General features: G+C 71.0%; 53 protein-coding genes and 1 pseudogene (1 of these 54 running past the window's edge). 17 read left to right on the top strand and 37 right to left on the bottom strand.

Annotated features, from left to right (window positions below; genetic code table 11):
- Together ACSDR0_RS21615 and ACSDR0_RS21610 are read left to right on the top strand one after the other, a co-directional pair.
- Nucleotides 1-291: the 3' portion of a VOC family protein gene (locus ACSDR0_RS21615; RefSeq protein WP_435290668.1), read on the top strand. The gene continues 102 nt to the left of window position 1, outside the view; the window shows 291 of its 393 coding nt (coding positions 103-393); the start codon falls outside the window, past its left edge; its stop codon occupies nt 289-291.
- A 197-nt stretch (nt 292-488) separates the two neighbouring features.
- Nucleotides 489-1,688: a pentapeptide repeat-containing protein gene (locus ACSDR0_RS21610; protein WP_435290667.1), complete on the top strand. Its 1,200-nt coding sequence runs from the start codon at nt 489-491 to the stop codon at nt 1,686-1,688.
- A gap of 56 nt (nt 1,689-1,744) precedes the next feature.
- Here the strand turns inward: ACSDR0_RS21610 and ACSDR0_RS21605 are convergent, their stop codons facing one another.
- Entirely contained in the window at nt 1,745-2,245 is a 501-nt protein-coding gene (locus ACSDR0_RS21605) for a winged helix-turn-helix transcriptional regulator (protein WP_435290666.1), read from the bottom strand.
- A 112-nt stretch (nt 2,246-2,357) separates the two neighbouring features.
- Here ACSDR0_RS21605 and ACSDR0_RS21600 point away from each other — a divergent pair, with 112 nt between their 5' ends.
- Complete coding sequence (locus ACSDR0_RS21600; RefSeq protein ID WP_435290665.1) at nt 2,358-3,143, top strand: SDR family oxidoreductase; 786 nt, start codon at nt 2,358-2,360, stop codon at nt 3,141-3,143.
- A 73-nt stretch (nt 3,144-3,216) separates the two neighbouring features.
- Nucleotides 3,217-3,549: a nuclear transport factor 2 family protein gene (locus ACSDR0_RS21595; RefSeq protein ID WP_435290664.1), complete on the top strand. Its 333-nt coding sequence runs from the start codon at nt 3,217-3,219 to the stop codon at nt 3,547-3,549.
- A 40-nt stretch (nt 3,550-3,589) separates the two neighbouring features.
- On the opposite strand, the gene ACSDR0_RS21590 is transcribed toward ACSDR0_RS21595, so the two are convergent.
- Entirely contained in the window at nt 3,590-4,984 is a 1,395-nt protein-coding gene (locus tag ACSDR0_RS21590) for an NAD(P)H-quinone dehydrogenase (protein ID WP_435290663.1), read from the bottom strand.
- A 153-nt stretch (nt 4,985-5,137) separates the two neighbouring features.
- Here ACSDR0_RS21590 and ACSDR0_RS21585 point away from each other — a divergent pair, with 153 nt between their 5' ends.
- The 4 genes from ACSDR0_RS21585 to ACSDR0_RS21570 all read left to right on the top strand — a co-directional run bounded on the left by ACSDR0_RS21585 (nt 5,138) and on the right by ACSDR0_RS21570 (nt 9,762).
- Nucleotides 5,138-5,590: a gamma-glutamylcyclotransferase gene (locus ACSDR0_RS21585; RefSeq protein WP_435290662.1), complete on the top strand. Its 453-nt coding sequence runs from the start codon at nt 5,138-5,140 to the stop codon at nt 5,588-5,590.
- A gap of 142 nt (nt 5,591-5,732) precedes the next feature.
- On the top strand, nt 5,733-6,941 hold the full coding sequence (gene chrA / locus ACSDR0_RS21580; protein WP_435290661.1) for a chromate efflux transporter: 1,209 nt from the start codon (nt 5,733-5,735) through the stop codon (nt 6,939-6,941).
- 82 nt (nt 6,942-7,023) lie between these two features.
- Nucleotides 7,024-7,827 (top strand): purine-nucleoside phosphorylase, encoded by an 804-nt coding sequence (locus tag ACSDR0_RS21575; protein ID WP_435290660.1) that lies wholly within the window; start codon nt 7,024-7,026, stop codon nt 7,825-7,827.
- Nucleotides 7,828-8,118: 291 nt separating this feature from the next.
- Entirely contained in the window at nt 8,119-9,762 is a 1,644-nt protein-coding gene (locus ACSDR0_RS21570) for a phospho-sugar mutase (protein ID WP_435290659.1), read from the top strand.
- A gap of 38 nt (nt 9,763-9,800) precedes the next feature.
- On the opposite strand, the gene ACSDR0_RS21565 is transcribed toward ACSDR0_RS21570, so the two are convergent.
- The 5 genes from ACSDR0_RS21565 to ACSDR0_RS21545 form a co-directional block, all read right to left on the bottom strand.
- A complete protein-coding gene (locus ACSDR0_RS21565) occupies nt 9,801-10,610 on the bottom strand; it encodes a PH domain-containing protein (protein ID WP_435290658.1) in 810 nt (269 codons plus the stop codon).
- A 32-nt stretch (nt 10,611-10,642) separates the two neighbouring features.
- A complete protein-coding gene (locus ACSDR0_RS21560; protein ID WP_435290657.1) occupies nt 10,643-11,722 on the bottom strand; it encodes an adenosine deaminase in 1,080 nt (359 codons plus the stop codon).
- Between the two features lie 168 nt (nt 11,723-11,890).
- Nucleotides 11,891-12,247: a cupin domain-containing protein gene (locus tag ACSDR0_RS21555; RefSeq protein WP_435290656.1), complete on the bottom strand. Its 357-nt coding sequence runs from the start codon at nt 12,245-12,247 to the stop codon at nt 11,891-11,893.
- Nucleotides 12,248-12,384: 137 nt separating this feature from the next.
- On the bottom strand, nt 12,385-12,990 hold the full coding sequence (locus ACSDR0_RS21550) for an AMIN-like domain-containing (lipo)protein (protein ID WP_435290655.1): 606 nt from the start codon (nt 12,988-12,990) through the stop codon (nt 12,385-12,387).
- A gap of 325 nt (nt 12,991-13,315) precedes the next feature.
- On the bottom strand, nt 13,316-14,734 hold the full coding sequence (locus ACSDR0_RS21545) for an MFS transporter (RefSeq protein ID WP_435290654.1): 1,419 nt from the start codon (nt 14,732-14,734) through the stop codon (nt 13,316-13,318).
- 141 nt (nt 14,735-14,875) lie between these two features.
- Between ACSDR0_RS21545 and ACSDR0_RS21540 the strand changes: the two genes are divergently transcribed.
- A complete protein-coding gene (locus ACSDR0_RS21540; protein WP_435290653.1) occupies nt 14,876-15,397 on the top strand; it encodes a MarR family winged helix-turn-helix transcriptional regulator in 522 nt (173 codons plus the stop codon).
- 130 nt (nt 15,398-15,527) lie between these two features.
- On the opposite strand, the gene ACSDR0_RS21535 is transcribed toward ACSDR0_RS21540, so the two are convergent.
- The 7 genes from ACSDR0_RS21535 to ACSDR0_RS21505 form a co-directional block, all read right to left on the bottom strand.
- On the bottom strand, nt 15,528-16,808 hold the full coding sequence (locus tag ACSDR0_RS21535; RefSeq protein WP_435290652.1) for a thymidine phosphorylase: 1,281 nt from the start codon (nt 16,806-16,808) through the stop codon (nt 15,528-15,530).
- A 2-nt stretch (nt 16,809-16,810) separates the two neighbouring features.
- Nucleotides 16,811-17,242: a cytidine deaminase gene (locus ACSDR0_RS21530; protein ID WP_435290651.1), complete on the bottom strand. Its 432-nt coding sequence runs from the start codon at nt 17,240-17,242 to the stop codon at nt 16,811-16,813.
- A 36-nt stretch (nt 17,243-17,278) separates the two neighbouring features.
- Nucleotides 17,279-18,559 carry an ABC transporter permease gene (locus tag ACSDR0_RS21525; protein ID WP_435290650.1) on the bottom strand — a complete coding sequence of 427 codons (1,281 nt, stop codon included), beginning with the start codon at nt 18,557-18,559 and terminating at the stop codon, nt 17,279-17,281.
- Nucleotides 18,556-19,704, bottom strand: a complete 1,149-nt coding sequence (locus ACSDR0_RS21520) for an ABC transporter permease (protein WP_435290649.1) — start codon at nt 19,702-19,704, stop codon at nt 18,556-18,558. The genes ACSDR0_RS21525 and ACSDR0_RS21520 overlap by 4 nt, the downstream gene beginning before the upstream one ends.
- Nucleotides 19,705-19,741: 37 nt before the next feature.
- Complete coding sequence (locus ACSDR0_RS21515; protein WP_435290725.1) at nt 19,742-21,265, bottom strand: ABC transporter ATP-binding protein; 1,524 nt, start codon at nt 21,263-21,265, stop codon at nt 19,742-19,744.
- Nucleotides 21,266-21,366: 101 nt separating this feature from the next.
- Entirely contained in the window at nt 21,367-22,446 is a 1,080-nt protein-coding gene (locus tag ACSDR0_RS21510; RefSeq protein WP_435290648.1) for a BMP family lipoprotein, read from the bottom strand.
- 300 nt (nt 22,447-22,746) lie between these two features.
- The gene (locus ACSDR0_RS21505) at nt 22,747-23,988 is read right to left on the bottom strand and encodes a M20 family metallopeptidase (protein ID WP_435290647.1); all 1,242 of its coding nucleotides are present in this window, start codon (nt 23,986-23,988) and stop codon (nt 22,747-22,749) included.
- Between the two features lie 536 nt (nt 23,989-24,524).
- Here ACSDR0_RS21505 and ACSDR0_RS21500 point away from each other — a divergent pair.
- On the top strand, nt 24,525-25,940 hold the full coding sequence (locus tag ACSDR0_RS21500; RefSeq protein ID WP_435290646.1) for a peptide ligase PGM1-related protein: 1,416 nt from the start codon (nt 24,525-24,527) through the stop codon (nt 25,938-25,940).
- Here the strand turns inward: ACSDR0_RS21500 and ACSDR0_RS21495 are convergent.
- A complete protein-coding gene (locus ACSDR0_RS21495; RefSeq protein WP_435290645.1) occupies nt 25,899-26,099 on the bottom strand; it encodes an SCO4848 family membrane protein in 201 nt (66 codons plus the stop codon). The two genes, ACSDR0_RS21500 and ACSDR0_RS21495, sit on opposite strands and share 42 nt — an antisense overlap.
- A gap of 105 nt (nt 26,100-26,204) precedes the next feature.
- Here ACSDR0_RS21495 and ACSDR0_RS21490 point away from each other — a divergent pair, with 105 nt between their 5' ends.
- Nucleotides 26,205-27,467, top strand: coding sequence for a D-alanyl-D-alanine carboxypeptidase family protein (locus ACSDR0_RS21490; protein WP_435290644.1), 1,263 nt, complete (start codon nt 26,205-26,207; stop codon nt 27,465-27,467).
- Between the two features lie 34 nt (nt 27,468-27,501).
- On the opposite strand, the gene ACSDR0_RS21485 is transcribed toward ACSDR0_RS21490, so the two are convergent.
- A complete protein-coding gene (locus tag ACSDR0_RS21485) occupies nt 27,502-27,870 on the bottom strand; it encodes a hypothetical protein (RefSeq protein ID WP_435290643.1) in 369 nt (122 codons plus the stop codon).
- Between the two features lie 8 nt (nt 27,871-27,878).
- Nucleotides 27,879-28,601 (bottom strand): SDR family oxidoreductase, encoded by a 723-nt coding sequence (locus ACSDR0_RS21480; RefSeq protein WP_435290642.1) that lies wholly within the window; start codon nt 28,599-28,601, stop codon nt 27,879-27,881.
- A gap of 102 nt (nt 28,602-28,703) precedes the next feature.
- On the opposite strand from ACSDR0_RS21480, the gene ACSDR0_RS21475 reads away from it, so the two are divergent.
- Nucleotides 28,704-29,609, top strand: a complete 906-nt coding sequence (locus tag ACSDR0_RS21475; protein WP_435290641.1) for a helix-turn-helix transcriptional regulator — start codon at nt 28,704-28,706, stop codon at nt 29,607-29,609.
- 10 nt (nt 29,610-29,619) lie between these two features.
- Here the strand turns inward: ACSDR0_RS21475 and ACSDR0_RS21470 are convergent, their stop codons facing one another.
- The 5 genes from ACSDR0_RS21470 to ACSDR0_RS21450 form a co-directional block, all read right to left on the bottom strand.
- Nucleotides 29,620-30,708 (bottom strand): hypothetical protein, encoded by a 1,089-nt coding sequence (locus tag ACSDR0_RS21470; protein WP_435290640.1) that lies wholly within the window; start codon nt 30,706-30,708, stop codon nt 29,620-29,622.
- Complete coding sequence (locus ACSDR0_RS21465; RefSeq protein ID WP_435290639.1) at nt 30,705-31,058, bottom strand: PadR family transcriptional regulator; 354 nt, start codon at nt 31,056-31,058, stop codon at nt 30,705-30,707. Before ACSDR0_RS21465 ends, ACSDR0_RS21470 begins: the two co-directional genes overlap by 4 nt.
- 64 nt (nt 31,059-31,122) lie before the next feature.
- Nucleotides 31,123-32,046, bottom strand: a complete 924-nt coding sequence (locus ACSDR0_RS21460; protein ID WP_435290638.1) for a YihY/virulence factor BrkB family protein — start codon at nt 32,044-32,046, stop codon at nt 31,123-31,125.
- Between the two features lie 267 nt (nt 32,047-32,313).
- Nucleotides 32,314-33,318 (bottom strand): tryptophan--tRNA ligase, encoded by a 1,005-nt coding sequence (gene trpS, locus ACSDR0_RS21455; RefSeq protein ID WP_435290637.1) that lies wholly within the window; start codon nt 33,316-33,318, stop codon nt 32,314-32,316.
- A 103-nt stretch (nt 33,319-33,421) separates the two neighbouring features.
- A complete protein-coding gene (locus ACSDR0_RS21450; RefSeq protein WP_435290636.1) occupies nt 33,422-34,735 on the bottom strand; it encodes a hemolysin family protein in 1,314 nt (437 codons plus the stop codon).
- Between the two features lie 122 nt (nt 34,736-34,857).
- Here ACSDR0_RS21450 and galE point away from each other — a divergent pair, with 122 nt between their 5' ends.
- The gene (gene galE, locus ACSDR0_RS21445) at nt 34,858-35,817 is read left to right on the top strand and encodes a UDP-glucose 4-epimerase GalE (RefSeq protein WP_435290635.1); all 960 of its coding nucleotides are present in this window, start codon (nt 34,858-34,860) and stop codon (nt 35,815-35,817) included.
- Nucleotides 35,818-35,929: 112 nt separating this feature from the next.
- On the opposite strand, the gene ACSDR0_RS21440 is transcribed toward galE, so the two are convergent.
- The 3 genes from ACSDR0_RS21440 to ACSDR0_RS21430 form a co-directional block, all read right to left on the bottom strand.
- Entirely contained in the window at nt 35,930-36,769 is an 840-nt protein-coding gene (locus ACSDR0_RS21440) for a hypothetical protein (protein WP_435290634.1), read from the bottom strand.
- 136 nt (nt 36,770-36,905) lie between these two features.
- Entirely contained in the window at nt 36,906-37,883 is a 978-nt protein-coding gene (locus ACSDR0_RS21435; RefSeq protein WP_435290633.1) for a malate dehydrogenase, read from the bottom strand.
- A 41-nt stretch (nt 37,884-37,924) separates the two neighbouring features.
- The gene (locus ACSDR0_RS21430) at nt 37,925-39,382 is read right to left on the bottom strand and encodes an MDR family MFS transporter (protein WP_435290632.1); all 1,458 of its coding nucleotides are present in this window, start codon (nt 39,380-39,382) and stop codon (nt 37,925-37,927) included.
- Nucleotides 39,383-39,437: 55 nt separating this feature from the next.
- On the opposite strand from ACSDR0_RS21430, the gene ACSDR0_RS21425 reads away from it, so the two are divergent.
- Nucleotides 39,438-39,968, top strand: a complete 531-nt coding sequence (locus ACSDR0_RS21425; RefSeq protein ID WP_435290631.1) for a PadR family transcriptional regulator — start codon at nt 39,438-39,440, stop codon at nt 39,966-39,968.
- A gap of 70 nt (nt 39,969-40,038) precedes the next feature.
- On the opposite strand, the gene ACSDR0_RS21420 is transcribed toward ACSDR0_RS21425, so the two are convergent.
- Nucleotides 40,039-42,381, bottom strand: coding sequence for a bifunctional serine/threonine-protein kinase/glutamate ABC transporter substrate-binding protein (locus tag ACSDR0_RS21420; protein ID WP_435290724.1), 2,343 nt, complete (start codon nt 42,379-42,381; stop codon nt 40,039-40,041).
- A 274-nt stretch (nt 42,382-42,655) separates the two neighbouring features.
- Between ACSDR0_RS21420 and ACSDR0_RS21415 the strand changes: the two genes are divergently transcribed.
- Nucleotides 42,656-44,215 carry an RNA polymerase sigma factor gene (locus tag ACSDR0_RS21415; protein WP_435290630.1) on the top strand — a complete coding sequence of 520 codons (1,560 nt, stop codon included), beginning with the start codon at nt 42,656-42,658 and terminating at the stop codon, nt 44,213-44,215.
- Nucleotides 44,216-44,515: 300 nt separating this feature from the next.
- On the opposite strand, the gene ACSDR0_RS21410 is transcribed toward ACSDR0_RS21415, so the two are convergent.
- From ACSDR0_RS21410 to ACSDR0_RS21400, 3 genes are all read right to left on the bottom strand, one after another.
- Nucleotides 44,516-45,730, bottom strand: a complete 1,215-nt coding sequence (locus ACSDR0_RS21410) for an NADP-dependent isocitrate dehydrogenase (RefSeq protein ID WP_435290629.1) — start codon at nt 45,728-45,730, stop codon at nt 44,516-44,518.
- 116 nt (nt 45,731-45,846) lie between these two features.
- Complete coding sequence (locus ACSDR0_RS21405; RefSeq protein ID WP_435290628.1) at nt 45,847-46,134, bottom strand: hypothetical protein; 288 nt, start codon at nt 46,132-46,134, stop codon at nt 45,847-45,849.
- Nucleotides 46,135-46,165: 31 nt separating this feature from the next.
- The gene (locus ACSDR0_RS21400) at nt 46,166-47,287 is read right to left on the bottom strand and encodes a citrate/2-methylcitrate synthase (protein ID WP_435290627.1); all 1,122 of its coding nucleotides are present in this window, start codon (nt 47,285-47,287) and stop codon (nt 46,166-46,168) included.
- Nucleotides 47,288-47,468: 181 nt separating this feature from the next.
- On the opposite strand from ACSDR0_RS21400, the gene ACSDR0_RS21395 reads away from it, so the two are divergent.
- A complete protein-coding gene (locus tag ACSDR0_RS21395) occupies nt 47,469-48,125 on the top strand; it encodes an FHA domain-containing protein (RefSeq protein ID WP_329090199.1) in 657 nt (218 codons plus the stop codon).
- 155 nt (nt 48,126-48,280) lie between these two features.
- Here ACSDR0_RS21395 and ACSDR0_RS21390 read toward each other — a convergent pair whose 3' ends face one another.
- The 4 genes from ACSDR0_RS21390 to purN form a co-directional block, all read right to left on the bottom strand.
- Nucleotides 48,281-49,141 (bottom strand): bifunctional methylenetetrahydrofolate dehydrogenase/methenyltetrahydrofolate cyclohydrolase, encoded by an 861-nt coding sequence (locus ACSDR0_RS21390; protein ID WP_435290626.1) that lies wholly within the window; start codon nt 49,139-49,141, stop codon nt 48,281-48,283.
- Nucleotides 49,142-49,171: 30 nt separating this feature from the next.
- Entirely contained in the window at nt 49,172-49,354 is a 183-nt protein-coding gene (locus tag ACSDR0_RS21385; RefSeq protein ID WP_435290625.1) for a hypothetical protein, read from the bottom strand.
- A 150-nt stretch (nt 49,355-49,504) separates the two neighbouring features.
- Complete coding sequence (gene purH, locus ACSDR0_RS21380; protein ID WP_435290624.1) at nt 49,505-51,049, bottom strand: bifunctional phosphoribosylaminoimidazolecarboxamide formyltransferase/IMP cyclohydrolase; 1,545 nt, start codon at nt 51,047-51,049, stop codon at nt 49,505-49,507.
- 46 nt (nt 51,050-51,095) lie between these two features.
- Complete coding sequence (gene purN, locus ACSDR0_RS21375; protein ID WP_435290623.1) at nt 51,096-51,716, bottom strand: phosphoribosylglycinamide formyltransferase; 621 nt, start codon at nt 51,714-51,716, stop codon at nt 51,096-51,098.
- A 79-nt stretch (nt 51,717-51,795) separates the two neighbouring features.
- Between purN and ACSDR0_RS21370 the strand changes: the two genes are divergently transcribed.
- Nucleotides 51,796-52,206: a hypothetical protein gene (locus ACSDR0_RS21370; protein ID WP_435290622.1), complete on the top strand. Its 411-nt coding sequence runs from the start codon at nt 51,796-51,798 to the stop codon at nt 52,204-52,206.
- Nucleotides 52,207-52,308: 102 nt separating this feature from the next.
- Here the strand turns inward: ACSDR0_RS21370 and ACSDR0_RS21365 are convergent, their stop codons facing one another.
- The 4 genes and pseudogenes from ACSDR0_RS21365 to ACSDR0_RS21350 form a co-directional block, all read right to left on the bottom strand.
- Nucleotides 52,309-53,730 carry a hypothetical protein gene (locus ACSDR0_RS21365; RefSeq protein WP_435290621.1) on the bottom strand — a complete coding sequence of 474 codons (1,422 nt, stop codon included), beginning with the start codon at nt 53,728-53,730 and terminating at the stop codon, nt 52,309-52,311.
- Nucleotides 53,717-54,235 (bottom strand): SigE family RNA polymerase sigma factor, encoded by a 519-nt coding sequence (locus tag ACSDR0_RS21360; protein ID WP_435290620.1) that lies wholly within the window; start codon nt 54,233-54,235, stop codon nt 53,717-53,719. Before ACSDR0_RS21360 ends, ACSDR0_RS21365 begins: the two co-directional genes overlap by 14 nt.
- A 287-nt stretch (nt 54,236-54,522) precedes the next feature.
- Nucleotides 54,523-56,187: a cell division protein PerM gene (locus ACSDR0_RS21355; RefSeq protein ID WP_435290619.1), complete on the bottom strand. Its 1,665-nt coding sequence runs from the start codon at nt 56,185-56,187 to the stop codon at nt 54,523-54,525.
- Nucleotides 56,188-56,570: 383 nt separating this feature from the next.
- Nucleotides 56,571-56,669: pseudogene (locus tag ACSDR0_RS21350) on the bottom strand (succinate--CoA ligase subunit alpha); the annotation flags it as partial.

The raw sequence follows: 56,669 nt of genomic DNA, 5'->3' as shown, positions 1-56,669 counted from the left end.
TTGACGAACGACGGCCGCCCGAAGCGGTGGGTCGTCGTCCGGCCACCGGGAGGCGAGACCGGCATCCTCCTCGCCCGCGCCGACGGCGAGCGCCAGGCCGCCGCCGTCGGGGAGCAGTTCGCCGGGCGGGTGGGGTTCTTCCTGCGGGCGGACGACTTCGACGCCGCTCACGCGCGGATGGTGGCGGCCGGCGTCGAGTTCGTGACCGCGCCGCGCACCGAGCCCTACGGGCGGGTCGCCGTCTTCCTGGACATCGCCGGCAACCGGTGGGACCTGCTCGGCCCGGCCTGAGCGCGGACGGCGGCCGTCACGCGGCGAGAGCGGATCCCGGTGGAAAGCGGATCCCGCCGCGAGGTCCGCCCGCGAGCACCAAGCAGAACGGGAGCACCCAGCAGAACGCGGGCACCCGACAGAAAAGGTGCAAGCGGGTGTCTAGCGTGATGCAATGGTCCGCTGACACGATCGGGGCTGCTTTGAAGGAGGCTCCCGTGCGTCGTTCCATCCCCCTGGCTCTCATCGTCGCGATCTTCGCGCTGTCGGGGACAGTGATCTCTCCCGCCCAGGCCGAGAGCGGGCCGTGCAGGCCCGGTCAGGGCGTCAACCTGCGAGGCAAGGACTTCACCCGGGGCGCCCAGCTCCCCGCCGACCTGCGCTGCGCCGATCTGACCAAGGCCAAGCTGGACGGCGTGGAGCTGCTCCAGAAGGACCTCACCGGAGCGATCCTGCGCGACGCCTCGCTCAAGCAGGCCAACCTCACGCAGGCCACACTGAAGTACGCCGACCTGCGGGGCGCCGACTTCACCGAGGCCGACCTGGGACAGATGCACGCCGACCACGCCGACCTGCGGGGCGCGATCCTGATCGACGCCGAGGCGGGGCAGGCGGAGTTCCCGCACGCGAACCTGACCGGGGCGACCCTGACCAGGGCCGAGCTGACCCAGGTCGACTTCACCAACGCCAAGCTGATCGACGCCGACCTGGAGGAGAGCACCCCCGGCCAGCTCAAGGCGCGCAAGGCCGACTTCACCAGGGCCAAGCTCCGCGAGGCCAAGATGAGCCAGGCGAACCTGCGCAACGCCACGTTCAAGGACGCCGACGTGAGCGAGGTCGAGTTCACCCAGGCCGAGCTGGACGGCGCCGACTTCACCGGCGCGCTGGTCGAGGACGCGTCCTTCGTCCAGGCCGACGACGTCGACCTCACCGGCTCCAAGGGCACCCCCACGGGCATCACCGTCGCGGTGCCGACCTCGCTGCCTGACCTGGACATCTTCGGGACCAAGGAGACGGACCCTCCGCGAGAGGACGAGCCCGCCCGGAGCGGCGGCCCGTCCGTGGGGCTGGTCATGGTCGTGCTCAGCGCGGTGGGCCTGGCGTTGACCGTGGTGGCCTGGGGTGTCAGCGCCCAGCGGCGGACCCGGCGCAACGCCCAGTTCGCCCTGATGCGGCACGGCGCCGAGGAGGACATCACCCGGCTGGGCGAGGAGATCGACCAGCTCGACTACGAGTTCCAGGTCAGCGGGCGAGGCGGCATGACCGCCGACCGCGACTGGCGCCTCGCCCTCGACGCCTACGAGGCGGCCAAGCAGGCTCTTCTGGTCGCCCGCCGCGCCCCGGAACTGCACTTCGTGGCCCGCGCCGTCCAGGACGGCAGGGCCGCCCTGAGCCGTCTCCGCTCCCGCGTCCACTGATGGGCCCCAGGCAGAGAGTCCGCTGACAGGGCCCGGACGAAGACAGGTCCGCAAGGTCAGCGGCCGTCCCCGGAGGTACGGCGGGGGTAGCGCGCGCGCATGGCCTCGCTCGCGACGGGGCCGGCGGTGAAGACGAACTCCTCGCTGGAGTCGAGGCGGCGGCCGGTGGCGGCGTCGACGACGGCGGGTTCGACCTCCTGGCCGGTGGCGGCGTCGACGAGGATCATGCTGCGCTGCGAGGGGTCGAGCCGGGAGTTGCCCCAGGCCGCCAGGGCGACGATCACCGGGCGCAGGGACCGGCCCAGCTCGCTCAGGACGTACTCGTGGCGGGTGGGGTTGCTCTGGTAGGGGCGGCGCTCCATCAGCCCGTCGGCGACGAGGGACTTCAGGCGGCTGGTCAGCATGCTGGAGGAGATGCCCAGGTTCTCCTGGAACTCGTCGAAGCGGGTGTAGCCGTCGAAGGCGTCATGCAGGATCAGCAGCGTCCACCACTCCCCGACGTGGGCCACCGTCGTCGACAGCGGACATTCACGATCTTCCAGCCTGATCCGGCTCACCACTGTGCCCCTCCCTGGATTGTTACTGCTAAAGTCGAAGTGACTTACTTCTAGTTTAGCAGCTACTGGAGGTGCGGGCACTGCCATGCCCGCACCCGGGACGGAGCACATCGTGGAGACCTCCATCAGCGACTCCCTCGACGGGAGGCGCGCCCTGGTCACCGGCGGCACCAGGGGCACGGGCGCCGCCATCGCCGGGCGCCTCGCGCGGGCCGGTGCCACCGTGCTGGTGACCGCCCGCACCCGGCCGGACGACGTCGACCCCAAGCTGTTCATCGCGGCCGACGTCTCCACCCGCGAAGGCACCGCCACCGTCGTCGAGCAGGTCCTCGACCGCCTCGGCGGCGTCGACATCCTGGTCAACAACCTCGGCGGCTCCGACGCGCCCGCCGGAGGCTTCGCCGCCCTGGACGACGACGCGTGGGACAGGGAGCTCAACACCAACCTGCTGGGCGCCGTCCGCCTGGACCGCGGGCTCCTGCCCGGGATGATCGAGAACCGCTCCGGCGCGATCGTGCACGTCTCCTCGATACAGCGCCGGATGCCGCTGCACGACGCGACGCTGGCCTACGCCGCCGCCAAGGGGGCTCTGACCGTCTACAGCAAGGGCCTGGCCAACGAGGTCGCCCCGCACGGAGTGCGGGTCAACTCCGTCGCCCCCGGCTTCATCCGGACGACGGCCGCCGAGAACCTCATCGACCGCATCGCCCTCGGCTCCGGCATCGACAGGCAGGCGGCGCTGCGAAAGCTGATGGACTCCCTCGGAGGCATCCCTCTCGGCCGTCCCAGCCTCCCCGAGGAGGTCGCCGAGCTCGTCGCGTTCCTCGTCTCCGACCGCGCCGCCTCCATCGTCGGCGCCGAGCACGTCATCGACGGCGGCACCCTGCCGACCGTCTGATCCCGCCCAACGACCGTCTGATCCCGCCCATCGACACTCACCGACACTCACCGACACGGAAGGAAGCGTCCCCATGTCCGACGCACCCACCATCCCCGGCGCCGTCCGCCGCTACTTCGAGCTGGCCGCCCTGCCCGACCAGGACGCCTACTTCGCGCTGTTCGCGGACGACGCGACCGTGGAGGACGAGGGCGCCGAGCACCACGGCATCGCCTCGATCCGCGCCTGGCGTACCAGCGTGCCCGAGGTCACCTACACCGTCACCGGCGCCGACGTCACCGACGGCGGCGCCACCGTGGCCACCGCGGACATCTCCGGCGACTTCCCCGGCAGCCCGGTGTCCCTGCGGTTCCATTTCGAGTACGGCGACGACGGGCGCGTCCGCGTCCTGCGCATCCGCCCCTGACCCTGGGGCCCCCAGGCAGGAGCAAGATCACACGGGCGGGTCAGATGCCGCTGGGGGTCATGGGCTGCATGAGGCGGCGGGCGGCCTCGGTGACGGAGCCGGACAGTGAGGGGTAGACCGCGAAGGTGTGAGCGATCTGGTCGACCGTCAGCCGCTGCTGCACGGCCACCGAGACCGCCAGGATCAGTTCCGACGCCCGGGGGGCGACCACGACGCCGCCGAGGATGATGCCGGTGTTCGGGCGGCAGAACAGCTTCACGAAGCCGTCGTTGAAACCCTGCATCTTGGCGCGGGCGTTGGTGGCCAGCGGCAGCTTGACGATGTTGGCCTCGATCTCCCCGCTCTGGATCGCCCGCTCGGCGATGCCCACGGCGGCGATCTCGGGGTCGGTGAAGATGGCGGAGGCCACGGTGGCCAGGCGGAGCGGCTGCACGGCCTCGCCGAGAGCGTGCCAGACGGCGATCCGGCCCTGCATGGCGGCGACGGAGGCGAGCATCAGGACCCCGGTGCAGTCTCCGGCCGCGTAGACGCCGGGCGCGGAGGTGCGGGAGACCTTGTCGACCTGGATGAAACCGCCCTTGTCGAGGGTGACCCCGGCCTCCTCAAGGCCGATCCCCGCGGTGTTGGGGACCATGCCGACCGTCATGAGGCAGTGGCTGCCCTCGGCGGTCCGGCCGTCCTCCAGGGTGACGACCACGCCGTCGGGGGTGCGCTTGACGGACTCGGCGCGGGAGCGGCCCATGACGTTCATGCCGCGGCGCCGGTACACCTCTTCGAGGACCTCGGCGGCGTCGGCGTCCTCGTTGGGCATCATGCGGTCGCGGGAGGAGACGAGGGTGACCTCGGAGCCCAGCGAGCGGTAGGCGCCCGCGAACTCAGCGCCGGTGACGCCGGAGCCGACCACGATGAGGTGCTCGGGCAGCTCCTCCAGGTCGTACAGCTGGCGCCAGGTGAGGATGCGCTCGCCGTCGGGCTCGGCGCCGGGCAGGATGCGCGGGGTCGCGCCGGTCGCCACGATGACGACGTCAGCGCGGATCGTCCGGTCTCCGGCCCTGACCACCTGCGGGTCGACCAGCCGCCCGGGGGCCCTGACCACCTCGACGCCCTCCGCCGCCAGCCGGGCGGCGATGTCGGCGGACTGGGCGCGGGCGAGTTCCTTGACGCGCCTGTTCACCAGCGGCATGTCGGCGATGACACCGCCGACGTCGCCGTCGGGGCCACCGGTGTAGTGGACGCCCAGCATGCTGGCGTCGAGGAGCGCCTGCTTACGCACCGAGGTGGCGATCAGCGTCTTGGACGGCACACAGTCGGTGAGGACGCAGGCCCCACCGGGGCCGTCCTGTTCGACCACGGTGACCTGCGCTCCCAGTTGGGCGGCGACCAGCGCCGCCTCGTATCCGCCGGGACCGCCACCGATGATCACTATCCTTGTCACATAGCCCATTCTCCCGCACGACGGGACCGGACATCGCTCGGCATCCCTCCTAAGCCACGAAAGCCCCACAAAACCATCGCGATTCCACCAGACGTCGGCGTGGCTTCGAGGCCGGGTGAGTGTCCAGCGGATCTTCGATTAGTGTTTGTCACCGTGCCTGTCTACGCCGCTTACGGCAGCAACATGGACCCGAAGCAAATGGCCCAGCGGGCCCCTCACTCCCCGATCAGGGGGACGGGCTGGCTCCAGGGCTGGCGCCTGACCTTCGGCGGGAACGATCTCGGCTGGGAGGGCGCGCTCGCCTCCATCGTCGAAGACCCTGACGACCAGGTTTTCGTCGTCCTCTACGACGTGCCCGAGTGGGACGAGAGCTCCCTCGACCAGTGGGAGGGCGCGGCGCGCGGCCTCTATCACAAGGTCAAACTCCGGGTGCAGACCATGGAGGGCGAGGTCGTGGCGTGGTTCTACGTGCTCGACGGGTACGAGGGCGGGCTGCCCTCGGCCCGCTACCTCGGCATCCTGGCCGAGGCCGCCGAGAACGCCGGCGCCCCCGACGACTACGTCAGGGCGCTGCGCGGCCGTCCCTGCACCTCCCTGGGAAGCTGAGGACGACCTCCCCGGGAAACCCCCGGGGAGGCCCGAGGGCGCCACTCGTCACCGGCCGCGCGCGAGCGTGCGCGGGATGCGAATCGCGGAGTTAACCAGGATGGCACCCCGCCTTCACCTGGAAAAATGTCATGATTCCACGGTGAATGACGTACCTCCCGAAGACGGAAGAACCGGGCGCGGATCATCCCTGCGCGAGGTGACCTGGCTGTTCCTGCGGCTGGGCGTCATCGCCTTCGGCGGCCCCGCGGCGCACATCGCGATGATGCACGACGAGGTGGTACGTCGGCGCGGCTGGCTGACCGAGCAGCGCTTCCTCGACCTGGTCGGCGCGACCAACCTCATCCCCGGCCCCTCCTCCACGGAGCTGGCCATCCACATCGGCCACGAGCGCGCCCGGTGGCGCGGGCTGGTGTCCGCCGGAGTCTGCTTCATCCTGCCCGCCGCGCTCATGGTCGGCGCGCTGGCGGCCCTGTACGTCCGCTACGGCCGCACCCCGGAGGTCACCGGGATCCTGTACGGCATCAGGCCCGTCGTCATCGCGATCATCGCCTGGGCCCTGTTCTCCCTGGTCCGCACCGCGCTGGCGACCACGTACCTGTGGATACTGGCCGGAGGCGTCCTGACGGCCTACCTGCTCGGCGTGAACGAGCTGCTCCTGCTCGCCGCCGGGGGCCTGCTGACCGTGGCGGTGCGGACGACCTCTGCCTGGCGTTCCCGCCCGCGCGGGCCCGGAGGGGAACCGCCCGGGGACGGCACGCGGACCGTCCGGGCACTGCTGGCGGCGCCGCTGGCCCTGACCGGGGGCCAGGACCCGGACCAGCTGCTCCGCCTCTTCCTCACCATGCTCAAGATCGGAGCCGTCCTGTACGGGAGCGGCTACGTCCTGCTGGCCTTCCTGGAGGGCGACTTCGTCGAGCGGCTCGGCTGGCTCACCGGCACCCAGCTCGCCGACGCCATCTCGATCGGCCAGTTCACCCCGGGCCCGGTGTTCACCACGGCCACCTTCGTCGGCTACCTGGTCGCCGGGGTCCCGGGCGCGGTCCTCGCCACGGTGGCGATCTTCCTGCCGAGCTTCCTGCTGGTCGGGCTGCTCACGAGGATCACCGACCGCATCAGGTCGAAGGCCTGGTCGAGCGCGCTGCTCGACGGGGTGAACGCCGCCGCGCTGGCGCTGATGGCCGGGGTCGCGCTCCAGCTCGGCCGTACCTCCCTGGTCGATCCGCTCACCTGGGCGCTGACGGCCGGAACGCTGCTGGCACTGTGGAGAACGAAGCTGAACTCGGCGTGGCTGATCGCGGCGGGGGCCGCGGTCGGCCTGGTCTCGGTGGCCGTCACCCGGCTCGGCTGACCGTCTCTGACGGGCCCCGCGCCCTCCGCTGAGCAGGGGACACGGCGCGGCACGAAGGCGGATGACCGGTACGCTCAGTGACGTGACCAATGACCCGTATGCACTCGCCACCGACGCCGCGGACGCGCTGAGAAGCGCCGTCGGCGTGGACTCCTTCGACGTCGCACTGGTGATGGGCTCCGGCTGGGTCCCCGCCGCCGACGCGATCGGCGAGACGGTCGCCGAGATCTCGGTGACCGACCTGCCCGGCTTCGCGCCGCCCGCCGTGGAGGGCCACGCGGGCCGGATCCGCGCCGTACGGACCGAGTCCGGCAAGAACGTGCTGATCTTCCTCGGCCGCACCCACCTCTACGAGGGCCGCGGCGTGGAGCCGGTCGTGCACGGCGTGAGGACCGCGATCAGGGCCGGGGCGGGCACGGTCGTGCTGACCAACGCCGCCGGGGGCCTGCGCCCCGAGACCCAGGAGGTCGGCGAGGCGGTGCTGATCAGTGACCACATCAACCTGACCGGTGCCAGCCCGATCACCGGCGCCACCTTCGTCGACCTCACCGACGTCTACACCCCGCGCCTGCGCGAGCTGGCCCGCGAGGCCGACCCGTCGCTGGCCGAGGGCGTCTACGTGGCCTTCCGCGGCCCGACGTACGAGACCCCGGCCGAGGTCCGCATGTGCCGCATCCTCGGCGGCGACATGGTGGGCATGTCCACGGTGCTCGAGGCCATCGCGGCCCGCGAGGGCGGCGCCGAGGTGCTGGGCATCTCCCTGGTCACGAACCCGGGCGCCGGACTCGTGGGCGAACCGCTCAACCACGAGGAGGTGCTGGAGGTCGGCCGCGCCACCGCCACGCGCATGGGCGGCCTGCTGGCCAAGGTCGTCGGCAAGCTGTAAGTCGGCGAGCCGCAGGTCGGCAAGCTGTAGGTCGGCAGGCCGCAGATCCGCGGGCTGTAGATCTACGGGCGGGCAGGTCCGTGGGCGAGCGGGTCCGCAGGCTGGCGGGTCCGCAGGCTGGCGGGTCCGCAGGCTGGCCGCGGGAACGCCACTCCGCGAGAATCGGTTCCACCGGGGATCCCCTCCCGGCCGGGCCCGTTCGAGGAAACATCCGGCTTTCGAGAATCACCCTGGCTTCAGGGATCAACAGGGAGCGGGCCCGGCGAGCGGGCAGGCCCCCGAGAGGTGACGATGAGCAGCGATCTCGCAGGGCTCGCCCGTTCCTGGCTGGCCCAGGACCCCGACCCCGACACGCGCGCGGAGCTGGCGAAACTACTGGAGAGCGGCGACGGCGACGCGCTGCGCGAGCGGTTCGGCTCCAGGCTGGAGTTCGGCACCGCCGGGCTCAGGGGCGAGCTGGGCGCCGGCCCCAACCGGATGAACCGGGTGACGGTCATGCGCGCCGCGGCCGGGCTGGCCCGCGTTCTCGGTCCCGGCAAACACGTCGTGATCGGCTACGACGCCCGGCACAAGTCGGACGCCTTCGCCCACGACACCGCGGCCGTGCTCACCGGGGCCGGGCTGCGCGCCTCGGTCCTCCCCCGGCCGCTGCCCACCCCCGTGCTGGCCTTCGCCGTCCGCCACCTCGGCGCCGACGCGGGCGTGACCGTCACCGCCAGCCACAACCCGCCCCGCGACAACGGTTACAAGGTCTACTGGGGCGACGGCTCCCAGATCGTGCCGCCGGTGGACACGGAGATCTCCGCCGCCATCGACGCGACGGGGCCGGTCTCCGAGCTGCCCCTCGGCTCCCCCGGCGACCCCGCCTGGATCGAGCTGGACGACGGCGTCGTGGAAGCCTACCTGGAGGCGGTGACCGCGCTCCCGATCGGCGACGCCCGCCGGCTGCGGGTGGCGTACACCCCGCTGCACGGCGTGGGCGGCGACACCCTGGCCAGGGCCTTCGTCGCCGCGGGGTTCGACGCGCCCGCGATCGTCGAGGCTCAGGCCGAACCCGATCCCGACTTCCCCACCGTCGCCTTCCCCAACCCGGAGGAGCCCGGCGCGATGGACCTCGCGCTGGAGCTCGCGGAGCGGGTCGGCGCGGATCTGGTGCTGGCCAACGACCCCGACGCGGACCGCTGCGCGGTGGGCGTGCCGCTGCCCGGCGGCGGCTACCGGATGCTGACCGGCGACGAGGTGGGCGCCCTGCTGGGCGAGCACGTGATCCGGCAGACCTCGGGCGACGGCCGCCTGGTGGCGACCACCATCGTGTCGTCGTCCCTGCTCGGCAGGATCGCCGCCGGGCACGGGGTGCGCTACGCCGAGACCCTGACCGGCTTCAAGTGGATCATGAAGGCCGGCGAGGGGCTGCTGTTCGGGTACGAGGAGGCGCTGGGGTACAGCGTCGGCTCCGGCCTCGGACTGCCCGTGCACGACAAGGACGGCATCGGCGCGGCGCTGACCGTGGCCGGGATCGCCGCGCGGGCCAAACTGGAGGGCCGGGGCCTGCTCGACCTCCTGGACGACCTGGCACGCCGTCACGGCCTGCACGCCACGTCCCAGCTGTCGTTCCGGGTGGCCGACCTGTCACTGATCACCGGGGCCATGGCCCGCCTGCGCGCCACGCCGCCCGCGCGGCTCGGCGGTCGCGAGGTCGAGGCGGCCGACGACCTGAGCCTCGGCACGGGCGGGCTGCCGCCCACCGACGGCGTCCGCTACCGCCTGGCCGGGGGCGCCCGGGTCGTCGTCCGCCCCTCGGGTACCGAACCCAAGCTCAAGTGCTATCTGGAGGTCGTGGTGCCGGTGACCGGCGAGGTCTCCGCCGCCCGCACGCAGGCCGTCCGGGATCTCGACGCCCTGAAGGCCGACCTCACCGGAGCCCTCGGCCTCTGACCCCACCGGGGCCGAGGCGAAAGGCGCCGTCGAGCCGGTCAGACGAGGAAGGCGGCGACCACCAGCAGGGCCACGGCCGCGAAGGCCGCCAGGGCGCTCGGCGCCCAGGTCACCTTGAGCGCGCCGGTCTTGGTCGCGGTGCCGGTGGCGGTCCCGGCCTCGCGTTCCACCTCGCTCGCCGCCGAGGCCTCGGTCACCGCCGGAGTTTCGGTCACCCTGGCGCCCCCGGTCTCCTTCGCGACCCCGCTCTCCTTGACGACCCCGGTCACCGCCGGAGCCTCCGCCGCCACCGGGGTCACGCTCTCCTTCGCGGCCGCGGCCGCAGCCACCGCGGCCGCGCGCCTGGCGGCCTGCGCGCGTTCGGTGATCTGCTCGGCCACCCAGTCGGTATGGGTCTTGCCCGACAGCGCCGCGGCGGCGGCCTGCTCGCCCTTCGAGCGGACCGGCTCGGTCTTGAAACGGCCCCGCGCGGGCACGGAGGCGGGGTTCCCCCTGCGTACGGCCGCCGCCCGCTCGCGGGCCGTGGTCTGCGGCACCCAGCAGCGGATGCTCTCGTCACCGGAGGTGATCGTGATCGAGTGGGAGACCGTGACCTCGTCCACGTCCCGCCAGGGCACGAAGGCGTTCCTCAACGGGTTGCGGACCCGGACGCCCTCCTCGGACAGGATGACCGCCGGGCGCAGGCAGGCGACGAAGACCAGCGCGGTCAGCACCCCCAGCACCGCCGCGGCGACCATCGACGTCTGACCGCTGTAGCGGACGATCAGATCGACCGCGTTGAACGCGGCGAAGGCCATCCAGACCCAGCCGACGATCATCGCGAGGGTGGAGCGGAACACCTGCTTCATCGGAAAAGCTCACTTCACTCGTACGAGCCCGTTCACGCCTGCCACTTGAGGCGGGCGAAACCTGGTTTGATGACGCCGTTGATGAGCGACAGTCGCTCGTCGAACGGCAGGAACGCGGACTTCATGGCGTTGACGGTGAACCACAGCATGTCGTCCCAGCCGTAACCGAACGCCTCCGACAGCTTGGCGAACTCCTCGGAGATGGACGTACCGCTCATCAGCCGGTTGTCGGTGTTGACGGTGACCCGGAAGTTCAGGCGGCGCAGCAGGCCGATCGGGTGCTCGGCGATGGAGGCCGCCGCACCGGTCTGCAGGTTGGACGTCGGGCACATCTCCAGCGGGATCCGCTTGTCGCGGACATAGGCCGCCAGGCGGCCCAGCTTGGGCTCCCCGTCGCTCTGGACGGAGATGTCGTCGATGATCCGTACGCCGTGACCGAGCCGGTCGGCGCCGCACCACTGGATCGCCTGCCAGATCGACGGCAGGCCGAACGCCTCACCGGCGTGGATGGTGAAGTGGGCGTTCTCCCGCTGGAGGTACTCGAAGGCGTCGAGGTGGCGGGTGGGAGGGTAGCCCGCCTCCGCGCCGGCGATGTCGAACCCGACCACCCCGGCGTCGCGGTAGCGGACCGCGAGCTCGGCGATCTCCATGGACCTGGCCTGGTGGCGCATGGCGGTGAGCAGCGTGCCCACCCGGATGCCACGGCCCTCGGAACCGGCGCTGAAGCCTTCCTGCACGGCCTCGATGACCTCTTCGAGGCTCAGGCCCGCGGAGGTGTGCTGCTCGGGCGCGTAACGCACCTCGGCGTAGACCACGCCGTCGTCCGCCAGGTCCTCGGCGCATTCGGCGGCGACCCTGACCAGCGCCTCGCGCGCCTGCATGACGCCGACCGTGTGATCGAAGGTCTCCAGGTAACGCTCCAGGGAGCCGGAGTCGGCGGATTCCCTGAACCAGGCGCGCAGGCTTTCCGTCTCGGTCGCGGGCAACCTGTCGTAGCCCGACTCGCGGGCCAGGTCGATGATGGTCTCCGGCCGCAGGCCACCGTCGAGGTGGTCGTGGAGCAACACCTTCGGAGCAAGGCGGATCTGCTCGAAAGTGGGTAACTGACTCATTTGGCAACCTTACCGTCGGGGGCCTGACCAGTCGGCCTGTGAGGAAACGCCGCCCCGGTCCGGCCTCGGAATGTTCACACGGGTGTCCCATCCGGAGGGACGTCGCGCCGATCCCGGTACGGAGACGCCGGGATCGGCACGTGACGAACCGTCACCGGATGCCGCCCGTCACTCGCCTTCGCGGTTGACGGTCTCCGGGGAGAAGGCGGGCAGGCAGACGGCGACGTACTCGGCGCCGTCGGGGCCGGAGCGGTAGCGGATCCGCTCGCCCGGCTCGCACACGAACACCTGCCCCACGCCGACCTCGGTCGTGCCTACGTCGTGCTCCACGATGACGGTGCCCTTGAGTACCAGCGTGTACTCGGCGAACTCCGGGGTCTGGGCGGGCTCGTCCCAGCCGGCCGGGGCCTTCATGTGCGCGATCGAGATCTGGGCGTCACCGCTGTTGGCCAGGCCGACGTATTCGTCGATCGTCTTGCCGCCCGGGACGGGAATCCGTGTCGCGCTATCGATTTTGCGTACCATCGGACCAGTCTGTCACCGGTCTCGGTGTACGGCGCCTCACGGCGCCTTCCGGCGTTCCCCGTGCCCTCGGCACCCCCCGCGCCTTCAGCGCCCCGATGCCCTCAGCGCCCTCGGTGCCCTCGGTGCTCTCGGCGCTCTCAGTGCGCGATGTCGACGACCAGCCGGTTCGGGCTCTGCTGTTCCAGCACCCGGAACGGCGCCTTGCGGTCGAGGACGACGCCCACGCTCACCACGCCCTCGAAGTCGCCTATCTTGACCACGTTCTGGACGTTGCCCAGCTGGGCCTGGAAGATCGGGCCGCCCTTCCAGGTTGTTTTGCCCGCCTCGGTGTGCGCGACGGCCGGGGTGATCGTCAGCTGCAGGTAGGCGCCGCCCTTGACGTCGACCCGGTCTCCCGAGCCGTCCTGGACGAGCTCGGGCACCCACCGCGCGGTGTAGCCGGGCAGCTCACCCTTGAGGTCGATCACCACCCGGTCGTACCCCCGGTGCTCGGCGAACCTGGCCCCGGTGACGATCGGCTGGGTGGCGGTGGTGCGGTCGACCTCGATCTCCTTGGTGCTCGTCGGGGGGAGCAGCCCGGCCGGAACGGCGGAGGGCGTGGGGGTCGGCGTGGCCACCGGATCCGCCGGGGCCGTGGTCACCGGGCCTCCAGGCGACGGGGTCGCGGTCTGCGTGGCCGAGCCGCAACCGGCCGCGAGCAGGAACAGGGGGACGAGCGCGAGGGGAACGAGCGTGCGGTTCATGGTGAGCCTCCTGCCCCGTTAGATGCTCAGGTCTCCGGAGAGGTTCACCCCCGGCCGTCCACATGCGCCCTGGCCGGATCGTGACACCTTGTCGAGGGGGGAGTCAAGCACCCGGATCGCGGCGGGAAAGGTGGCGGGGCGGAGCACCGGCATCGCCGTCACGAGGGAGGACGCCCCGGAGAAAGGCGGGCCGAGGGAGAAGGTTCCGGGGAAAGGCGCTCCGGGAGCGCCAAGGGCCGCCGCCGCCGGGCCCCGGTGTCCGGCGGCGGCAGCCCTCGTCCCTGCCCCCGTCCCCGTCCCCGTATGGGACGGGGGCATTGGACGGCTAGACGGTCTCCAGCACCCTCTCCCCCTCCACCTCGACGGGCGCGCGGCGGGCGCGGAGGCCGGTGAGGGCGATCGCCAGGCCGACCAGGGCGAGGATTCCCGAGACCGTGATGGCGGCGCGGAAGGTGCCGATCGGGTCGGCGCCCGTGCCCGAGGTGAGGACGGCCGTCACGACGGCCAGCACGACCGCCCCGCCGACCTGCCCCGAGGTGTTCAACAGGCCGGAGGCCAGCCCCTGCTCGTCGTCGGCCACTCCGTTGGTGGCCTGGATGTTCAGCGACGGGAAGGAGAGGGCGAACGCGATGCCCAGCAGGACCATGCCGGGGATGATCAGGGTGGCCAGGCTGGGGTCGCCGTTCACCCTGAGGAAGAACGCGTACCCGGCCGCCAGGGCCGCCGAGCCGATCACGATCAGCCGGGCGGTGCCGAACCGGTCGGCCAGCTTGCCCATCCTGGTGGAGGTCACCGCCACCAGGAGCCCGGCGGGCAGGAAGGCCAGTGCGGTCTCCAGGGCCGACCAGTGCAGGAAGTTCTGGAAGTACTGCATGGCGACGAACTGGAAGCCGACGTAGGAGCCGAACAGGATCACAAGCCCCAGGTTGGCGCGGACGATCGGGCCGGAGCGCAGGATGCCGAGGCGTACCAGCGGGTGCTTGACGCGCTGCTCGGTGAAAACGAAGGCGGCGAGCAGCAGGGCGGCTCCCAGCAGCGAGGCGATCGTGCGCGGCGACCCCCAGCCCGCGTCGGGCGCCTCCACCACGGCGTAGACGAGCAGCAGCATGGAGCCGGTGATGGTGACGGCGCCGATGAGGTCGTGGCCGCCCTCCGCGCGCTCCTCCCGCTGCTTGGGAAGGAACTTCAGGGCCGCGACCAGCGCGATGATCGCGACGGGGACGGGCATGAGGAACGTCCAGCGCCAGCCGAGCTCGGTCAAGAATCCGGAGATGACCAGGCCCAGGGAGAAACCGCTGGCCCCGGAGGCGGTGAAGACGCTGAGAGCCCTGTTGCGGGCAGGTCCCTCGGCGAAGGTGGTGGTGATGATGGACAGCGCGGCGGGCGCGGTGAAGGCGGCGCTGACGCCCTTGACGAAGCGGGCCGCGATCAGCAGCGTGCCGTCGTTGACGAGGCCGCCGAGGAGCGAGGCCACGGCGAAGACCGCGAGGGCGACCAGGAAGACCCTGCGACGCCCGAGCAGGTCGGCGGTCCTGCCGCCGAGGAGGAGCAGCCCGCCGTAGCCGAGCACGTAGCCGCTGACCACCCACTGCAGGGAGGACGTGGACAGCCCCAGGTCCGCCTGGATGGACGGCAGGGCGACTCCCACCATCGAGACGTCCAGGGCGTCAAGGAAGATCACGGCGCAGAGCACGGTGAGCGCGGCCCACATGCCCGCGCCCCAGCGCTCGTCGGATGGTGACACAGGTGAGGCCGACGGATCGGGTGGAGCTGTTGAGGCCGGTGAAGGGGTCGTCATGTCGTCCGACAATACATGCAGACGCATCTAATGCAAAGGCATTTAATTCCTGTGCATTTAATGTTCACGCATGGTACGATCCGCGGCATGAACGAGGAGGACTCCGTCCACGCGTGGCGTGAGGTGCTCGCCAAGTACGCCGCCACCGCCTGCGCGCTGGAGCGTGAGCTCTCCGAACGGCACCGGCTCGGCATGAGCGAGTTCGAGGTCCTGGAGCGGATGGTCGAGGGCGGCCAGGGCAAATACCGGGTTCAGGAGATCGCCGACGCCGTCCACCTGAGCCAGAGCGCCTGCTCCCGGCTGATCGCCCGCCTGGAGAAGGCGGGCCTGGTGACCCGCTGCATCTGCGAGGACGACCGGCGCGGCATCTTCGTCGGCATCACCGACGACGGCCGCGCGCGTCACGCCACCGCTTCGCCCACCCACCGCGCCGTGATCGGCGAGATCTTCGGCTCACCGGCCCGCGAGCAGGGCCGGGAGTGGGACGGGGAGGAAACCGGCGAAAGCCGGAAGCACGGCGGGAAGACCCGGGAAGACGACGACGGGCACGACGGCGACGTGCCCCGCCCGCGCCTGTCCGCCCCCACCGCCCTCCGGGCGTCCTCCTGACCCTCCCGGCTCCCCGGCGCGAAGACGTCCCGCTCCCCGACACGAAGGCGTCCCGCTTCTCCCGACCCCCGCTCCCCGGTGCGAAAGCGTCCCGCTCCTCCCGGCTCTTCGACGCGAAGGCGTCCCCGCGTCAGGCGGTGACGCGGTCGATCACCAGGGGCAGCAGGTCCGGGTCGGCGGCCCCCGCGACGGTGTAGGCGCCTTCCAGCGCGGCGAGCGCCCGCTCGAAGCGCGAGGTCTCGTCGGCGTGCAGCGTCATCAGCGGCTGCCCCTCGCGGACCAGGTCCCCCGGCTTGGCGTGCAACGTGATGCCCGCGCCGAACGACACCGGATCCTCCTTGCGCTCCCGGCCCGCGCCGAGCCGCCAGGCCGCCAGGCCCACGCCGTACGCGTCGAGCCTGGACAGCACGCCGGACGAGGGAGCGGTGATCTCCATGGTCTCGGCGGCCCTGGGCAGCAGGGCGTCGGGGTCGCCGCCCTGAGCGGCGATCATCCGGCGCCAGGCGTCCATCGCCGAGCCGTCCGCGAGGGCGCGCTCGGGATCCTTGCCCCCGGACAGCCCCGCCGCCTGGAGCATCTCCCGCGCCAGCCGCACGGTCAGCTCGACCACGTCGGCGGGCCCGCCTCCGGCGAGCACCTCGACCGACTCGACGACCTCCAGGGCGTTGCCCACGGCCCGGCCTAGCGGCCGGTCCATCGCGGTCAGCAGCGCGACCGTGTTGACCCCGGCGTCGGTACCGAGCTCGACCATGGTCGTGGCCAGCTCGCGGGCCTGCTCCACGTTCTTCATGAAGGCTCCGGAGCCGACCTTGACGTCCAGGACGAGCGCGCCGGTGCCCTCCGCGATCTTCTTCGACATGATCGAGGAGGCGATCAGCGGGATCGACTCGACGGTGCCGGTGACGTCGCGGAGCGCGTACAGCTTCTTGTCGGCGGGGGCGAGACCGTCGCCCGCCGCGCAGATGACCGCCCCGGCCTTGTCGAGCACGTCGAGCATCCCGTCGTTGGACAGGGACGCCCGCCAGCCCGGGATGGACTCCAGCTTGTCCAGGGTGCCGCCGGTGTGGCCGAGTCCCCTGCCGGACAGCTGGGGCACGTATCCTCCGCACGCGGCGACCAGCGGTGCCAGCGGCAACGTGATCTTGTCGCCGACGCCGCCGGTGGAGTGCTTGTCGGTGGTGGGGCCCGGCAGCGACGACCAGTCCATCCTGGCCCCGGAGCGGATCATGGCCTGGGTCCACCCGGCGATCTCCCGCCGGTTCATGCCGTTGAGCAGGATCGCCATCGCGAGCGCGGACATCTGCTCGTCGGCGACGGCACCCTTGGTGTAGGCGTCGATCACCCAGTCGATCTGCTCCGCCGACAGCTCCCTGCCGTCCCGCTTGGTGACGATGACGTCGATCGCGTCCATGCTCAGGCCCCCCGGCTCAGGTCGTCGGGCCCGAAGGCGTAGGGAAGGATCTCCGCCATCGGCTTCGGGCCGTCAATGGTCTCCAGCAGCAGCTCGGGGCCGCCGAACTCGTACAGGAGCTGGCGGCACCTGCCGCACGGCATGAGGAGCTCCTCGTGCCCGTCGACGCAGGTGAACGCGACGAGACGGCCGCCGCCCGTGGCCTGGAGCGAGGACACCAGGCCGCACTCGGCGCACAGCCCGAGACCGTAGGAGGCGTTCTCGACGTTGCAGCCGGACACGATCCGCCCGTCGTCCACCAGCGCGGCGGCGCCGACCGGGAACTTGGAGTAGGGGGCGTAGGCGTGCCCCATCGCCCGTACGGCCTCGGCCTTGAGTGCCCCCCAGTCGATGCCCGCCTCGGGGCCTGTCTCGGGGCTCGTCTCGGTGTTCATCGAATCAGATCCGCTCGTGAGGTGCGCGTGTGATGGTCACTTACCCTGCCCTCTGCGGTACGCCACACCGATGGCGGCGGGAGCGCGAAGCCGCTGCGCCGCCAGCGACAGCACCAGCAGCGTGGTGATGTGCGGGGTGACGGAGGTGAACTCGGAGGGGACGGTGTCGGTCAGCGCGAACACGACGAACACGGCGACCGCCGCGACCCCGGTGACCAGGGCCGCCCTCGTCCGGTTCTGCCGTACGAGCTGGTAGACGGCCACCCCGACGAGCAGGATCGTCACCACGAGCAGCAGCGCGTGCACCGACTCGCCGCCCCTGCGCAGCTGGAGCGCGTCGGTGTAGCCGAACAGCACGGCGCCCCCGGCCAGCCCTCCCGGCCGCCAGTTACCGAAGATCATGGCGGCGAGGCCGATGAAGCCGCGCCCGCCGGTCTGTCCCTCGCGGTAGGCGCTGGCGGCCACCTGTGCCAGGAACGCGCCGCCTATGCCCGCCAGGGCGCCGGAGACGAGCACCGCGATGTACTTGTAGGTGTAGACGTTGACGCCCAGCGACTCCGCGGCCACCGGGCTCTCCCCGCAGGAGCGCAGGCGCAGGCCGAACGCCGTACGCCAGAGCAGGTAGTACGAGAGCGGGACGAGCAGGATCGCCAGGATCGTCAGCAGCGAGACGTTCGTGGTCAGGCCGCGCAGGATGCCCGCCACGTCCGACAGCAGGAACCACTGCTTGGCCTCCAGCGTCCTGAGCGGGTCTCCGATCCACGGCACGCTCACCACGCCGGGTTTGGGCACGGGGGGCGACTGGGAGTCGCCGCCGCCCGGCATCTCGGCGAAGGTGACCTTGGACAGGAACTGGGTGACGCCCAGGCCCAGGATGTTGATCGCGACACCCGAGATGATGTGGTCGACGCCGAACGTCACGGTGGCGATCGCGTGCAGCAGGCCGCCCAGGGCCCCGCCGATCGCGCCCGCGACGACGCCCGCCCACGGGTTGGCGAACTGGAGCGCGCCCCAGGCGCCGCACCAGGTGCCCAGGATCATCATGCCTTCGAGGCCGATGTTGACCACCCCGGCCCGCTCGGCCCACAGGCCGCCCAGACCGGCCAGGCCGATGGGGATGGCCAGCGCGACGGAGGCGTTGATCGCGCCCGCGGAGGTGAGGTCGACGGCGCCGGTGACGGTCCGCGCGAACGAGAGCAGCAGGACGAGCGCGCCGAGGGCGAGCAGCAGGACCCGCCAGGTGAGCCTGAACTTGCGTGCGGGGGTCTTCGGCTCCAGGAAGGGAGCCTCCGGGGTGGCGAGGGCGCCCTGGCTCATGCCGGCGTTCCTTCCCTGGTCGGGGTGGTGCCCGCCAGCTGGCGGCTCACCCGGCGCTGCTCGGCGGAGATCTGGTAGCGGTGGACCAGCTCGTAGGCGATGATCACCGAGAGCACGATCGTGCCCTGCATGATGGTGACGATGTCCGGGGAGATCTTCTTGATCTGCAGGATGCCCGCCGAGGTGTCGAGGAAGGCCCACAGCAGGGCGCCGAACGCGATGCCGACCGGGTGGTTGCGGCCGAGCAGCGCGATCGCGATGCCGGTGAAGCCGAGCCCGGTGGGGAAGTCCAGGCTGTAGCTGTAGGAGGCTCCGAGCAGCTGCGGCATGCCGACCAGGCCCGCCATCGCGCCGGACAGGATCATCGAGATGAGGATCATCTTCTTGACGTTGACGCCGCTGGCCACCGCGGCCGACTCCGAGCGGCCGGTGGCACGCAGGTCGAAGCCGAAACGGGTCCGGTTGATCACCACGTGGTAGAGGATGCCCATCACGACCGACAGGATGATCAGGCCGAACACCTTCGTCTGGGTGCCAGCGATGATCTCCAGGCCGGGCACCTGGCCGGAGGGGCCGATCGGCTTGGTGCCGATGTTGTTGCTGCCCGCGACCTCGACCGCGAGGCGCTCCTTGTTGAGCAACCAGGCGCCGAGAGCGGTGGCGATGGCGTTCAGCATGATCGTGGAGATGACCTCGCTGACCCCGCGCCGCACCTTGAGCAGCCCGGCGATCGCGGCCCATCCGGCGCCGACCAGCACGGCGACGAAGATGATCAGCGCGACGTGCAACGGGGCGGGCAGGGTGACCGCGCCGCCCACGGCCGCCGCGGTGAGCGCCGCCAGGCGGTACTGGCCGTCGACGCCGATGTTGAAGAGGTTCATCCTGAACCCGATCGCCACCGCGAGCGCGGACAGGTAGTAGTACGTCGCGGCGTTCAGGGTCAGCACGATCGAGCGCGGCCGGACACCGTACTCGCCCATGACGACCAGCGTGTCGAGCGGCGGGGCGCCGGTCATCGCCAGGATGACCATGGTGATCAGCGCGGCGAACACGATGGCGACGAGCGGGGCGGCGAGCGAGAGCAACCCCGCCGGCGAGACCCGTCCGAGCAGCCGGTCGGCGAAGGTGGACTTTTCCTGGTTCATCCGCGCGTCCCCGGGGGCGTGTGCGCTACGTGGGTGTTCATGCCGCCTCTCCAGCACCCGTCATGGCCGAACCGAGCTGCTCGGGTGTCACGTCCTTGGGATCCACCTCGGCGACGATCCGGCCGCGCAGGATCACCTTCAGGGTGTCCGACAGGCCGATGAGCTCGTCGAGGTCGGCCGAGATCAGCAGGACCGCCAGGCCCGCGGCACGCGCCGCGCGCAGGTGGTCCCAGATCGCGGCCTGGGCGCCCACGTCGACGCCGCGCGTCGGGTGGGACGCGATCAGGAAGACGGGCTCCCCGCTCATCTCCCGGCCGACGATCAGTTTCTGCTGGTTGCCGCCGGACAGGGCCGCGGCGTCCACGTCAATGCCCGGCGTCCGGACGTCGTACTGCTCGACGATGCGCCGGGTGTCCTCGCGTGCTCCCGCACGGTCGATCCAGGGGCCCTTGACGTTGGGCCGCCGGGTCTGGTGACCGAGGATCCGGTTCTCCCAGAGCGGGGCCTCGAGCAGCAGGCCGTGCCGGTGGCGGTCCTCGGGGATGTAGCCGATGCCGGCCTCGCGGCGGCGCAGCGTCGTCCAGGCGGAGATGTCGTGCTCGCCGAGGCGGATCTCTCCCTCGGCCGCGCGCATGCCCATGATGGCCTCGACCAGCTCGGCCTGGCCGTTGCCCTCGACTCCGGCGATGCCGAGCACCTCGCCCTTGCGGATGTCGAAGGTGACGCCGTCCACGACGCAGCGGTCCTCGGCCGAGTGGACGTTCAGGCCGCGCACCGACAGCGCCACCACGTCGGTGACCGTGGACTCGCGGGTCTCCGGGCTGGGCAGCTCGCTGCCGACCATGAGCTCGGCCAGCTGCCTGGCGGTCACGTCCTTGGGATTCACGCTGGCCACGGTCGTGCCGCGCCGGATGACGGTGATGGCGTCGGCGACCGAGAGCACCTCGTCCAGCTTGTGCGAGATGAAGATGATCGTCAGCCCCTCGCGGACCAGCTCGCGCAGGTTGGCGAAGAGCTCGTCGACCTCCTGCGGCACGAGCACGGCGGTCGGCTCGTCCAGGATGAGGATCCGGGCGCCCCGGTAGAGGACCTTCAGGATCTCCACCCGCTGGCGGGCCCCGACGCCCAGGTCCTCGACGGTGGCGTCGGGGTCGATGCCGAGGCTGTAGGAGTCGGAGATCTCGCGGATCCTCCTTCGCGCGGTGCCGAAGTCGAGGGCGACCCCGCCCTTGCGGGGCTCGCTGCCGAGGATCACGTTCTCCAGGACGGTCAGGTTGTCGGCCAGCATGAAGTGCTGGTGGACCATGCCGATGCCCACGGCGATCGCCTCCGCGGGGGAGCGGAAGCTCACGTCCTTGCCGTTGACGCGGATCTGCCCCTCGTCCGGGCGCTGCATGCCGTACAGGATCTTCATGAGGGTGGACTTGCCCGCGCCGTTCTCGCCGACGACGGCGTGCACGTGCCCCTGCCGTACGGAAAGGGAGATGTCGCGGTTGGCGACGACGCCGGGGAATCGTTTGGTGATTCCCTCTAGTTCGACGGCCGGTGCCGAGGTGCTGATGACGGCCTCCTCCGTACGGATGCCCTGATACGGAACGTGATGGTCAGAGAGGACAAAAGGGCCCGGGGGAAATGTCCGCCGGGCCCCTCATTAGTACCAGGTCAGGAGGTCTTGTCCGGGACGGTGATCTCGCCGGAGATGATCTTCTGCTTGTAGTCGTCGAGCTTGGACTTGATGTCGTCGACCTGCCCACCGGTGGTGGAGTAGTCGACGCCGCCGGCCTTGAGGTCGTAGATGGTGCTGCCCGACTTCACGGCGTTGGTGGTGAAGCTCTTCAGGAAGTCGAAGACGGCGACGTCGACCTTCTTGAGCATGGAGGTCGCGATGACGCTCTGCAGTTCGGGGGCGGCGGTCTTCGCCTGGTCGGAGTCGACGCCGATGGCCAGGCCCTTGGCGGCCTTGGCCGCCTCGAACACGCCGCCACCGGAACCGCCCGCGGCCTGGTAGACCACGTCGGCGCCCGCGTCGAACATGCCCTCGGCCGCGGTCTTGCCCTTGGCCGGGTCGCTGAAGCCGGTGAAGTCCGGCGGCTGGGTGAGGTACTTGACCTCGATCTTCACGTCCGACTTGACCGCCTTGGCGCCCGCGGCGAACCCGGCCTCGAACTTGTTGATCAGCGGCACCTGGACGCCGCCGACGAAGCCCACGTGGTTCTTCTTGCTCTTCAGCGCCGCCGCGGCGCCGACCAGGAAGGAACCCTCGTGCTCGGCGAAGAGGAGGTTGGAGATGTTGGGGGCGGCGGCCGCGGCGTCGTCGACGATCGCGAACTTGACGTCGGGGAACTCGGTCGCGACCTTCTTCACCGGGTTGGAGTACGCGAAGCCCACGGCGATGATCGGGTTGAAGCCGCCGTCGGCGAGCAGGCGCAGCCGCTCCTCCTTGGCCGCCTCGGTCTCGCCGTTACCGGCCTCCAGCTCGCTGACCTCGACCAGGCCCAGCTCGGCCTTGGCCTTGTCGAGTCCCGCCGCCGCGGAGTCGTTGAACGACTGGTCGCCACGCCCGCCGATGTCGTACGCGAGACCGACCTTCGGCCCCGTCGCGGCCGGCGCCGCGCTGCTGGCGGCCCCGCTCGGCTGAGCCGACGTGGCCGGCTCCTCGCTTCCACCACACGCGGCAACTGCCATGAGCATGCTGCCCGCAAGTGCGGTCGTGGCCAGCTTGCCGAATCGGTTCTGAAGCAAGATGGACTCCCTTCGCGTTTCAGTGCACGCGCGAAGAGACGCACGGCAACCCTGCACGGAAGATAGTTGGTCCATCAGGGTTGACCAAACCAACGCATGAGTCCGCAACAGGTCCGTTATCCAGCTCAGGCCACCTTGTGACACAAAAGCGGGACAGGGTTACCTGCTGGTAGCTCCGGACGTCGGCAACGGCCCGGAGTTGGCACGCCCGCCCGGCAGTCGGCGATCTTCTTCGGGGATCACCGACTGGTCCATCAGGATATGTCCGGACTTTTCGGCTGACTAGATGTCAGGAGCGCGTTAGTTGTCGGCGTTCACGGCCATGAGCGCCTCGCCCGCGATGGGACGCTGCCCCTCCCACAGGGCCGTCAGCGCGGTCGCCGCCAGGAAACGCACCCCGGTGCCGATGGCGCTCTCGTCGACGTCGAAGGTGCCCTGGTGGATGTCGGCCAGGTGCGCCGACCCCGGCTCGCGGGTGCCGAGCCTGGCGAACGCGCCGGGGATCGACTCCAGGTACCAGCCGAAGTCCTCGCCGCCCAGGCTCTGCTCCGTCGGCACGGGGGCGCCCTCGCCGAGCACGCCCTCCGCGGCCTCGGCCAGCATCTGCACGCTGACCTTGTCGTTGACCACCGGCGGCACGCCGCGCACGTACTCCATCTCGGCCTCGACGCCGTACGCGCCGGCGACCGACTCCAGCAGCGACTTGATCATGTCGGGGGCCGCGTGCCAGGCCGCCTCGTCCAGGCAGCGCACGGTGCCCTCGGCGACGCCGTCGTCCGGGATGGCGTTGGCGACCGAGCCCGCCTCGACCCGGCCCCAGACCAGGCTGAGCGAGGAGCGGGGGTCGATCCGGCGCGAGAGCGCGGCGGGCAGCTCGGTGAGGATCTTGGCGAGCGCGAAGACGAGGTCCGCGGTGAGGTGCGGCCGGGCGGTGTGCCCGCCGGGACCGCTCACCCGGATCGTGACCTTGTCGCAGGCCGAGGTGATGGGACCGGCCTTGAGGCCGACCTTGCCGACGTCCAGCCGGGGGTCGCAGTGCAGGCCGAAGATGCGGTCGACACCGCTGATGCCGCCGGAGGCCATGACCTCCAGCGCGCCGCCGGGAAGCTCCTCGGCGGGCTGGAAGATCAGCCGGACCCGGCCGGGCAGCAGACCGGCCTCGGCCTGCTGGGCGAGGAAGAGCGAGGTGCCGAGCAGGATCGCGGTGTGCACGTCGTGACCGCAGGCGTGACAGACGCCGGGGACCGTCGAGCTGTAGGAGACGTCCTTCTCGTCCGGCACGGGCAACGCGTCGATGTCGGCCCGCAGCGCCACGGTCGGCCCGTCACCGCTGCCGACGTCGCAGAGCAGGCCGGTGCCGCGCGGCAGCACCGAGGGTGAGAGTCCCGCGGCGATCAGGCGCTCGGCGACGCGCTGCGTCGTGCGGTATTCGGCGAACGCGAGCTCGGGATGCATGTGCAGGTCTCGGCGGAAGCTGATCAGCTCCTGCTCGCGCCCGGCGAGGAACGTGTCGAGTTCTCCCCGCAAATTACGCCCCCGCATTGCTCACCGTCCCATCCGCGCCGGCGGGCCTGGATCCTCGACGCACCGTGCCACTGCCCAGGATCTCGAAACCCATGAGGCAGTCTCGAAAAAAAGCGATCGCCGCACCGACGGGCCGGAGTGGGTTCTCACGGGCCGTGTCGGCACGAACTGGTCGGTCGCCGACGTGGGAACGGCAGGCCGGTGATCCGGGGAAGCCGCCGCGTTGGCGATGACAACGACTTTATCTCTCCCCCCGAGCAGCTCGCCGACATCTAAGCCAAATGTTTTGTCACCCCATGCCCCACTCGTACACCTTCTGACCCGGGAGGACCAGGAAAGATGGCCCATATTGACTATGAGACGGTGGTCACACTGGGGGACGGCCTCCCCGGCCCCAGGTAACCCCCGAGCCATTTCCAAACATCGCCGACCTGGCAATTTACGTGACCTCAGGTGCCGGTCATCGAACCCGGCGGAGTGATGTAAACAGGAAGAATGCGTGTTTCACTCCTCACATGATCACTAACATCCCATTCGGGGAGAGGCAGTCGCGTTTGAGCATATTTGAACCGGACGAGGGCACCCTGGTGGTCCTTCCCTCGTTGTCGCTACCCCAGGATGAGCTGCGCAGGATCACCGGAGCCCTCTGCTACGAGGAGCGGCTGCTGTTCCTCCTCCTCACCCTGAGAAGGCCGAAGGTCGAGGTCGTCTACGTGACCTCGACGCCGGTGGACAGCGCGGTGGTGGACTACTACCTGGGCTTCCTCGACGATCCCGACGAGGCCCGCACGCGCCTGCAAATGATCAGTTTGGATGATCCCGACACGCATCCGCTCACCGAGGCGCTGCTGCGCCGCCCGGACGTGATCGCGCGCATCCGCACCGCCCTCGGCGACCATCCGGAGGGCGACGCCCCCTCGGGGGGCGGCAGGAACGGCAGGAGCGCCTGGATGGTGCCGTTCGTGGTGAGCGAGTACGAGGAGCGCCTCGCCACGATCCTCTCCCTGCCGGTGTACGGCCCCGCCACCTCCCTGGCCCACCTGGGTTCCAAGAGCGGCGGGCGTGTGATCGGCGACGAGGCCGGGGTGCCGCTGGTCAGGGGCTTCGGTGACCTGCGCTCGCTGACCGAGGTGGAGCACGCCGCCCGCGCGATGAGTCCCACGAGCAGGCTGATGGTCAAGCTCAACAACAGCTACTCGGGGCTCGGCAACGCCATCGTGACCAAGGACGACCGGCCGCTGGCCGCCTGCCCCACGAGCTTCTCCGCCTCGGACGAGGACTGGACGACGTTCGCCGAGAAGGTCGCCGAGCGGGGAGCGGTGATCGAGGAGTTCATCGAGGACCGGCCCCTGCACTCCCCCAGCGCGCTGGCGCGGATCACCCCCGGCGGCGCGTACGACGTGGTCGCCACCCACGAACAGGTCCTCGGCGGCCCCAACGGCGACGTCTACCAGGGCTGCAGCTTCCCCGCCCGGCAGGAGTACCGGGCCGAGCTGGGCGCGCATGCCGAGCGGATCGCCAGGATCCTCGCGGGCCGCGGCGTGGTGGGGCTGTTCGGCATCGACTTCTTCGCCGTCAAGACCGACGGCGGCTACCGGACGCTGATGTGCGAGATCAACCTGCGCATCGGCGGCACCACCCACCCGTTCGGCGCCGCCCTCCTGACCACCGGCGCGTCGTACGACCCGAAGAGCGGCACGCTCGTGCACGCGGGCCGGCCGAAGCACTACGTGGCGACGGACAACTGCGCCGCGCCCGCGCTGCGGGGCCGTCCCCCCGGGGAGGTGGTCAAGCTGGTCCACGACGAGGGGCTCGGCTTCGACCGCGAGCGCCGCACCGGGAACGTGCTGCACATGCTGGGCGGGATCACGAAGTTCGGCAAGCTCGGGTTCACCAGCATCGGCGACTCCGCGGAGGAGGCCGCCGACCTACATCGGAGGACGCTGGGCGCGCTGCGCCAGACCGCGTAGGCCGATCGCGCCGAGCACGATCGCCAGCACGATGTTGGCGGCGATCAGGATGCCGTGGACCACGTAGAAGGACGTCGGATGACCGTCCGCGAGGTTGAAGCCAAGGGTGATCCATTCGAAGATCATGAAAGCGGCAAGGCCGATCAGAAAAACGGCCACCTTTCGCGTTATTTGCATGATGTCAGTATTCCGCTGAGTGGCTCGTAGCTGGTCAGGGCACCTGTAACTCCATGCGAACCGGTACGAAGCTACCCTGAGATCATCATGGGGATCAAACATCTCGCGCCCGTCGGGGTGCTGCTCGCGGCGACCGCCCTCCTCGGCGCGCCCGCACAGGCCCAGGTCACGGACGCGCCCGCGAGCGGCCCGCTGCACCCGCGCGCGGGAACCGGTTCGCCGGACGTACGGGCGGGCACCGGTTCGCTGGACCCGCGCGCGAGCGTCGGCGCGCTGGACGTGCGGACGGGAGCGGGTTCGCAGGCGGGCCCGCGCACGCGTCGCGAGAGGGAGCCCGTCGGCGGATCCCGGCTCGGGGATCGGGGTCTCACCCTTCCCCCGGGCGTGAAGGCCCCTCCCAAGACTGCCGCGAAGGCGTACGTGATCGCCGACGCCGAGACCGGCGAGGTGCTGGCCGCCAAGGACGCCCACGGGCGCTACCTTCCCGCGAGCACCCTGAAGGCGCTGACCGCCCTCACCCTGATCCCGAAGCTCGACAAGGACCGGAAGATCCGGCCGAGCATGCGCGCGGTGAACGAGGAGGGCAGCGCGGTCGGCCTGGTCCCCAAGCCCCTCTACACCGTCGAGGACCTGTTCAAGGCGCTGATGCTGGTCTCGGGCAACGACTGCGCGATGGCCCTGGCCGAGGCCAACGGCGGCCTGTCCACGACCCTGGCGGACATGAACGCCGAGGCCAAGCGCCTGCAGGCGTTCGACACGGTGGCCAAGACGCCGAGCGGGCTGGACAAGCCTGGCCAGAGCAGCTCGGCCTACGACCTGGCGCTGATCGCCCGCGCCGGCCTGGCCAACGCCGATTTTCGGCGATATATCAGCACAAAGACCGACAAGTTCCCTGCACCCAAGGGCTACTACGAGATCGGCAACCACAACAAGCTGCTCTGGCGCTACAAGGGCATGATCGGCGTCAAGAACGGCTGGACCTCCAAGGCCCTGGGCAGCTTCGTCGGCGCCGCCAAGCGCAACGGGCACACCGTCATCGTGTCGATCATGCGCCACGACGGCTACTTCTGGGAGGAGGTCGCCGACCTGCTCGACTGGGGCTTCGCCAACCGCGGCAAGGTCACCCCGGTCGGACGGCTGGTCGACCCGATCCCCGAGCCCGCCCCGCTGCCCACCCCCTCGGCGACCACGGCCACACCCGCCCCCGTCACCGCGCACAACCCGGCCGCGGCCTCCAGACCCGCCGACGAGGGCGTCCCGATCGGCTACTACGCCGCCGGCGCCGCCCTGCTGGCCGGCCTGGCAGGACTGACGTACGGCCTGCGGAGGCGCTCCCGCCGGGCGCGGTGATCCGGAGCCCCCGGCCCGCACCGCGCACCGGGGGCTACACCCAACGGCGAAGGGCGTCGACCGTCGTCTCCGGCGAGGTGTTGAAGCAGAACCGGATTCCGGGCGTCGTCTCCACCAGCACGTTGATCAACCGCTCGAACAAGACGGTGTGCTCGGGTGCCATTCGCACACCACCTCCGATCATGGCCACGCCGAAGGGGCCCTCGGACAACCGTCCGCGGATGGTCTTCTCCGCCGTATCCGGGTCCGCACCGATCAGGCACGACACCGCGTCGAAACCCGCCGCCCGCAGGGCCGCGTCGCCCTGCTCGACCCGTGCGGTGAGCGTCGCCTCGTCGAGGCCCGGATACTTGGTGTAGTCGATCGCGCTCGGATGGAGCCCGATCGTCAGAATCGTCGTCATCTTCGCTCCTACCAGGGGACGGGCCCGTTACGGTCGAAGAAGCCTCCGGTCGGCCCGTCATGATCCAAGGTAGCCAACCTGATGATCGCACCGGCCCCCTCGGCGACGGTGTGGATACCCGTGTGACCGTTCATGTCGGTGGCGGGGTTGCCCGGATCCGCGGCGTTGACCTTGAATCCGGGCAGCGCTCGGGCGTACTGGGACACGATCATGTTGAGCGCCGCCTTCGACGAGGCGTAGTCCAGGGCCAGGAAGCCCGACTCGGGGCGGGTGGGGTCGCCGGCGTGGGTCAGCGAGGCGAGACCACTGGACACCATGACGATGCGAGGCTGTTCCGACTTCCGGAGCATCGGCAGGAACGCGTGGGTGACCCGAACCTGGCCGAACACGTTGACCTCGTACAACTCCCGTAGCATGCCGGCCTCCGTGTCGGCCGGATCCAGCGGTGGGCCTCCGACTCCGGCGTTGTTGACCAGCACGTCCAGGTGATCCACGCGCCCGGCGACGGCCTTCACGGCCGCCGCCACGGACTCCTCCGAGGTCACGTCGAGCTCGACGAACTCGACATCGAGCCCCTCGGCCGCCAGCGTGTCCGCGGCGTGCTCGCCGCGTCCCCGGTCCCGAGCGGCCAGGAGGACCAGCCATCCTCTACCGGCCAGGCGGCGTACGGTCTCCTGGCCCAGCCCTTTGTTCGCTCCGGTGACCAGCGCCACCGTCTTCACGTCTGTCATGGGATCGATCGTGGGTGCGCGCGTCCGGGCACGCCAGGACCGCTGAGGCATGGGACCGGCGGTACCACCCGGACGGCACGGTCCGTGCGGCATCATCGAGGAGTGAACCGCGCCGAACTCGCCGAAGTACTCCGCACGGCCCGCGCTCGTGTGCGACCGCGGGACGTCGGGCTGCCGTCGGGAACGCGCCGCCAGGTGCCGGGCCTGCGCCGGGAGGAAGTGGCCATGCTCGCGGGGCTGAGCGTCGATTACGTGGTCCGGCTTGAGCAGGGGCGCGGGCCACGGCCCTCAAGCCAGGTCATCGCCGCGTTGACCCGGACCCTGCGGCTCGACGACGATGACCGCGACCTGGTGTTCCGGCTCGCCGGCCACGAGCCGCCCCAGGCCGGACGCATCGCGGGAGTCATCCGGCCGAGCGTGTTTCGGCTGTTGGACCGCATGGCGGATCTGCCCGTGCTGGTGCTGTCGGCCAAGGGCGACGTGCTGGCCTGGAATCCCCTCGGGGCGGCGCTTCAAGGCGACATGTCCGCGTGGCCTCGGGGGCGAAGGAACCTCATCTGGCAACGTTTTCTCGGTAGTAGCCGCTGCCAGGTCGCCGCGGGCCCGGACGAGGACGACTCGGCCGCTCGCGCCTCGGTCGGCACGCTGCGTGCCGCCCGGGCCCGTTACCCCGCCGACCCCGATCTGACACAGATGATCAAGGAACTACGTCGTGGCAGCCCGCGATTCGACGAACTGTGGCGGGAGGGGCGATCCTCCTCATGGCGTCCCGCGACCAAGAGCATCAGCCATCCCGGTCTGGGGACGATCACGCTCGACTGCGACACCCTCCTGCTCCCGGACGGCGACCAGACCGTGCTCGTGTACTCGGCCGAGCCCGGAACGCCCGAAGCCGTCGCGCTCGACACGCTGCGGGTGACCGGCCGCGGCATCTCTGAGGCGCCGCGGACGCGTCCGTGGAAGACCGGAGCCGGCGCCCCGGACAGCTTGGGGACGGCGAGGCCTTGAGCGGAGGCGTTCATCCCCCGACCTGTCCTTCGCGACTCCGGGCCGGTGCGGCCGGGAGGGTCCTGACCCCCAGGACGGCGCTCCCGACGACGAAGGCCAGGAGCAGCGCCGCCTGGCCGAGCATGCCGATCGTGATGATCCGGCTCACCTCGTCGGCGAAGCCGAAGGCGTGGTTCAGCCCGGCCAGGCGGGCGCACAGCACCGGCAGCGCCAGGATCGCCAGGGCCAGCGGCCACGACGGGGTGCGCCGGGCGGGTGCGTACGCGTGCACGCGGGCGTACGCGACGCCGGCCCCCAGGATGAACGCGCTCGTCAAGCCGGGTTCGTCCAGCCACGGCCATATCCAGGCGACGGTCACGGCGGGAGACGCGATCACCTCGTACAGCGTGGCGACGGCGGCACCGGCGGCGAGGGGGGCCGCCAGGAGCCACGGCGACCGGCGCGCGGGGCGCGCGTCCCGGTGGAAACCGGCCCACAGGGCCGACACGGTGACCAGGGGCGTCAGCAGGCCGGCCAGCGCGCTCCCGGGGAAGACACTCAGGAACGCCTGGACCAGCCCCGGCACGAGCGCGAGGAGCACCGACACCCTGGCCGCGCGCGGGCGTCCGAGAAGGAGCGCCGCGAGCGGGACGAACCAGAGGAGGCCCGCGAGGCCTCCCAGGATGTTCGCGAGCCGCTCGGGCGACCCCGGAGGGCCCGCCGCCTGGGCGAGCAGGGGTGCGGCCGCGCCGATCATCCCGTACGCGCGCAGGGTGCTCACGGCGGCCAGGGCTCCGAGGAACGCCTGGAGGCCCAGCCCCAGCAGGGCCACCAGACGGACCGTCTCGCCCCACGCGAGGAACCTCGGCGCCGCGTCGCCCCCTCCCCCGAGGCGGACCCGGACCGCCAGCGCGGCCACGCTGGCGATCTCCGACCAGCGGGGCCGCGGCCCGTCGGCGTCGGAGACGCCCGGCGAGCCCTCCAGGAACACGGAGACCATCTCCTCCTCGCGCCCGGCGCGGTAGGAGGCGGGCAGCAGCCGCAGCCAGTGGCGGTAGCGCCTCTCCAGCAGGCTCATCGGCGCGCCGCCCCCCTCGCCCGCACCTTCGCCCGCCCTCACGCGAGGCCTCCGGCGGCGGACGGGCGACCGCGCCGGGCGCTGAGACGGTCGACGGCGGTCCTGGCGTTCTCCGCCAGCCGGACGGCCTCGGCCTCCAGCGTCCGCGAGCCGGAGTCGGTGAGCCGGTAGTAGCGGCGCAACCGCCCCTGCTGGACCTCCTCGCGGTCGAGGGCCACCAGCCCGTCGCCCGCCAGCCGGTCGAGCACGCCGTAGAGGGTGCCGACTCTGAGTTGAACCCGCCCGCCGGACAGCTGCTCGACCTCCCGCACGATGCCGTAGCCGTGACACGGCTCGCCGACCAGTGCGGTGAGAATGAGGAACGCCGGCTCCGTCATCGCCCTTGGAGTCATACCTCACAGCATATATCGGAAAGCAGGATATGCCGAGAGGCGGAACTCGCGGGATGCCGGGCCTTCAGGCGGGGATGGCGGTCGCCGGGACCGGGGTGGGGTCGGGCGGGGGGCCGAGGGAGGCGGTGGCGGTCCAGGCGGCGGCGTACATGATCACCCGGGCCGAGAAGTTGATCCAGACCAGCAGGCCGACCACCACGGCGAACACCCCGTAGACGGGATTGTTCAGGGTGCCCGAGAGGATCAGCACGGCGAGCTGCTTGAGCAGGGCGAAACCGGCCGCGCCGAGCAGGGCGCCGCGCAGCAGCACCCGGAGCGGCTGCCTGGACCGGCCCAGCCAGCGCAGGATGATCAGGAAGACGACGACGTCGGTGAGCACGCTGACAGCCAGCCCCGCCAGCCAGATCGTGGCGGAGGCCACCGGCGACCCCGCCAGGCCGAACCACTCGGCCACGACCCCGCTGGCCTGGGTGGCGAAACCGGCGACCAGCACCGACGCCACCATCGTGGTGCCGACGAGCACGAGGGCGGCCAGGTCTCTCAGCTTGGCCAGGGCGAAGTTGAGCGGCGCCTCGGTCGTCATGGAGATCTCGCGCAGCGCGCCGCGCAGGGCGTCGATCGCGCCGAGCCCGGCGTAGAGGAGCCCGAGCAGGCCGATGATCCCGGCACTGGTCCTGGACCCGGCGATCTGCTGGATCGGCAGCCTGTCGGCGAGGCCGGGCAGGTACTGGTTGATCGCCGTCTGCAGGGTCACGACGGCGTCGGGCCTGACGGAGAGGAAGTAGCCGAAGACCGCGAAGGCCAGCGCGATGATCGGGAAGAACGACAGGAAGGCGAAGTAACTGACCGCCCCCGCGAGCCGGTCACCGGACTGGATCTGGTAGCGCTGGAAGGTCCTGACCAGATGATCGAACCAGTGCCACCTGATCCGGGTCGCGCCGAGCCTCCGCCCGAATCGCTCACGGGCCGATTGGATACGTTCCAGCACGCTTGTCACGTGCGCCCTCTACCCAATCACCGCCGCCCCGATCGTGGTCGGCGGCGGTAAAAGCAGCCGTGCGTACACGGGAGACCACGGAGCGGACGGGAACGCCGGGGACGGGAAGCCGTGGGTCACGGGGAGGGCGGGAACCGCGTTGGGAGGATCGCGGGGAGGGCGGGAGGCCCGCCGGAGCCCGTGCCTCGGAAGATCCCCGGGTCGCACGGGAGGCGTCGCGGTCCGGACGGAAAACCGCCCGGACCGTGCGACGGAGGATCAGGAGGTGGGCAGGAACCCCACCCGGTCGCGCACCTTGGCCATGGTCTCGGAGGCCACCGCGCGGGCCCGGGTGGCCCCGACGGCGAGCATCCGGTCGAGCTCGGCCTCGTTGGCGAGCAGCTTCTCGGTGCGCTCGCGGATCGGGGTGAAGGTGTCGACCACGAGCTCGGCCACGTCCTTCTTGAACGTGCCGTACCCCTGCCCGGCGTAGCGGGTCTCCAGCTCGGGGATCGGGACGCCGCTCAGCGCGGACTGGATGCGCAGCAGGTTGGTGACGCCGGGCTTGTTCTCGTCGTCGGCGAGGACCTCGGAGCCGGTGTCGGTGACCGCGCGCATGATCTTCTTGCGGAGCGGCCCCGGCTGCTCCAGCAGGTCGAGGATCCCGGTGGGCGAGGAGGAGGACTTCGACATCTTCGCCGTGGGCTCCTGGAGGTCGGTGATCTTCTCGACCCCCTTGACGATGTGCGGATCGGGCAGCGTGAAGGTCTCGCCGAAGCGGTGGTTGAAGCGCTGCGCGAGGTCGCGGGTGAGCTCCAGGTGCTGCTTCTGGTCGGCGCCGACCGGCACCCGGTTGGCCTGGTAGAGCAGGATGTCGGCCGCCTGCAGGATCGGGTAGGTGAACAGCCCGACGCTGGCCGAGCTCTCACCGGCCTTCGCCGCCTTGTCCTTGAACTGGGTCATCCGCCCGGCCTCGCCCATGCCGGTGAGGCAGATCAGCACCCAGGCCAGCTCGGTGTGCTCACGGACGTGGCTCTGCACGAAGACCGTGGAGCGCTCGGGGTCGAGACCGGCGGCGAAGAGCTGGGCCGCGGCGACCCTGGAGCGCCTGCGCAGCACCTCCGGCTGGTAGTCCACCGTGATCGCGTGCAGGTCGACGACGCAGTAGAAGGCGTCGTATCCCTCCTGCAGGGCGACGTACTGCCTGATGGCACCCAGGTAGTTTCCCAGGTGGAAGGAGTCTGCGGTGGGCTGGATTCCCGACAGGACACGAGGACTGGCCATAGCAGCCAATTCTGTCAGCTGCCGGGAGTGGTTCGCGCCCCGATCACGGCCCCCGGCGGCGACACCTTGATCACAGCGTCTCGGCCGCGCGTGGCGCTCCCCGTCAGTTGTCGGGAGCGGGCGGTGCCTCCGGGCGCGGCGTGCTCCGCTTGATCCTGACCCGGGAGACCCTGCGGCCGTCCATTTCGGTGACCGTCATGTCGAACCCGGGGATCTCCACCCGCTCCCCCAGCGCGGGAAGGTGGCCGAGCGCCCACATGACGAACCCTCCAAGGGTCTCGTACGGGCCGTCGGCCAAGCGGATCCCGCTCTCGGTCGCCACCTCGTCGAGGTTGGCCAGCCCGTCCAGCTCGACCTCCCCCGCGGGCAGCGCGACGTGCTCGTCCGCCACGTCGTGCTCGTCGCGGATGTCGCCGATCAGCTCCTCGACGAGGTCCTCCAGGGTGACGATGCCCGCCGTGCCGCCGTACTCGTCGACCACGATCGCCAGGTGGTGCCCCTCCCTGCGCATCTCCGACAGCGTGGCCATCAGCCGCTTGCTGGTGGGGACCAGCTTGACCGGGCGGATCGGCACCAGCTCGCTGATCGGCTCGATGGACCCGGTCAGCACCGGGTCGAGCAGGTCGCGGATGTGGACGAAGCCCACGATGTCATCGTAGGAGTCGCGGTAAACGGGGAAGCGGGAGTGCGGCATGGCCGCGGCCAGGATCGCCGCCTCGGCCAGCCGCGTGTCGGCGGACATGAACTCCACCTCGGTGCGAGGCAGCATCACCTCGCGGAGCTGCCGCTTGCCCGCCGCGAAGACCTCCCCGATCAGGTGGCGCTCGTCGGCGGTGAGCTCCTGGTGGCCCACCACCATGTCGCGCAGCTCCTCGGTGGAGATCTCCTCTCGGTCGGCGTCCGGGTTGCCGCCGAGCAGCTTGACGACCCCGTCGGTGGACTTGGACAGCGCCCAGATGATCGGCCGCGACAGCGCGGCCATCCGGTCGAGGAACGGCGCGACCAGCAGGGAGATCCCCTCGGCGCGCTGCCGGGCGAGCCGCTTGGGGGCCAGCTCGCCGAGGACCAGCGAGGCGTACGAGATGGCCAGCGTCACCAGCACCAGGGAGAGCGGGGCCGTCACGGCCTCCGGCACCCCCCAGCCGGTCACCACGGGGATGAGGTCCTTGGCGAGGGTGTCGGCGCCGAAGGCGGCCGAGAGCATGGTCGCCACGGTGACGCCGATCTGCACCGCGGACAGGAAGCGGTTGGGGTCGCGGGCGAGCTTGGCCGCCCTGGCCCCCCTGCGGCCCTGGGTGTCGAGCCGCCTGACCTGGCTCTCCCTGAGGGAGACCATGGCCATCTCCGCCGCGGCGAAGAATCCCCCGATCAGTACGAAGAGCATGACCAAGGCGATGTTCGCCAGGACGCTGTTCACGAGATCGTCTCCGTCATGGCGGTCGCCCGTTCCGGCGGTGGCCGATATTTGATGTGCCAGCATATGCTGGCGATAGACTTACAAAAGTAAACAAGTCCAAACATCATCAAACAGGAGGCTCCGTGAAGCTGCTCGTCACCGGAGGCGCCGGATACATCGGCGGGGTCGTGGCGGCACAACTCGTCGAGGCGGGCCACGAGGTCACCGTGCTGGACGACCTCTCCACCGGCCACGCCGACGCGGTTCCGCCGGGCGCCCGCTTCGTCGAGGGCTCGATCACCGAGGCCGCCGACGTGCTGGCCGGGATGGACGGCGTGCTCCACTTCGCGGCGAAATCCCTCGTCGGCGAGTCCGTGGAGCGGCCTGGCCTCTACTGGACGCACAACCTCGGCGGCACCCTGGCCCTGCTCGACGCCATGCGGGGCGCAGGGGTGGGGCGGATCGTCTTCTCCTCCACCGCCGCGACCTACGGCGAGCCGGAGCGCTCCCCGATCGAGGAGACCGACCCGACCCGGCCGACCACCCCCTACGGCGCGTCCAAGCTCGCGGTCGACACCGCGCTGAGCGCGTTCGCGGGGCTGTACGGCCTGGCCGCGGTGAGCCTGCGCTACTTCAATGTGGGCGGCGCCTACACCGCCGAAGACGGCAGGGTCTACCGCGAGCGTCACACCGTGGAGACCCACCTGATCCCTAACATCCTCGCCGTCGCACTCGGCGAGCGCGAGTCGGTCAGCGTGTTCGGCACGGACTACCCCACTCCCGACGGCACATGCGTGCGCGACTACATCCACGTGGCCGACCTCGCCGGGGCCCACCTGCTGGCGCTGGACGCCTGCTCGCCGGGCGAGCACAAGGTCTACAACCTGGGCAGCGGGACGGGCTTCTCGGTCCAGGAGGTGCTGTCGGTCTGCCGCGAGGTCACCGGTCACGAGATCCCCGCGATCGTGCGCGAGCGCCGCTCCGGTGACCCGGCCGTGCTGGTGGCCTCGTCCGGCAAGATCCAGCGCGAGCTCGGCTGGAAGCCCGAGCACCCCTCGGTCCGCGACGTCGTCTCCGACGCCTGGGCGGCCCTGCTCGGCTGACGCCGCCTCGGACCGCGCCGCCTCGCCGCGCCCACCTCGGACCGCGCCGCCGGTCCGGCGAACGTACGACCGGGGCCGGGAGCGGAGGCGGGCGCGGGCCGGACGGCCACGCCTACCTCAGGCTGAGACGGGCCGTGTTGTTGGCCGGGCGACGGTCCCCCAGCCGGAGGGAGTAGACGGTCGCCTCGGCCCGCGGCGCGTGCGCGCGGGCCACGAAGGCGAGCATGAAGCTCACCCGCCTGCCCGCGCCGACCGTACGAAGCCTGCACCCGACGTAGGCGGAATGGGAGTCGCACCGCGCGCCCCTCGCCGACATGAGGCGTGCCCCGCCGGTGTCGAAGAGGACCCCGGCGTCGTGGACGCGCCGCGGCCCGCGGTTGCGCACCACGGCGGCCACGGTGACCAGGCGGCCCGCACGCGTCGCGCGCGACAGCCTGACCGCCAGGTCCGTACCCTCGCCCACCTCGGTCAGCGTCTCGGAGGAGTTGTCCGTCTCGTCGTCGTCCACGATTTCGGAGGAGAGCGTCGCCTTCGCCCTCAGCGGGCCCCGCGCGCCGGACCTCACCACCCCGGTGATCGTCACCCCGCCGGTCTGCCCGGCCAGGACGTCCTTCACCGAGGGACAGACCACCTCTCCGGCCGCGGCGCCGGGGAAGCAGTCGGCGACGTTGACGCCGATCACCTGGACCTCCTCGGGCAGCCGTACGGTGAGCAGCGGAAGCACCGCGTCGCCGGGACCGTCGTTGCGCACATCGGCCCGGTAGAGCAGCGGCTGCCCCGGCTGCGCGCGCTTCGGGAAGGCCGTCAGCCGCACCGACAGGTCGGCGCCGCCCCAGGTGTCGTCATCGGGCGAGGCGAGCGCCCCCCGGGGTGCCGCCGCGAGCGCGAGACAGATCACCCCGGCGACGATCCGCGCCGCGACGTGCTCCCTGAACACCGATCCCCCGACCACAAGTGATCATTGAACGCCGGATCGCGCCGCTCCGCGGTGATCGACACGCCGCCTTTTCCCAGCGCCGCCCGCGCGGCGAAAGGGCCGGGAAACGCGAAAGGGCCCCGGCGCGCCGGGGCCCCGTTCGCGTGACGGCTCAGATCAGACCGAGCTCGCGCACCGCGGAACGCTCCTCCTCCAGCTCGCGCACCGTGGCGTCGATGCGCTCGCGCGAGAAGGCGTCGATCTCCAGGCCCTGGATGATCTCCCACTTGCCGTCGCGCGAGGTGACGGGGAAGGACGAGATGAGACCCTCCGGCACGCCGTACGAGCCGTCGGAGGGAATCGCGGCCGAGGTCCAGGCGGTGCCGTTGACCCAGTCGAAGACGTGGTCGATCGCCGCGTTGGCGGCGGAGGCGGCCGAGGACGCGCCCCGGGCCTCGATGATCGCGGCGCCGCGCTTGGCGACCGTGGGGATGAAGGTGTCGCGCAGCCAGGCCTCGTCGACCAGCTCGGCGGCGATCTTGCCACCGACCTCGGTGTGGAAGAGGTCGGGGTACTGGGTGGCGGAGTGGTTGCCCCAGATGGTCATCTTCTTGATCTCGGTGACCGGGACCTGGAGCTTGGCGGCGAGCTGGGACAGCGCGCGGTTGTGGTCGAGACGGGTCATCGCGGTGAAGCGCTCGGCCGGGACGTCCGGGGCGTGCTGCTGGGCGATGAGCGCGTTGGTGTTGGCCGGGTTGCCGACCACCAGCACGCGGATGTCGCCGGCCGCGTTGTCGTTGATCGCCTTGCCCTGCGGGCCGAAGATGCCGCCGTTGGCCTGGAGGAGGTCGCCGCGCTCCATGCCCTTGCTGCGGGGACGGGCGCCGACCAGCAGCGCGACGTTGGCGCCGTTGAACGCCACGTTCGGGTCGTCGGTGACCTCGATGCCGCTCAGCAGCGGGAACGCGCAGTCGTCGAGCTCCATCGCGGTGCCCTCGGCGGCCTTCACGGCCTGCGGGATCTCCAGGAGGCTCAGCTTGACCGGGACGTCGGCGCCCAGCAACTGGCCCGAGGCGATGCGGAAAAGCAGCGCGTAGCCGATCTGACCGGCGGCGCCGGTGACGGTGACCTTTACGGGAGTCTGGGCCATGACCTTCCCCCACTCGAAGGATGAATTGTGACGCTCGGATGCTACCCGTCCACGGTGGACGGCCGTCCGGCGAGTGCCCCGATCCGCCCTCCGGGCAGCAGGACCAGCGCGGCGAGCGCGATGAGCGCCCCGCCGACGGCGAGCCACGGTACGACCGCCGCGGTGGCGGCCGCGTGGGCGGCCTCAAGCCCGCGGGCGGGCGCCTCCTCCCTGACCACGGTCGCGTAGAAGGTCCCGGCGAGCGCCAGGGCGACCGAGCCGCCGATCTGCCGGAAGAAGGTCAGGTTCGCGCTGGCGGTGCCGATGAACCGGGGCGGGACCGAGAACTGGACGGCCACGGTCAGCCCGGACAGCATCGGTCCCATGCCCAGGCCGAGCAGCGCCATCCACCCCGCCAGGGCCAGGGCCGGGGTGTCGGCCGCGAGCCCGGTGCACAGCAGTGCCCCGGCCGCGATGAGGAACGACCCCGCGACGAGCCACGGCTTGTAGCGCTGGGTCCTGGAGATGAGGGCGCCGGTGACCATGCTTCCGGCCACCATCCCGAGCATGAGCGGGTAGATGCGCAGGCCCGACTCGGTGGCGGTCAGCCCCAGGGCCTCCTGGAAGTAGCGCGGCAGGAACACCACCCCGGCGTACAGGCAGAACGCGGTGAAGAACGACGCCACGTTGACCAGCGTGTAGGTGCGGTCGCGGAACAGCTCCAGCGGGATGATCGGCTGCTCGGCCCTCCGCTCGACCATGACGAACGCCACCAGGAGCACGGCGGAGGCCAGGATGGGCCAGAGCACCGGCCCGCTGGTCCAGGTGTGGTCGTCCAGGCCCTTCTCGGTCAGGCCGACGAGCAGCACGCCGATCGCCGCGCTGAACACGGCCATGCCCAGGTAGTCGGGCCGGGCGCCGCGTCCCTGCCCGGCCACGTGCGGCAGCCGCGCGACGATGATCGCGATGAGGACCAGGCCGATGGGGAGGTTGATCAGGAAGGCCCAGCGCCAGCTGGCCTGGTCGGTGAAGACGCCGCCGAGGAACGGCCCGGCGATGTAGCTCAGCGCCATCACCCCGCCGAGCGCGCCCTGGACCCGGCCGCTCTCGTTCGGCGGGAACCGGTCGGCCACCAGGGCCAGGGAGAGCGGCAGCAACGCTCCGGCGCCCAGCCCCTGGAGCGCGCGGAAGGCGATCAGCTGGTTCATGTCCTGGGCGACGCCGCACAGGAGCGAGCCGAGCAGGAACACCACGATGCCGGTCAGCAGCAGCGGCTTGCGGCCGTAGGTGTCGGACAGCCTGCCGTAAAGGGGAACGGTGATGGTGGAGGTCAGCAGGTAGGCCGTCACGACCCAGACATAGAGGTCCGAGCCGCCGAGCTCCCGGGTGATCCGGGGCAACGCGGTCCCCACGATCGTCTGGTCGAGCATGGCGAGGAACATCCCGCCGAGCACGGCGAGCAGGAGCAGGCCGTTACCGGGGCGGGTCTTCGAAGGGAGAGTTGATACGTCAGAGGACACATGTGGATATTGACCTGTCGGCTTTGACATGTCAATCCATAAGTATGATGAGGGCATGTCACTCCGGATCGCGCTCCTCGGCCTGCTGACCGTCACGGGTCCCGCCAGCGGTTACGACCTGACGAAACTCTTCGAGCGGTCGATCAACTACGCCTGGCAGGCCGGGCACAGCCAGATCTATCCGGAGCTCAACAAGATGGCCGCGGACGGCTGGGTGGCGGTCGAGCAGGAGGGCCCCCGGGGCAGGAAGACGTACGCGATCACCGACGAGGGCGCGCGGGAGCTCCGGCGGTGGCTGCTGGAGAAGGAGCCGTCCCGGTCGTACCGTGACGAGGGATTGCTCCGCGCCTTCCTCCTGCCCACCCTGGAGCCGCACGAGGCCGCGGCACTGCTCCGCACGGAGGCGGACGCCTACACCGCCAAGCTGGCGCATCTGGAGGCACTCTGGGAGAGCCGCGACCGCAAGGAGTCCGGCTTCGGAGACCACGCCCTCGACCTGGGCATCCGGAAGACGCGGACGGTGCGCGACTGGGCCGCGGACACGGCGGCGACGATCGAGGAGTCCGTGGGCGAGACGCGGCCCTAGGCCCCGGCGCGGGCCCCCGACGCGGGTCCGCGCGGATCTACGCGCGGACCTGGGAGCGGGCCGGGTGCGGCTAGGTGCAGGCGGCCATGGTGGGGAGGCCGTTCTCCCGTCCAGGGAACTCGACCCTGGAGAAGTGCTTGTCGAGCAGCGTACGGATCGTGCCGCTCCGGTAGAGGTCGGCGACCGCCCCCCTGACAGCCTCGCAGGTGCGCACGTCACCCCTCTTGAGGGCCACCGCGTAGCGCTCGTCGGTGAGCTTCAGGCCGAGCAGCTTGTAGCGGATGCTCTCCCGGTTGGCGAAACCGGCCAGCAGCAGGTCGTCGCCGGGGATCGCGTCGACCTCGCCGGCCTGCAGCTTGTTGACGCACTCGGTGTAGGTCTGGGCTGCCACCAGCGTGAGCTGCTCGACCGCGCCCTGCAGGACGGCCACGGCCGCGCTGGAGGCCGGCTGGCACATCCGGCTGCCCTCCAGGCCCTTCACGGTCACGATCGGTGAGCCGTCCTTGACGAGGGCGTCGACGTGGGCGAGGTAGTACGGCCCGGCGAAAGTGACGTCGTCGGTTTCGTTGATCGAGTACGTCGCCAGGACCATGTCGACGTCCCCGTCCGCCAGCAGTTTCTGCCGCTCGGGGCGGGCGGTGGCCCGGAAGGTGACACCGCTCGCCGGCACCCCCAGCGCCTTGGCGATCTCAAGGGCCAGGTCGACCTCGAAGCCGCTCCATTTGCCCTGGCTGTTCAGCGCGATGCCGGGCAGGGAGTCGCGCAGGCCGACGACGAGCTTGCCCGTCCCGGCGGCCTTGTCCGCCACGGAGGTGAACGCCGTGGGGCCGGGCTTCTCCGGGCCGCCCCCGGGGCCGGCCCACGGCCACCATCGGAGGGCGGCCGCGCCCGAGGCCACCAGCAGCACGGCCACGGCGGCGGCGATCCAGAGCCCCCTGCGCGGGCGCCGCGGCGTCTCCGGAGGGCCGACGCGGGTCGCGGACGACTGCCAGCTGGGCGGCGGCACCTCTCCCGCGTGCTCCGCGTACCCTGTACCGCCGCCGTACCCGGGGGACGAGGGGTGGTCGCGATACCCCGGAGAGCGGTGGTCCGGCGGGCGCTGCTCCGGAGCGTGGTGATCCGGGGAGCGATGACCCGAGGAGTGGGACTCGGGAAAGCGGTGGGCGGGGAAGGAGGGGTGCTCCACGGGGGCGGGCGCGGAGAAGGGCCCGCCGAGGACGGACCCGGTCTGGCCCCCCGGACCCGGGTGAACCCCCTGACCACCCTGGCCGACCTGGCCGCTCTGTCCGATCTGGTTGTTCCGGCCGCTCCGATCTCCGTGGTCGCCGTGGCCGGTGTGGGGGTTCTGGTCCTGGACGGGATGCCGGGCCCGGAACCCCGTGGACGGGAGAGGCAGGTCGCCCGAGACGCCGCCCGTCCTGGGGGTCGGGGTGCGCATGGGGCTGGTGGCGTCGCTGTCACGCTCCTGGTCGCCGTCGTGGGCGTACCCCCGCTCGGGGCCCCGCTGGGGAGGTCGGGAAGACGGGAGCTCGTCGCGGGACGACTTGGGGACGGCGACCTTGGCGCCCTGGGTGAGGATCGCGGGAGAGGCGTTCACCGTCTCGGGGTGGCCGAGCAGCCGGAGCAGGAGCTGGTCGGCCGAGGGCCGCGTGGCGGGTGACTTGGCCAGCGCCGAGCCGACCACGCCGCGCAGCGGCTCCGGCAGCGTGCCGAGGTCGACCTCGTGGTTGAGGATGCGGTTGAGCACCACGGCGATCGAGCTCCCGGCGAAGACCGTCTCGCCGGTCGCGGCGAACGCGATGGTCGCCCCCCAGGCGAAGACGTCGGTGTGCGGTCCGACGTCGGAGCCGGAGATCTGCTCGGGCGCCATGTAGGCGGGGGTGCCGATGGCCCGGCTGGTGATCGTGCCGGTGGAGTCGAGGATGCGGGCGATGCCGAAGTCGACGACCCTCGGGCCGTCCGCGGCGATGAGCACGTTGTCCGGCTTGAAGTCGCGGTGCACGATCGAGGCGTGGTGGATCGCGGTGAGCGCGGTGGCCGTGCCGATCGCCAGCCGTTGCAGCGGGGAGCCCCCGAGCGGGCCGCCGGTCTCCACGACCTCGCGCAGCGACCTGCCCTCGATGTACTCGCTCGCGATGTAGGGGGTGTCGCCTTCGAGATCGGCGTCCATCACGCTCGCCGTGCAGAACGAGGCGACCCGCTGGGCCGCCCTCGCCTCCCTGGCGAACCGGGACCTGGCGATGGCGTCGCCGGAGAACTTCACGTGCAGCAACTTGATCGCCGCCCGCTCTCCAGCGGCGTTGATCCCGAGGTAGACGATGCCCTGCCCGCCCTCGCCGATCCGTCCGACGACACGGAAAGGCCCGAGCTGGCGCGGCTCTCCCGCTTCCAGTGGCGCGATCTCCGGCATCATCGTCCCCACGGTCTCATAATCTTCGACGTGGCAAACTTTACGGCGCCATGACCCGCCCTCTCCCCCTGTTATCCCGACGTGACCTCACATTTCTCACGACAACGACCCGCCTTCCGCCCATGTCACGATGAAAAACGGCAGGCACTCACCCACCCAATCTCCGACATTCACCCCAATCTGGCGCTCCAGCCGCTTAGATCGCTACCGTTGTACGTCCCTCAGGCAAGCCGGAGCAAAAACTTCCATGCGCCGATATATCGGTTATCGCGAGTTCGTGCAGCGCGATCAGCGTTCCCTCGTCGGCACCGCCCTTCTCCTCACCGGCAGCCACGAGCAGGCCATCCGCCTCACCCTGCGTTCCTTCCACACCGTCGCCCTCTCCTGGCCGCCGCCGCTGTGGGAGAACCCCACCACGCACGCCCAGATCGCGCTCTACCGCCGCTTCCTCCAGCGGCCGAGCGCCGCCGGAGCGACGGCCCTGGTACGGATCCCGCCCCGGCAGCGGCTCCTCGTGGTCGCCTGCCTGCACGACGGCAGGTCCCGCGCGGAGATGGCCTCCCTTCTCGGGCTACCGGAGAAGACCGTGGAGACGGAGATCAACGAGGCGGTCGAGACCCTCACCAAGGGCAGCGAGAGCCGTCTGATCACCCGGATGGCCACGGCCGCGGGCGAGGCCTCCGTCCCCGACCTCACCGTCCGGTCCATGCGTACCCTCAGGCGCCGTCGCGCCCGGGGAGCCCTCCTCGCCGCGACGGCGGCGCTCGTCCCTGTCGGCCTGATCGTCGCCTTCACCCTGTTCCAGCAGGGTGAGGTGTGGAACTCGGCGCTGGGCGAGCACAACCGGCCCCGCGCGGCACAGGCGCAGGAGCCCGTACGGGCGGTCTCCAGCCCGGAACCGAGCGGCCTGGAAACGGGTGGCCGGGAACCGCGCGCCACCCCGGCGCCGTGGCAGGCCCCGCGGACCTCCTCGGTGATCCGCTACGCGGTTCCCGGGCGGTGTCCCGGCGGGGGCGTTTCCGCGAACGGCGCGTCTCCGGCACGGGCCGGGGACGTCACCTGCGCGGGCTGGACGCTGACACTGGCCTCCGGCGGCCCCGAGAGCCCCGCTCCCGGCCTCGCCGCCTGCGAGGGCCAGGAACCCTGCGAGTCGACGCTGAGCGTCCACGACGCCGCCCAGCGCCTCGCACACGGTGACGAGGGGGAGCACCCACGGCTCACCCCCGCCATCAGCCGCAACGGCCGCCGCCTCGCCTACCTCAGCGCGGCGGAGCGCCGCTACGTGGCCCATGACCTCGGCAGTGGCGTGAAGCGCTACCTGTCACCGGTCCTCGTCCCCGCCGACACCGAGAACGGCACGCTGGTGAGCGTCTCCCCCGACGGCCGCCACTTCACCGTCACCCTCGGCGAGCGGCGACTGCGCACCGACTTCACGACCGGCGCCCTGACATCTGTGCCCGCAGGACAGATGCCTCCGGCCGAGAAGATCGCCACCTGGCTCCGGGAGCGGTACGGGACCTGGTCCGACTCCCCCAGCGGGAGATACTCCGCCGCGATCGTCGCCGGTGAGGGCGAGGAGCCTCCCGGGCTCCACGTCATCGACGCCGCGTCGCGCCGGGTCTTCAAGCGGCTGGCGCTCCCCGAGGTGAGGCGGCCCGCCAAGGCCGAGGTCGTGAGCTGGCTGAACAACCGCGAGGTGGTCGTGAAGATGAGCGCCAGGGCCGGGGGCGACCTCCTCGGCTTCTTCCGGGTGGACGCCGTCACCGGGCGGGCGCACCGCGTGCCCGGCCTCCCGGCCGACGCCCCGCTCGTCCTGGGGGCCGCGACGGCGCCGTGACAGGCCGCCCGGCGCGTACGGGAGGGCGGCGGGCGGGCGCCTCGCGCCGGAAGCCGGAAGACGTGGAACCGTGCGGAGCGAGACCCGTCCTGAAAAGGTACGGACCGCGCGAGCAGGCGGGAACCTGGCTGCGCGGCGGGCGGGAGCCGCGCGGGAAGCGGGGAACGGGAAAGGGGCCGCCGTGGGGGCGGCCCCTTTCCTGTTCCTGCGGGCGGCGGCGGTGCCGGTCGGATGACGGGCGTGCGCCGTCGGCACCTGCCGGGTGACGGCCGTGCGCCGTCGGCACCGGTCAGGCGCCGGTCAGCCCACCTTCTTCTTCAGGTTCTCGTCCAGGGCCGCCAGGAAGTTCTGGGTGGTCAGCCACTTGGCGTCGCCGCCGACCAGCAGGGCGAGGTCCTTGGTCATCTGACCGTCCTCGACGGTCTCGACGCAGACCTGCTCCAGCTTCTCGGCGAAGTCGATCAGCGCGGGGTTGTTGTCGAGCTTGCCGCGGTGCTGCAGGCCCCGGGTCCACGCGAAGATCGAGGCGATCGGGTTCGTGGAGGTGGGGTTGCCCTTCTGGTGCTCGCGGTAGTGGCGGGTCACCGTGCCGTGGGCGGCCTCGGCCTCGACGGTCCGGCCGTCGGGGGTGAGCAGGACCGAGGTCATCAGGCCGAGCGAGCCGAAGCCCTGCGCGACGGTGTCGGACTGGACGTCGCCGTCGTAGTTCTTGGCGGCCCAGACGTATCCGCCCTCCCACTTGAGCGCCGCGGCGACCATGTCGTCGATGAGGCGGTGCTCGTAGGTGATCCCGGCGGCGTCGAAGTCGGCCTTGAACTCGGTCTCGAAGACCTCGGCGAAGATGTCCTTGAAGCGGCCGTCGTAGGCCTTCAGGATCGTGTTCTTCGTGGAGAGGTAGACCGGGTAGCCGCGCGACAGGCCGTACCGCATGGAGGCGCGGGCGAAGTCGCGGATCGAGTCGTCCAGGTTGTACATCGCCATCGCGATGCCGGGGCCGGGGAAGTCGTAGACGTCGAGCTCGATCGGGTCCGAGCCGTCCTTGGGGGTGTAGGTGAGGGTCAGGCTGCCCTCGCCGGGGATCTTCAGGTCGGTGGCGCGGTACTGGTCGCCGAACGCGTGACGGCCGATGATGATCGGCTTGGTCCAGCCGGGGACGAGCCTCGGCACGTTGGACATGATGATCGGCTCGCGGAAGATGACGCCGCCGAGGATGTTACGGATGGTCCCGTTCGGGGACTTCCACATCTTCTTGAGGCCGAACTCCTCCACCCGAGCCTCGTCGGGGGTGATGGTGGCGCACTTGACGCCGACGCCGTACTGCTTGATCGCGTTCGCGGCGTCGATCGTCACCTGGTCGTCGGTGGCGTCGCGGTGCTCGATCCCGAGGTCGTAGTACTTCAGGTCGACGTCGAGGTAGGGAAGGATCAGCTGGTCCTTGATGAACTGCCAGATGATCCGGGTCATCTCGTCGCCGTCAAGCTCGACGACGGGCCCCTCTACCTTGATCTTGGGCATGCGTGTGGTTCCCCTTCTGAACTAAATTGGCCAGACAGTCCTTTTTGAGGCTCACTGGCCGTTGAGGCTATCGGACGTGGTCGATCACCTCGCGGCGCACCCGGTCATCCGACCTGTCACATCGGCACGAGATCCTTGAATTCGAGGATGATCCCGGCCATCATCAGCACGACGCCGAGGCCGCCCAGCGTGACGACGTCGGTGGCCTTGCGGCGGACGGCGAGCCGCCCGCCCCCGGCCAGCCGGGCGAGCGCCCCCAGCGTCATGACGGCACCCATGGCGATCCCGCCCCAGTAGGGCAGGCCCAGCAGCACGGCGAGGATCAGCGCGACGAGCGCGCCGCCCACCACCAGGGGATAGGCCCCCCAGCGTTCCCTGTTCGCCTCGGCCACTCGCGCGTTCACCGGCCCACCCGCTCTCGCCCCTGACTGCGTCTCATCGCTCGGAGATCGGCTTCCACTTCTGGTCGCGCTCGCCGATGTACTCGCTGTCCGGGCGGATCAGCCGGTTGTCGGCGTGCTGCTCGATGACGTGCGCGGTCCATCCTGACATGCGGCTGACCGAGAAAACGGGAGTGAACAGATCCGTCGGGATGCCGAGATAGTGATAGACGGTCGCCGCGTAGAAGTCGACGTTCGGGTAGAGGCCCTTCGTCTCGAAGACGACCTCCTCCATCTCCTTGGACATCCGGTAGTAGGTGTCGTCGCCGGACGCCTCGCCGAGCTCCTGCGACATCTTGCGCAGGTGCGTGGCGCGCGGGTCCTCGGTCTTGTAGACCCGGTGCCCGAAGCCCATGATCTTCTCTCCGGCGGAGAGCCTGTCCCGTACGGCCTGGGCGACGGAACCGGCGTCGAGCGACTCGAGGGTGCGCATGACCTGCTCGTTGGCGCCGCCGTGCAGGGGGCCCTTGAGGGTGCCGATGGCGGCCACGACGGCCGAGTGCATGTCGGACAGGGTCGCGGCGCAGACGCGGGCGGCGAACGTGGAGGCGTTCATCGTGTGGTCGGCGTGCAGGACCAGGCAGGCGTCGAAGATCTCGACCTCGCGCTCACCGGGGGTACGGCCGGTGATCTGGAGAAGGAAGTTCGCCGCCACGCTGAGCTCGGGGTCCGGATCGGGAACGGTGGTCCCGGTCCTGGCCGCGTGGTAGCGGGCGACGAGGATCGGCTGCTGCGCGGTCAGCCTCGCGGCCTTGCGCAGGTTCGCCTCGGGGGCGTTGGTGTCCTTGTCCGGATCGTCGCCTCCGGCCAGCGAGACCAGCGTGCGCAGCGCCTCCATGGGGGCCTGCTTCTCCGCGATCTCCGCGATGTTGGCCTCGGCGAGCGTGCCGAGCGTGCGCCCTCGAACCAGTTCCTCACCGTACGTCGACAGTTGCTCCCGCGTGGGGAGGGTGCCGTACTGGAGCAGGTGGGCGGTCTCTTCGAAGGTGGTGCGGCCGGCCAGATCGTGGATGTCGTAACCACGATAGAAGAGGCGACCGGCCTGACCGTCGATGTCACTGAGCGCTGTGGACGCGGCTACGACATCGGCGAGACCTTTGGTGGGCTTGTCCGCCATGAGTGTTTCCTCCGCTTATCTGTGCCCGAAGTCTACCTGTGAGCAGCGGAAACCCTCCCGAGAGGTACAGACCAATTTCACGCAGGATTCTCCTTCTGGCAAAGGCGATTCCCCATCACCTCGTTTGGGTAAGCCGGAGCTGTAGGAATAGTTACGGCGGGCTACCTGGGGAGGAACTGCCGTGGAGGGGCCGTTCATACGCATCGAGGACACAGGCGAGGTGGTCCCGTTGCGCCCCGAGATCACGACGATCGGACGTGGCCGGGGAGTGGACATCCGGCTCACCGATCCGAGTGTTTCCCGGCTGCACGCGGAATTCGTCCGGCGCGGACCCTACCTGTACGTCGTTGACCTGGGCCTGTCCCGCAACGGCACGCGGGTCAACGGCCGGCCGATCGCCCGGAGGGTGCTTGACGACGGTGACGTGGTGTCCTTCGGCGCGGCACGAGGCAGGATCGGCGGAGTGCCACGCGAGGACTTCGCCCCGGAGGTCGAGCTCCGCCGCGCCGCGGCACCGGAGCTGACCAGGCGGGAGGTTGATGTCCTGACGTCGCTGTGCCGCCCGGCGCTGTCGGACGAGGCGTTCGTCGCACCGGCCACGGCCAGGGAGATCGCCGACGACCTGGTGGTGACGGAGGCGGCTGTCAAGCAGCACCTCCTGCGCCTGTACCAGAAGTTCCGGATTCCCGAGGGGACCAACCGGCGCACCAGGCTGGCGAACGAGGTCGTCGCCCTGGGGCTGGTCAGGCCCACCCCCGTGGTGCCGCCGCAGCGCGCGGCCGGCGCCCCGGAACCTCAGACGGCGTCGTCCACCACCGCGAACCGCAGGGCCTCGTAAAGAGGCTTGGCGGACCCGGCGAAACCGGCGAAAAAGGCCTGCTGGTGAGCGAGTGAGCCGAGCGGGCCGGGCAGGCCCGGACGACCGGTCCTGCCCGAGACGTTCGGCGCCGCCCGAGGAGACCGCCCGCCGACGCCGGGCCGGCCGCCGCGGGGTCAGCCCCGCTCGCGGACGCGCCTCTCGGCGGCCTCGACCACGTTGGTGAGCAGCATGGCCCGGGTCATCGGGCCCACGCCGCCGGGGTTGGGGGTGAGGAAGCCCGCGACGTCCTCGACGCCGGGGGCGACGTCACCGGCGATCTTCCCGTCGACCCGGGAGACGCCGACGTCGAGCACCGCGGCGCCCGGCTTCACCATGTCCGCCGTGATCAGGTGCGGCACCCCCGCCGCGGCGACGACGATGTCGGCGCGCCGGGTGTGGTCCGCGAGGTCCTGGGTGCCGGTGTGGCAGAGGGTGACAGTGGCGTTCTCGGAACGACGGGTCAGCAGCAGGCCGAGTGAGCGGCCCACGGTGATGCCGCGGCCGACCACGACGACCTCGGCCCCCTTGATCGGCACCCCGTACGCCTGCAGGAGCACGACGATGCCGTACGGCGTGCAGGGCAGCGGCGCGTCGACCATGTGGACCAGGCGGCCCAGGTTGACCGGGTGGAGGCCGTCGGCGTCCTTCGCCGGGTCCATCCGCTCGATCAGCGCCTGCGTGTCGAGGTGGCGGGGCAGCGGGAGCTGGACGATGTAGCCGGTGCACTCGGCGGAGGCGTCGAGCTCGTCGACGGCCGCCTCGACCTCGGCCTGGGTGGCGTCCTCCGGCAGGTCCCTGCGGATGGAGGAGATGCCCACCTCCGCGCAGTCGCGGTGCTTGCCCGCCACGTAGATCTGGCTGCCGGGATCACCTCCCACCAGGATGGTGCCGAGCCCGGGGACGACGCCCCGCTCCCTCAGCGCGGTCACCCGCGCCGTGAGGTCTGCCTTGATCTTCGCCGCCGTGGCCTTGCCGTCGAGAATCCGCGCGCTCATGCGGACAACCCTCTCACGGGATCATCGAGATCAGCCGCGCTCCGCCTCCCTCGCCTCCCGCCGCTCGATGATCCTGCGGGTGAAGGGAATCCATTCCATGGCCCGCCCGCTGAGGTAGGCCGCGCCGAGCGCGAGAATGATCATCATCCAGGGGCTGACCCAGAAACCGTGCATGATCACAAAGGCGTACAGGGCGTGGTCGAGCAAAGGCATAAGGGATCTCCGCGGCCGGGACGAAAGGGATGCTTCAGACTAACCGCAGGTCAAACCTTTTTCATCCAGGTAGTCCTGTCTAATCCGCCACTTTCCTATCTCCTGTACGCGACCGCCACAGCCGTGCGGCGGTCGCGCGCCGGAAACGGGTCAGTGGAAGAAATGACGGGTGCCGGTGAAGTAGAGGGTCACCCCGGCCGCCTCGGCCGCCGCGACGACCTCCTCGTCCCTGATCGAACCGCCCGGCTCCACGATCGCCTTCACACCCGCGTCGATGAGGATCTGCGGGCCGTCGGCGAAGGGGAAGAAGGCGTCGGAGGCCGCGGCGGCCCCCTCCGCACGCTCGCCCGCCCGGGAGACCGCGAGCCGTGCCGAGTCGACCCGGTTGACCTGACCCATGCCGACGCCCACGCTCGCGCCGCCCGAGGCCAGCAGGATCGCGTTGGACTTCACCGAGCGGCACGCCTTCCAGGCGAAGGCGAGGTCGGCGAGGACCTCGGCGGAGGCGGCGGGCCCGGCCTTCAGCTCCCAGGTGGACGGGTCGTCGCCCGGGGCGTCGCCCCGGTCGGCGGTCTGCACCAGCAGGCCGCCGTCGATCCGGCGGAACTCCGCGGGGTTGGACGGCCCCGCGAGGCAGGACAGCAGCCGGATGTTCTTCTTGGCGGTGAGCACCTCCAGCGCCTCCTCCGTGAAGGAGGGCGCCACCACGACCTCGGTGAACACCTCGGCGATCTGCCGGGCCAGCTCCCCGGTCACCTCCGCGTTGACCGCGATCACCCCGCCGTACGCCGAGACGGGGTCGCAGGCGTGGGCCTTGCGGTGCGCCTCGGCGACGTCGGCGCCGACCGCGATGCCGCACGGGTTCTGGTGCTTGATGATCGCCACGGCGGGGCCGTCGAAGTCCCAGGCGGCCCGCCAGGCGGCGTCGGCGTCGAGGTAGTTGTTGTAGGACATCTCCTTGCCGTGCAGCTGCTCGGCGTTGGCCAGGCCGTCCTTCTGCCCCGAGTACAGGGCGGCGCCCTGGTGCGGGTTCTCGCCGTAGCGCAGCGGCGACCGCAGCTCCCAGGCCGCGCCCATGTAGCGCGGCCACGCGCCGTCCTCGGCGGCGTAGACGCTCGCGAACCAGGAGGCCACCGCGGTGTCGTACGACGCGGTGTGGGCGTACGCGGCGGCGGCCAGGCGGCGGCGCTCGGTGAGGGTGAAGCCGCCCTCGGCGACCGCGGCGAGCACGTCGCCGTAGGAGGCGGGGTCGACCACGACCGCCGCGGTGCCGTGGTTCTTGGCCCCGGCCCGGATCATGGCGGGGCCGCCGATGTCGATCTGCTCCACGCACTCGGAGTCGGAGGCACCGGAGGCCACGGTCTCCTGGAACGGGTAGAGGTTGACCACCACCAGCTCGAACGGCTCGATCTCCAGCTCTTCGAGCTGCTTGACGTGGGACGGGTTGCCGCCGTCGGCCAGCAGCCCGGCGTGCACGCGCGGGTGCAGCGTCTTGACCCGGCCGTCGAGGCACTCGGGGAAGCCGGTCAGCGACTCGACAGGAGTGACGGGGACGCCGAAGGATGCGATCTTCGCGGCGGTGCCCCCGGTGGAGACGATCTCCACGCCCGCGGTGTCGAGCCCGCGGGCCAGCTCCTCCAGCCCGCTCTTGTCATACACCGCGATCAACGCGCGCCGGATGGCGATGCGGGTCACTTCGTGCTCCTCCTGGTTGGTTCCGGTTTTCTCCGGGGCGCCCGGCTCATCCGCCGGGTCGTCCGAAGCGAACAGTCCTGCCGGTGACGGTCCAGCCCTCGCGGGCCATCCGGCCGACGGTGTCGACGAGCAGGTGACGCTCGACGGTCTTGATGCGCTCGTGCAGGGACGACTCGTCGTCGTCGTCCAGCACGGGCACGGCCTCCTGGGCGATGATCGGCCCGGTGTCGACACCCGCGTCGGCGAGCATCACGGTGCAGCCGGTGACGCGCACGCCGTACGAGAGCGCGTCGCGGACACCGTGCGCGCCGGGGAAGGAGGGGAGCAGGGCGGGGTGGGTGTTGAGGACCGGGAAGGCCTCCAGCGTCGGCGCGCCGAGGATCTTCATGAATCCCGCGCAGACCACGAGATCCGGCCGGTACACGGCGATGCGGGCGGCGAGCCCGCGGTCCCAGTCCTCGCGGGTGGGGTGGTCGGCCAGCCTCTCCACGAAGGTCGGCACCGCCGCGCGCCGCGCGCGGGCCAGCCCCTCGACACCCTCGCGATCGGCACCCACGGCCACGATCCGGGCGCCGTAGGTCTCGTCTGCCACAGCGTCCAGCAGGGCCTGTAGGTTGGTTCCAGAACCGGACACGAGAACCACAAGCCGAACGGCCTGGGATGACACCGACGCACTCCATTCGGACGGGGACTCACGCCGTTGCAAGGGTATCGGCCTGTCCGCACGAACAACGCAAGGAGGTCAGGTGACACTACCGGTCCAGGCGCAGCCCACCGAGAGCGCCGGTCGGAGGGCGCTGTGGCTCGCGGTCGCCGCGGTGGTGATGACGTTGGTGCTCCCCCTGGCGGGAATCGTCATGGCGATCTTCGCCCTCGTCACCTCGATCCGCGCGATCGGGACGTTGCGTTCCATCCCCAAACCGGCCGGCACCGCCGTGGTGGGCACCGTGCTGTCGATCGGGGCTCTGCTGATCTCGATCGCGGTGACGGCACTGCAGTTCTACTTCGGTGACGAGCTGGCCGCCTACACCGAGTGCGGCAGGGGCGCGGGCACCGTGGCGTCGCAGAACGAGTGCGTGGAGCAGCTCGAACGGGCCATGGAGAAGAAGATGACCTTCCTCCAGCCGGGCCAGGTGCAGTTCCCCTTCCCGCCCTGACCGGCCTCCGGGCGACCGGATGACACCGCCCACACTCCCGGGAGAGTGCGGGCAGGGCCCGCTTCCTGACGAGCATGACGAGCTTGGCGAGGGCCGTGGGACCTAGGGCCGGTACGACAGGGGTGGGATGCGGATCTTCGCGGCGATCCTGTCCAGTTCGCCGGCCAGGACCGGATCGACCTTGACATGGACGGCGACCTCCGGGGTCTCGAAGAAGATTCCCCGGCGACCGTCCGGATCGGTGGTCCGTATGCCCATGGGCGGCCTTCTCGTGCGCGCGGATTCCCGCTTCTCTCCGCGCAGGAACTCGTTCACCCACTGGTTGTCGTGGAGGGGCACGCCGCGGATCACGGTGACCTCGACGTCGCGTGAGCCGGCCGACCAGCGTCCGGCCTTCGCGCTCCAGCCCTCGCCGAGCCGCGTCGTCTCCCCGGCGACCCGTCGCAGGCCGGGAGGCAGGTAGGCGACGGTGACGTGGTCGACCGCGTTACCCGAGGTGGCCGGCTTACCGGAGGTGGACGGCTGCTCGGCGGGGACGAGGCCCTTCACGATCCTGTCCAGTGTGGTCGCGAGGCCCTGGTTCACCACCACGACGTATCCGAGACCGGGCTTTTCCAGCCACAGGCGCATCCGCGTGGACGAGGCGCCCCCGACGCCCCCGCCGGCCCGGTACCCGGGTTTGCCGCGGACCTTTTCCGGGGTGGCGGTGTGCAGGTTCTGACGGGTTCTGGCCCAGCCGAGCAGCGTCTCCGCGTCCGCCGCGCTCACCCCACGCACCGCCAGGAGCCGGACCGAGGCACCGCCGTCCCCGCCCCACCCGAGCTCGGCCCACCCGGTCTGGTCGATCACGGAGAAGGGGGCCTTCAGATGCAGGCCGGGAGGAACGTAGGTGACGCGAAGGCCCTGGAAGACCCCGCCGGTCGGATCCCTGGGAATGAGACCGTCGGCGACCCTCCGCAGATCGTCCCGGTACCGGGTACCCACGGTGACGCGCAGGACCAAACCGGGCCACTCCTCCCAGACCAGGTCGTCCCCCTCGGGCCGGGTGAACGCCTCACGCCCGCGCACCTTCACCATGAGAACGCCCGGCAGCGTCTCGGGCGTGCCCCTGAGCCCGCCGAGCACGCGCTCGGCTCCCCCGGCGTGAAAGGCCGGGTCGCGGTAGACCGTGACGCGGACGAGGTCGTCCCCCGAACCCCAGGTCGCGCCGGTGCCGCGGAGGCCTCCGGCGTCGGCTCTCTCCAGTACGGGGGCGCCAAGACCCGGGGGCAGGTAACCGACCTTGACGCCGTCCACGCCCACCGCCCGGGTGGGGGAGGCCACTCCGCTCCTGTCCGCCACGGCCAGGTAGCCGGGTACGGCCGCCGCCAGCACGGCCGCGGCGAACAGGGCCACCGCCGTCGTACGAGCCCGCCTCCCCCGCTTCGCGCCCTGTACGACCCGGTGGGCGAGGCCGGGAGGGACGCCGAGCGCGGAGGTCTCCTCGACCATGGCCAGCCGGAGTTCGTTCTCAATGTTCGGCATGGGGAAACGCCTCCTCGTTCAGGTCGGCGCCGATCAGGGCGCGCAGACGGGCCAGTCCCTTGGACGCCTGGCTCTTGACCGCCCCGATCGAGCATCGGAGGGTCTCGGCGGTCTGGGCTTCGGTCAGGTCCTCGAAGAAGCGCAGGACCAGTACGGCGCGCTGGTGTGGCGGCAGGCACCGGAGACCGGCGATCAGGACCTGGCGAAGCTCGACACCGCTCAGGGAGTCGGGTGCCGGGGTCTCCGGGGGCGAGTCGGTCAGAAAGATCCGCAGGATCGCGCGACGCCGGGCGCGGCTGATGGCGGTGTTGACGATGATGCGGCGCACGTAGGGTTCGGGGTCACTGCCCGCGTGCAGGCGGCCCCAGCTGCGGTAGGCCTTCTCCAGCGCCCCCTGCAGGACGTCCTCGGCCTCGTCACGGGACCCGCAGGTGAGGTGGGCGATCCTGAACAGGTTCGCTCCCCGTGCCGCGACGAACTCGGTGAACCCCTCGTGACCGCTCACGCGGCCGTCTTAGGTCTCATAACCGTCCATACGCCCGGCCCCACGCAAAGGGTTTCCAGCCATGACCGGATTTCCGGCCGTCAGGTTCTCGGTCACGACTCCGGGCGGTCATGGGTCCAGGTCGCCGCGACCCCGGGCGGTCATGGGTCCAGACGGTCACAACCCCAGGCGGTCATGGGTCCGGGCGGTCGCGGCCCCGGGAGAGGCCGGCGTGGGTGACGGGTTCTCGGGCGGAGGCCCGGACTGGAAGAGGTTCTCGGCGGGGAGACGACGTGAACTCCCGGTGCTCAGTCGCGGTCCCAGGCGTAGGGGTCGACGTAGATGACGTGGCCGCCCTTGTCGTCGCTCTCGTCGACGATGTCGCGCCGGGGCGGGCGCGGCGGGTCGGGGCGGCGGGCCTTCTGCGAGCTCTCCGCCGCGGCCGAGGCGTGCTCGTCCTCCCAGTCGTCCCTGATGACCGGGATCGGCTGGGTGTCGCACTCCGTGGCGTCCAGCCAGTAGCCGGGGAGCTTCTGGAGCTCCTCCGGCTCGGCGAAGCCGACCTTGCCGGCCGCCGAGGCCGCGGCCTTGGCGATCTTGACGCCCGCCTTGCGGACCGGCGCGGTGGCCGTGCCGACCTTGGCCGCCGCCTTGGTGACGGCCGTGTTGTGCCCCCGGAAGATCAGCCACCAGTTGGCCAGCCCCGCGGCGATCCCCGCCGCGACGCCCACCTCCAGGGTCACCGAGAGCATCACCTCCCACCCCGCCGGGCCCAGCGCGGACAGCCGCGCCCCGCCGAGCGAACCGCCGGAGAGCGCCGCGAGCAGGCCCGCCACCACCCCGGTCGCCAGCCCGCAGACGAACCCCCACAGCGGCGCCCCCTCGTACGAGGAGGAGGGCGAGATCCGGACGACCAGGATGCCCGCCACGGCCCCGGCCACGAACGGCACCGCGATCACGATCATCACCCAGGCCGGGGTCGGGCCCGCCTCGGGCAGCGCGCCCAGGATCGGCAGGCTCGGCACCGTGCCCAGTTGCACGCCCGTCGGCGCGACCAGCGTGCCGGTGCCGACCGCGAAACCGGGGCCCGCGATGTAGGCCAGGCCCCAGACGACGGCGTTGAGCAGGTAGAGCCCCTGGACCAGCAGGAGCAGCAGCCCGCCGACGAACCCCGGCGCCAGGATCCCCGACAGCTCCTGGACCTGCCCGAAGTTGACCAGGATGGCCCCGAGCACCATGACGGCACCCGCCGCGAGCATGATCGCCAGTGCGGCGGACGTCCCGGCCACGACCGAGCGCAGCCGCTCGGGCAGCAGGCGCAGCATCGACCGCCAGGGCCCGATCGTCCTGGCGACGGCCACGGAGCCCGCGATGAAGGCCAGCACCAGATGGCTGACCAGCACGTCGCCGAGGAAGGGCTGGGTGATCTCGTTCCTGGTGACCAGCGCGATCAGCCCGGCCAGCAGCGCGTACGGCGCCGCCAGCGAGATGCCCGCCTGGGCGATCAGGACCAGCTGCGCCCTGCGGCGGGCGTTGGACACCTCCTTCGGGGTGTTCTTGGGCAGCCGGGCGGGCAGCCGAAGCCGCAGGTCCGCGTCGCGGGCCATCCACATCCCGGCGCGGTACAGCAGGAAGGCGGGCAGGACCGTCAGCCCGAGCGGGAGCAGGCCCACCGAGCCGCCGCCGGGTATCGCGAAGCCCGCGTGGTGCGCGGCCAGCCAGAGCTGCGACGCGGTGCGGAACACCGCGGGCAGGCCCGCGCCGAGCGCGCCGCGGGGAGCGGCGATCCAGCCGACCAGGGTGAGCGTGGTGAGCACCGCCAGCCCCACGCCGAGGGTCCACGCGGCGGCGAGCATCCCGGAGACGGGAAGCGGCCGGCGGACGTCATCGTCGTCACCCGTGAGGCCGGGCAGGGGGATGCGGCTGAGGACGTTGCGGGGAGCCGTCCGTAGCTGATCGAAAAGGGCCGTCACAGTAGTCGATGGTCTCAGGATCTTCGGTGCGGAAGGGACTCCCGCGCCCGCGTGTCGCGCACCGTCTGGCGGGAGCCCCCTGTGGTATCCGGGCGGCGCCGGTACGGGAACCGCGCCCGGCCCTCTTCGGGAGAGGGTCGTACGGCGGACCGGCGAAAGCCCCGGGCCGGCAGGGGCCGCGCGGGGACCGCATGACGAAGGGCGCCCGGCGGGATGCCGGACGCCCTCGATCGTCCTCGACGCGGTGGGAGCGGCGCGCGATCCGGTGACGAGCCCACCACCGGATCGCGCGGCGCCGTACCGCGTTCACTCACACGGGGCCGTGCTCCGGGGCCCCGCACTCCGCGCTCGCTCACCAGGGGCCGCGGCCCCTGGGGCGTGCGCTAGAGCGACTTGACGACCTCGCGCATCAGGCGGGCGGTCTCGCTCGGGGTCTTGCCGACGCGCACGCCGACCTTCTCCAGGGCGTCCTTCTTGGCCTG

The organism is Streptosporangium sp. G11 (genome assembly GCF_051192615.1).
Taxonomy (GTDB): domain Bacteria; phylum Actinomycetota; class Actinomycetes; order Streptosporangiales; family Streptosporangiaceae; genus Streptosporangium.
Note: the sequence above shows the minus strand (reverse complement) of the source record. Positions and strands in the feature narration are given on the sequence as shown.

What these genes read in the sequence shown, in the direction of transcription:
- ACSDR0_RS21595 (WP_435290664.1), top strand. Translation starts at nt 3,217, where the DNA reads ATGTCCGACGCACCCACCATCCCCGGCGCCGTCCGCCGCTACTTCGAG.
- ACSDR0_RS21570 (WP_435290659.1), top strand. Translation starts at nt 8,119, where the DNA reads ATGAGCAGCGATCTCGCAGGGCTCGCCCGTTCCTGGCTGGCCCAGGAC.
- ACSDR0_RS21565 (WP_435290658.1), bottom strand. Translation starts at nt 10,610, where the DNA reads ATGAAGCAGGTGTTCCGCTCCACCCTCGCGATGATCGTCGGCTGGGTC.
- ACSDR0_RS21560 (WP_435290657.1), bottom strand. Translation starts at nt 11,722, where the DNA reads ATGAGTCAGTTACCCACTTTCGAGCAGATCCGCCTTGCTCCGAAGGTG.
- ACSDR0_RS21555 (WP_435290656.1), bottom strand. Translation starts at nt 12,247, where the DNA reads ATGGTACGCAAAATCGATAGCGCGACACGGATTCCCGTCCCGGGCGGC.
- ACSDR0_RS21550 (WP_435290655.1), bottom strand. Translation starts at nt 12,990, where the DNA reads ATGAACCGCACGCTCGTTCCCCTCGCGCTCGTCCCCCTGTTCCTGCTC.
- ACSDR0_RS21540 (WP_435290653.1), top strand. Translation starts at nt 14,876, where the DNA reads ATGAACGAGGAGGACTCCGTCCACGCGTGGCGTGAGGTGCTCGCCAAG.
- ACSDR0_RS21535 (WP_435290652.1), bottom strand. Translation starts at nt 16,808, where the DNA reads ATGGACGCGATCGACGTCATCGTCACCAAGCGGGACGGCAGGGAGCTG.
- ACSDR0_RS21530 (WP_435290651.1), bottom strand. Translation starts at nt 17,242, where the DNA reads ATGAACACCGAGACGAGCCCCGAGACAGGCCCCGAGGCGGGCATCGAC.
- ACSDR0_RS21525 (WP_435290650.1), bottom strand. Translation starts at nt 18,559, where the DNA reads ATGAGCCAGGGCGCCCTCGCCACCCCGGAGGCTCCCTTCCTGGAGCCG.
- ACSDR0_RS21520 (WP_435290649.1), bottom strand. Translation starts at nt 19,704, where the DNA reads ATGAACCAGGAAAAGTCCACCTTCGCCGACCGGCTGCTCGGACGGGTC.
- ACSDR0_RS21505 (WP_435290647.1), bottom strand. Translation starts at nt 23,988, where the DNA reads ATGCGGGGGCGTAATTTGCGGGGAGAACTCGACACGTTCCTCGCCGGG.
- ACSDR0_RS21490 (WP_435290644.1), top strand. Translation starts at nt 26,205, where the DNA reads ATGGGGATCAAACATCTCGCGCCCGTCGGGGTGCTGCTCGCGGCGACC.
- ACSDR0_RS21485 (WP_435290643.1), bottom strand. Translation starts at nt 27,870, where the DNA reads ATGACGACGATTCTGACGATCGGGCTCCATCCGAGCGCGATCGACTAC.
- ACSDR0_RS21480 (WP_435290642.1), bottom strand. Translation starts at nt 28,601, where the DNA reads ATGACAGACGTGAAGACGGTGGCGCTGGTCACCGGAGCGAACAAAGGG.
- ACSDR0_RS21465 (WP_435290639.1), bottom strand. Translation starts at nt 31,058, where the DNA reads ATGACTCCAAGGGCGATGACGGAGCCGGCGTTCCTCATTCTCACCGCA.
- trpS (WP_435290637.1), bottom strand. Translation starts at nt 33,318, where the DNA reads ATGGCCAGTCCTCGTGTCCTGTCGGGAATCCAGCCCACCGCAGACTCC.
- ACSDR0_RS21435 (WP_435290633.1), bottom strand. Translation starts at nt 37,883, where the DNA reads ATGGCCCAGACTCCCGTAAAGGTCACCGTCACCGGCGCCGCCGGTCAG.
- ACSDR0_RS21425 (WP_435290631.1), top strand. Translation starts at nt 39,438, where the DNA reads ATGTCACTCCGGATCGCGCTCCTCGGCCTGCTGACCGTCACGGGTCCC.
- ACSDR0_RS21420 (WP_435290724.1), bottom strand. Translation starts at nt 42,381, where the DNA reads ATGATGCCGGAGATCGCGCCACTGGAAGCGGGAGAGCCGCGCCAGCTC.
- ACSDR0_RS21410 (WP_435290629.1), bottom strand. Translation starts at nt 45,730, where the DNA reads ATGCCCAAGATCAAGGTAGAGGGGCCCGTCGTCGAGCTTGACGGCGAC.
- ACSDR0_RS21400 (WP_435290627.1), bottom strand. Translation starts at nt 47,287, where the DNA reads ATGGCGGACAAGCCCACCAAAGGTCTCGCCGATGTCGTAGCCGCGTCC.
- ACSDR0_RS21390 (WP_435290626.1), bottom strand. Translation starts at nt 49,141, where the DNA reads ATGAGCGCGCGGATTCTCGACGGCAAGGCCACGGCGGCGAAGATCAAG.
- ACSDR0_RS21385 (WP_435290625.1), bottom strand. Translation starts at nt 49,354, where the DNA reads ATGCCTTTGCTCGACCACGCCCTGTACGCCTTTGTGATCATGCACGGT.
- ACSDR0_RS21365 (WP_435290621.1), bottom strand. Translation starts at nt 53,730, where the DNA reads ATGCCGAACATTGAGAACGAACTCCGGCTGGCCATGGTCGAGGAGACC.